The organism is Campylobacter sp. RM5063 (genome assembly GCF_024723655.1).
Taxonomy (GTDB): Bacteria; Campylobacterota; Campylobacteria; order Campylobacterales; family Campylobacteraceae; genus Campylobacter_D; species Campylobacter_D lari_D.
In genome coordinates, this window is sequence record NZ_JANQDA010000001.1 from 57,672 (window position 1) to 112,321 (window position 54,650).

Consider the following 54,650-nt stretch of genomic DNA (forward strand, 5'->3'; position numbering starts at 1 on the left):
ACATATTAAACAAGCCTAATGCATTAGATGCATTAGAATCAAAAAATTCCTTGATAACACTGACATTAACCCCCGGAACTGGAACATAAGCTAATATTCTATAAGCAAATAAAAAAGCTAATGTTATGAGAATTTTATTTGTCAATGCTTTATTCATTATTTTTGTCCGCTAAAAGTGATCTTCTCGTCTTTAATTTTACTAGCAAGATCTTTAGCACTTGCTCCAATAAGCTTAACTTTATTTACATTTTTTGAAAGCTTATGAATACTATTGATTGTTTCAAATGTAATTTCGCTAAGCTCTTTGATTGCTGTGATTTTTTCAACATTAATCACATAAGGTTTTTCAAATTTAGAAGTAAAGCCTACTTTTGGTAAGCGTCTTTGAAGTGGTTGTTGACCCCCTTCAAAACCTCTTTTTTCGTTATAACCTTTTCTAGCAGTTTGGCCTTTTCCACCTTTAGTAGAAGTTTTACCCATACCACTACCTTGACCACGGCCTATTCTTTTGGTTTTATGTGTTGAACCTGGTGCTTTTGTTAAATTCATTGATTATCCTTTAAGCATTGTAAGTGCTTTGATAGTAGCACGCACAACATTTGCTGAATTATTTGAACCTAAAGACTTAGTTAAAATGTCTTTAATACCTGCAAGTTCCACGATAGGACGTGTTGAACCACCTGCAATAACCCCTGTACCTTCGCTTGCTGGTTTAAGTAAAATTCTACTTGCGTTGTATTTTACTTCTACATCATGAGGGATAGTTGAACCTTTTGTTTTAACTTCAACAATGTTTTTAAAAGCATCATCAACTGCTTTTCTGATAGCATCTGGAACTTCTTTAGCTTTTCCATAGCCCACACCAACTAAACCTTTTCTATTTCCAACGATAACTAAAGCAGTAAATCTAAATCTTCTACCACCTTTAACAACCTTAGTAACCCTGCCGATATCGACGATTACTTCTTCAAATTCTTCTCTATTATATTTTTCCATCGATCTTCCTTTTGGGTTATAGTTTGATTCCGTTTTCTCTTAGTGCTTCAGCTAATGCTGCAATAACACCATGGTATAAATAACCATTTCTATCAAACACTGCTTCTTCTATGTTTTTAGCTTTTAAAACTTTTGCAAATTCAGCTGCTATTTTTTTAGCACCTTCTTTATTTGCTTTAACACCAATTTTTCTTCCATCTACTGCTGCTAAAGTTACTGCTTTAACATCATCGATAGCTTGGATATATAAAGTTCTGTTTGATTTAAAAACAGAAACTCTTGGAAGAGCTTGTGTTCCTGAAATTTTTGCTCTAATTCTTTTTTTTCTTTTAATTCTTAAAGATATTTTTCTTTTTAATACATTTGCTCTCATATTCTATCCTTACTTCTTAGATGTCTTACCAGCTTTGCGGATAATACGCTCATCTGAATATTTAACACCTTTTCCTTTGTAAGGCTCAGGTGGTCTAAATTCACGAATTTGAGCAGCAACTTGACCTACCACTTGTTTATCACTACCTTTGATAATAACATTGTTTTTATCAACGGTAATTTCTATGCCTTCTGGAATAGCATAGTTGATAGGATGAGAAAAACCTAAAGCAAGTTCAAGAACTTTACCTTTTAATGCAGCTTTATAACCAACACCATTGATTTCTAAAGTTTTGCTAAAACCATCAGTTAAACCGATGATGATGTTTTGAGCTAAAGCTCTATAAGTTCCCCAATAAGCTCTACTTTGTCTATCTTCACCTTTAGGAGAGAAAAGAATTTGTGCTTCTTTAATCTCAACATTAACATTTGCTTTTGTATCAAGCTCTTTTGCTAAATTTCCTTTTTTGAATTTTAGCAAGTTACCTTCTAATTTTACTTCTACTCCACTTGGAATAGCAACTGGTTGTTTACCTATACGAGACATTCATTTTTCCTTTTTACTTGTCTACGATATGACTACTTTATAAGAATGGATACCGAATACCATAAAAAGTAGAAACTCTTACCAAATAGTACATAAAACTTCGCCGCCAACGCCTGCTTTATAAGCTTCGTCGTTAGCTAAAACACCTTTTGAAGTGCTTACTACGATAGTACCATAACCGTTTTTAAATCTTTTGATCTCATCTTTGCCTTTATAAACACGACGACCAGGTTTAGAAATACGCTTAACTTCATTAATTACGCTTTTGCCTTTTTCATCATATTTTAAAACTACATTGATGAATTTCTTTTTATCCTCTTCAATAACATTAAAGCTTTCAATATAGCCTTTAGCTTGGAAAATTCCAAGTAAAGCTTCGATAACTTTAGAATGCAAAAGTTGAGTAGTCTCTAATCTTCTCATCCCTGCATTTCTAATTCTTGTTAGTGAATCTGAAATTAAATCATTTATCATGGTTCTTTCCTCTTACCAACTTGCTTTTTTAAGACCAGGAATTAAACCTTCATTTGCCATTTTTCTTAAGCAAACTCTGCAAATTCCAAAATCTCTATAAACTGAATGTGGTCTTCCACAAATTTGGCATCTAGTATACCCTCTAACGCTAAATTTAGGTTTGCGGGCAGCTTTTGCAATCATTGATTTTTTAGCCATATTACTTTCCTTTTGCAAATGGCACGCCAAATAATTCTAATAATTTTTGTGCCTCTTTATCTGATTTTGCTGTTGTAACGATAGAAATGTTCATACCATGAGTTCTTAAGATTTTATCATATTCAACTTCTGGGAACATTAACTGCTCATCTAAACCAAAATTATAGTTTCCTCTTCCATCAAAACCATCTCTTGGAAGACCTCTAAAGTCTTTAACACGAGGAAGAGCTATAGTAATAAGCTTATCTAAGAAAGCATACATATTGTCTTTTCTTAATGTTACCATTACACCTACTGGGAAGCCTTCTCTTACTTTAAAACCAGCAACTGATTTTTTAGCTTTTGTGATAACTGCTTTTTGCCCAGCGATCAATGAAATAGTATCTGCAACATTTTGTAATACTTTTTGATCTTTTGCTAATTCCCCAGCACCTACACTGATTACAACTTTTTCAATAAAAGGAACAAGCATAGGATTTTTAATATCAAATTCTTTAACTAAAGCAGGTTTGATATTTTGAGTGTATTTTTCTTTCAATCTCATCATCTTATTCTCCTGCCTTTGCTACATTTGAAATATCCATTGGCATTTCTTTATTGATAAAACCGCCATTTGGATTTTTATCACTTGGCTTAACAGCTTTTTTAGCGATTTTACAACCCTCAACAATTACTTTATTTGTCTTAGGAAATACTGCTAAAACTTTACCTGTTTTGCCTTTGTCATCGCCTGCGATAACTTTTACCATATCATTCTTTTTAATTTTTAATTTCATTACAACACCTCCGGTGCTAGTGAAACAATTTTCATAAAGCCACCATATCTTACTTCACGACCTACTGGTCCAAAAATACGTGTTCCGATAGGCTCTCTTTTAGCATCAAGAATAACTGCTGCATTTTCATCAAAACGAATTAAAGAACCATTGTCTCTATGGATTTCTTTTTTAGTTCTAACGATAACTGCTTTTACCACTTGACCTTTTTTAACTTTACCATTTGGTAGAGCTTTTTTTACAGATGCAACAATTACATCACCAACAGTAGCGTATCTTCTTTTGCTACCACCTAAAACCTTAATACACATTAATTCTTTTGCACCGCTATTATCAGCAACTGCAAGCCTAGTAAAACTTTGAATCATTACTCAACTCCTGCTGATACTATAGTTTTTAAGCGAAATGATTTTCTCTTAGAAAGTGGTCTACATTCAATAGCAACTACAGTATTTCCCACTTTAAGTTCATTTCTTTCATCATGAATTAAATATTTTTTAAAGCGTTTTACGATTTTTCTGTATTTTGGGTGAACCACTTTTCTTTCAACCAAAATTGTTGCTGTTTTATCTCCAGCAATTTGAACAACAACGCCTTGAATTTCTCTTTTAAATGCCATTTTCTATCCTTATTTTAAAGCGCTAATTGCAGTATTGATTCTAGCGATGTCTTTTTTAACTTCGCTAATCTCTTTAGGATTAGTTAGCTGCATTGTTTTTAGCTTTTGTCTTAAAGTAAATAAAAGCACCTTTTTTTCTTTTAGCATTGTTGCAAGTTCACCTGCTGTTTTATCTTTAATCTCAGTATATTTCATTTTGGCTCTCTCTTGTAACAAACTTAGTTTTAAATGGCAATTTATGCATCGCTAAAGTTAAAGCTTGTCTTGCCATTTCTTCATTAACCCCTGCCATTTCATAAATAATACGACCTGGTTTAATGTTCATTACCCATTCCTCAACTGCACCTTTACCTTTACCCATACGAGTTTCTAAAGGTTTTTTAGTTAGAGGTTTATCTGGGAAAACTCTAATCCAAGTTTTACCTTGTCTTTTTACAAAACGAGTTAAAGCAATACGAGCTGCTTCGATTTGGCGTGAATTGATACGGCCAGCTTCAGTTGCTTTTAGGGCAAAATCACCAAAAGTAAATTCAGTCCCTCTGTTGGCATAACCTCTGTTACGCCCTTTCATCATTTTACGATATTTTGTTCTTTTTGGCATTAACATGATTATTTACCTCTTCTTGCTCTTCTAGTTTTTTTAGTTGGAGCGTTTTCTTCGGTTTTTTCAGGTTGAACACCCTTTTGTAAAACTTCACCTTTGAAGATCCACACTTTAATACCTATATTTCCATAAGTAGTATGCGCTTCTGCAAAACCGTAATCGATTTTTGCTCTTAAAGTGTGAAGTGGAACACGACCTTCTAGGTACCATTCAGTTCTTGCCATTTCAGCACCACCTAAACGGCCTGAAACCGAAACTTTAATCCCTTTAGCACCTGCTTTTTGCGCTCCTTGAATTACTTTTTTCATTGCTCTTCTAAAAGCAATTCTTTTTTCAAGTTGAGTAGCAACACTTTCAGCTGCAAGCTGAGCTGAAGCACCTGCTTTTCTTTCTTCTTTGATATTGATATTAACTTCTTTTTTGATTAAATCTTGAAGTTCTTTTCTTAAAATATCAACATCACTACCTTTTTTACCAATAATAATCCCTGGTCTTGCAGCTACAACAGTTACTCTTAATTTTTTCGCTGTTCTTTCTACAAGAATTTGGCTAATTCCTGCATAATAAAGTTTTCTTTTTAAAAAAGTTCTGATTTTATAATCTTCACCAATATTTTCTGCTAAATTAGCTTTTGTAGGAAACCATCTTGATTCCCAATTTCTATTAATTCCTAGTCTTAAACCAATCGGATTTACTTTTTGTCCCATATTAGCTTTCCTTTTTCACTGATGCTTTTTTAGCTTTTGTAGTTTTTTCAGCACTTGCTTCTACTTTACTAACTTCTACCAAAATGTGTGAAGTTGGCTTTCTAATACGACTAGCACTTCCTCTAGCTCTTGGTCTAAATCTTTTTAAAACCGCACCAGCATCAACACGACAACTTGAAACAACAACTTCATTTGCTTCAAATCCGCCATTTGCTACAGCACTTGAAATAGCATTTGCTATAAATTTAGCACCTTTATTTGGCATAAATTTCAAACTAGCTAATGCAAGCTCTGCATTCATACCTTGAACTTCTCTAGCAATCAATCTCGCTTTAGTTGGAGATAATCTTATGAATTTAATTAACGCTCTACTCATAAATCTCCCTTACTTACCTATTTTTTTCTGAACAGAGCCTTTGTGACCCTTAAATGTTCTAGTAGGTGCAAATTCACCTAATTTGTAACCGATATGATTTTCAGTAATATATACTGGGATAAAGCTTTTTCCATTATGAACATTAAAAGTTAAACCTATCATATCAGGTATAATAGTGCTGCGTCTTGACCAAGTTTTAATTGGCTTACCATCGTTAGCTTTTTTAGCAGCGATGACTTTTTTCATTACATGGTCATCAACAAAAGGACCTTTTTTTAGTGACCTAGCCATCTTACTTTCCTTTTCTTCTTGAAATTATTAGCTTATCGCTAGCTTTTTTACGGCGAGTTTTAGCACCTTTAGTTGGTTTACCCCATGGAGTAACTGGATGACGGCCTGAATTTTTCTTACCTTCACCCCCACCGTGCGGGTGATCAACTGGGTTCATCGCAGAACCTCTTGTTTGAGGACGAATACCTCTATGGCGGTTTCTTCCTGCTTTACCGATAGTCACATTTGACCATTCTTCATTACCAACTTCACCGATACTTGCCATACATTCAGCTAAAACTTGTCTCATTTCACCACTTGCAAGTCTTAAGATAACATATTTTTCTTCTTTACCCATTAATTGAGCATAAGCACCCGCTGAACGGATCATTTGTCCACCTTTGCCCGGTTTTAACTCGATATTGTGTACAATAGTACCCACTGGGATGTTTCTTAATTTCATAGCATTGCCTGGTTTAATGTCAAGTCCGCTTTCAGCAGCGCAAATAACATCACCAACGCTTAAACCTTTTGGTTGTAAGATGTATCTTTTTTCACCATCTCTATAAGAGATTAATGCAATACGACAATTTCTGTATGGATCATACTCGATTGCTTCAACTTTACCTTCAATACCAAATTTTCTTCTTTTAAAATCTATAATTCTGTAAAGTTTTTTAGCACCTGCTTCTTTATGACGGCTTGTGATTCTACCATTATTGTTACGACCTGCATGAGCTGGAAGTTTTACAAGTAATGAACGCACACTAGCTTTTGCTGTGATATCATCAGAGCTTACACCTGTGATGTATCTTCTACTTGGAGTATATGGTTTATAAGTTTTAATTGCCATCTTATGCCTCCGAACTTTCTAAGCTCACACCTTCTGGTAGCTTAACATAGAATTTTTTAAAGCTATTTCTTTGACCTTCACGACCTCTAAAACGCTTTACTTTTCCATCCATTTTTAAAGAATTAATTCTTACTGGAGTTACACCAAAATATTCTCTTAAAACTTCTTTTAAACCATTTTTAGTCATTTTTGGAGAAGTTTGAATAACTACAACACCTTGCTCTTGAAGGTTTAAGCTTTTTTCAGTGTAAAGTATTGTTTTTATATCAGTAATATCTGCCATTTTAACCCTCTTTTACGATAGATTCAAGCGCTGCTTTTTCAATGATAACAGCATTAAATACAGATACTAAATAAGCATTTACTTCGCTAATATCAACTACATAGCAATTTGCTAAGTTTCTAAAAGCAAGAAGTGTTTTTTCATCTAGTAAATCTTTTACAATTAAAGCATCTTTTAAACCAAGCTTTTTAATAACTGCATTTGCATCTTTTGTTTTACCGCTTTCAATGCTTAAACTATCTACTGAGAATAATGCATTGTTTTGTGCTTTATCAGCCAATGCTCTTTCAAGCGCTAAGCGTTTTTGTTTTTTATTAACTTTTTGGAAATAATTACGATTGTTTGTAGGGCCAAATGCTACAGCACCACCAACCCAAACATTCGTTCTTGTTGAACCTGCTCTTGCACCACCACGACCTTTTTGTCTCCATGGTTTTTTACCACCACCGCTTACATCGCTTCTACCTTTAGTATGAGCTGTGTTTGCTCTAAGGCTAGCAAGATAAGATTTTACATATAAATAAAGGTTGTGAGGATTAACTTCTGCATATTTTGCTGGAAGATCGAGTTCACTAGCTTTTTCAAATTTATCATTTAAAACAGTTACTTTACTCATTTTGCAATCCTTATTTTACCCATAGCACCATTAAATCCTGGTACCGCACCTTTTACTACTAAGATGCCATTTTCTTCATCAAATGAAACTACTTCATTTTTAACAGTAACTTTTACATTACCATAATGACCTGCCATTTTCATACCTGGTTGAACACGACCTGGCCATTCGCGGTTACCGATTGATCCGTGGCGTCTGTGGAATCTTGAACCGTGACTTGCAGGACCTCCGGCAAATCCGTGTCTTTTAACAACCCCACTATAACCTCTACCTTTAGAATTAAAGCTTACTTTTAAGATAGAAGCTTCTTTTAAAGGATTAAGATCAATATCACCTGCTTCTGTGTTTGCTACTTCTAAAGAAGCAAATCTATTATATTCAGCTGAAAGATTGTATTTTTTTTGCTGACCCGCAATGCATTTATTATTTGCTTTGCCTTTTACATAAGCAACCAAAGCTTTTCCATTTTCTACTTCACATACTTTAGTTTGAACAAGTTTAAGTAAGGTTACAGGAATGCTTGGTGTGCTGATTGTTCTACTCATACCAATTTTTTCTACAATGTATTCCATATTCTATCCTTATTTACCCATAGCTCTTACTTCAACATTGACCTCTGGAGCCAAGTCAAGCTTAGTGAGTGAATCTACTGTATCTGGAGTAGCTGCTACAATATCAAGCATACGAGCATGAATTCTCATCTCAAATTGTTCGCGTGAATCTTTATTGATGTGTGGAGATTTCAAAACTGTGTATCTTTTGATTTTTGTAGGCATTGGCACTGGACCTCTGATGTCAGCACCTGTTCTTTTAACAGCTTCTACAATTGCTGCAACTGTGCGATCTAGAACTCTGTGGTCATAAGCTTTTAGCTTAAGCCTGATTCTTTCCATATTTTTTCCTTTGTAAAGAACTCGTTAGACCCATAAGAATCTAACCACCATATAAAATGATGTTGAAATTATATAAAAAGAGCCTTTGCTATGTCAAGAAATTTATGCATTTTTTTTAATTATTTTCCTTTTAAAAAGGATAAAAATTAAATTTTATAAAATTTACAAGATTTTTTATACATTAAGAAAATCTAAGAAAAAATATAGTATGATTTCAAAATCTAAAGGGGCATTAGCTCAGCTGGGAGAGCACAACGCTGGCAGCGTTGGGGTCAGCGGTTCGAACCCGCTATGCTCCACCATTAATTACAAAGAAATTTATGAAATCACTACAATTTTTTTACGATAATTACCCAAAATTTCAAAAATTTGATGAAAGAAAAATTCAAATTCAAACCCATAAAAACATCATTATAAAAGGTGGTTTTGCAAGTGGTAAGAAAAATTTAATTTTAAATTTTTTATCTTTGTACAAAAGTGAAAATATACTTTTTATTGATTGTGATGATTTGAAATTTCAAGCAAGTGCTTTGGTAAATTTGAATTCGTTTTTAACCTATAATCCACAGATTAAATTTTTAGCACTTTGCAACTTTACTCATGATTTTGACTTTACTAGTTTAAAACACCTTAATTTGCAAATCATAATAAGTGTTTGTGATAGCAATTTTCATTTAGATTATTTTGAAGAACTTCATTTAGATTATTTAGACTTTGAAGAATTTTTAAGCTTAAACAAAAAATACGCTGATACTAAAACCATGGTAAGTTATTTTTTACATACAGGACGCAATGTGATTTTAAATCACAACTTTAACACAAACTCATCATACTTAAGAAGTTTTTACACTCCATTAGAGCTTACCATACTCAAACAAATTGCCTTAGAACTCGGGAATGAATTTAGCGTTAATGAGCTATTAAAAACACTAAAAAATACTATAAAAATTTCCAAAGATACCTTATATAAAAGCATAGAAAAACTAGAATCAAACTACACTTTGTATTTTGTAAAAAATCTTGAAAAGAATTTAAAAAAAGTATATTTTTGGGACTTTTCACTAAAAAATTCTCTAAGCATACAAAAAGACTTTAGTGCTTTGTTTGAAAATTTGATTTTAAGCGAGTTGTTTAAATTTGAACAAGAAATTTTTTATACCAAATATTTTGATTTTTACTTACCAAGTCTTAAAAATGCATTTTTATGCTCGCCCTTTAAAGATAAAGATTTACTTAGTTTAAAAGTCAAAAAAATACTTAGTAAAAATCAACTCGCACTTTCGACTATTTATATCATCACGCTTTCACAAAGAGATGAGTTTTTCATTGAAGGGGTGCGCGTGATGATTTTGCCTTTTGATGAGTGGGCTTTAGGAAATTAATCTAACTCATCAAGCTTATGTTGATTTATGATAGAAATAATAAGCTTGGTATAATTACTTTTGATCTCTGAGTATTTTTCCAAATGACTTGCCGCTTCTTTACCATCAAGTTTTTCATTTTGATTTATAGCATCCCACCGCCAAGCTCTAAATTCCTTATAAGCATCATGACGATTTAAATTTAGCAAGTATGAATCCACACTTTCTTGTAAGCTATCAAATATACGAATTTTATGAGTTTTACCTTCACTTCTTTCTTTTGGAATCAAACCTTTCTCACCCCAAGTCCATTCTCCAAATAAATTATTTGCTTCTTTAGCAAAACGACTTGTACCAGTTGCGCTTTCAATAATTGCTTGAGCTATGGCTAAAGATTTTGGAACTTTTTGGATACGCAGTTGGTATTCCTTGTGATCGTATAAATTTTTAACGCGATATTTTTCTTTTAAAAACCATAGTTTTTGCACAGCATTAGAATTTAGTTTTCTAAAATTACTCTTTAAAGCTTCCTCAAAAAAAATATCTATAAATTCTTTTTCATTTTCAATTTCTTTGAAAGAAACATCTAACAAAGCATTGATTTTTTTGATAAAAATTTCACGCTTTTCTTTTATACTTAAAGCGTAATAATGTTTATCAAAACCTGCTATAAATTCAGCTTTTAAAAATAAAAAACTGCTAAGTAAAATTATAATCAGCTTCAAAACAGCACTTTACCTTTCCTCTGAAAAATATTTGATCATCCTCTAATCTAAAATATAAATTTTCTTTGCTTTTTGGCTTTACTAAAATATCATCTTTAACTTTTTGATTTAAATAAGCAAGATAAAAACAAGCTCCCATACCTGTACCACAAGCTAAAGTCTCATCTTCTACCCCGCGTTCATAGGTTCTAACTCTTATAAATTCTTCATTTTCTATTTTAGCAAAATTAACATTTGCATTATATTTTTTACGCACTTCTTTGCATAAATTTACATCAAATTCATTTAAATCATCAACAAAAGTCACCATATGTGGCACACCTGTATTACATCCTTGCCAAATTCTATCTTTATGTTTAAAAGCTTCTTTAATATCCTTCACTCCACTTAATTTAATCTCTACCATGTCATCATCAACAAATGATTTTATAAGTCCTGCTCCGGTTAAAAAATTTAAATATTGTGATTTTTTTAGATAATGATGAGCAAAATGAGCTGCTGCACGCGATCCATTACCACACATATTTGCTTTACTACCATCGCAATTATAAAATTCCCATTCAAAATCATATCTATCATGAGGCACAACTACTATAAGCCCATCAGCACCTATGCCCTCATAACGATTACAAAGAATTCTAGCTAACTCGCTACGATCTTTTTTTTCACCATCTGCAAATACTACAAAATCATTTCCGCTTGCACAATATTTATAAAATTTCATTTTTAACCTTTAAAGTATGTTTTAAAAAATTTAGCACATTTTCTTCAAATTTTTCATAACTTGAAATATTTTTTATCACAAAATCTGCTTTTTTTAGTTTTTCTTCTATGTCAAGTTGCAAATTAATTCTTTTTAAGGCTTCATTTTCATCTAAATTATCTCTTTGTATTAATCTTTTTAATAAAATTTCTTTTGGAGCATAAATCAATATACTTTTTCCTAGATCTTGATAATGATTATTTTCAAAAAATAAAGGTAATTCTATAAAAAAAGCCTTATTTTTTTTATCTAAAATTAGTGCTTTTTGTAAAATTTCTTCTTTGATTTTAGGATGTAAAAAACCTTCTAACTTTTTTTTGGCGTTTAAATCATTAAATACAATAGCACCAAGCTTTTTTCTATCTATTTTTCCTGCTATGATTAAATCATTATTATCAAAAAGTTTAGCTATGGAATTAGCATTTTCATTTAAAAGCTCATGAGCTATCACATCTGCACTTAAAGTATCAAAACCCAAATTTTGAACTATTTTTATAAAGCTTGACTTTCCACCTGCTATACTTGAAGTCACAAAATAAGCATTTTGCATAATTTAACCTTAAAATATTTTTAGTTAAAATACCTTTTAAATTCTTAAAGGAAGATAAATGAATATAAGCTATGAAGATGCGGGCGTAAGTATAGATAATGGTAATACTTTTGTAGAAGCAATCAAGCCTTTAGTAAAAGAAACTTTTAATGAAAATGTTTTAGGTGGCATAGGTTCTTTTTCAGGTGCTTTTGCCATGCCAAGTGGTTTTAAAAATCCTGTTATGCTAGCAGCAACAGATGGGGTAGGCACAAAGTTGCGTCTTGCTATTGATAGTCAAAAATTTGACACAATAGGCGAAGATTTAGTAGCAATGTGCGTGAATGATTTAATTTGCAATTTTGCTACGCCTTTGTTTTTTCTAGACTATTATGCAAGTGCAAAGTTAGATGTAGAAGTAGCTAAAAAGGTTGTAGCAGGGATTGCTAATGGTTGTAAAAAAGCAAATTGTGCCTTAATAGGCGGAGAAACTGCTGAAATGCCTGGAATGTATCATAACAATGACTTTGACTTAGCAGGTTTTTCAGTGGGCATGGCTGAAAAAGATGAAATAGATAGAAGAAATTTTGTAAAAAATGGAGATATTTTACTAGCTTTGCCTAGTAGTGGGCTTCATTCTAATGGATATTCTTTAGCTAGAAAAGTATTATTTGAAGCACAAAAGCTTAAGTTTGATGATAAAATAGATGGTAAAAATTTAATCGATATTTTACTTGAACCTACAAGAATTTATGTAAAAGACTTTTTAAAATTAAAACCTTTCATCAATGCACTAGCTCATATAACAGGTGGTGGTTTAGTAGAAAATTTACCTAGAGTTTTTCCAAGAGGAATAGGTGCTATTATTAGAAAACATCATCTAAAAACTCCTGAAATTTTTTATCAAATAGGCCAAAGCGTAGAAGAAGCTGAAATGTATAGAAGCTTTAACATGGGTGTGGGCTTAGTTATGGTGGTAGATCCATCTAATGTAGGAAAAGTTTTAGAGAACTCAGATGCTTATGTAATAGGCGAAGTTGTGCTAAATGAAGGGGTTGTTTTAGAGTAAAATCTCTTAGACTTTCTAAGAGATTTTATTTTTTAGTTTAGCGGATGAAGTTCATTTGCATAAAAGCTTACTGAATTCATACCTTCTTTGATAGCCCATTCATAAGCTTTTACTACAAATTCCCAGTTAATGTGTGCGTAGAATTTGTCTAAATACACAGGGCGTGCATTACGGTGATCTACATAGTAAGCATGCTCCCACACATCAACTACTAAAAGTGGAACTTTACCTTCAGTGATAGGTGTAGCAGCATTGCTTGTAGCTACTAATTCTAATTTTTGATTTTGAGTGTTATAAACTAGCCAAAACCAACCAGAACCAAATACTCCTGTAGCTCCTTTGATGAATTCTTCTTTTAAATTTTCCATAGAACCAAAGTCTTTTTCAACCGCTGCTTTAAACTCATCACTTAAAGAACAGCCACAACCACAGCATGTTTTTGGCTTAATGCAGTCAAAATAAAAGTCATGATTATACACTTGAGCAGCGTTGTTAAAAATTCCGCCATTTGAGTTTTGTATGATATAAACTAAATCTTTTCCTGCAAATTCAGTATCTTTGATAAGATTGTTTAGGTTGTTTACATAAGTTTGATGGTGTTTGCCATGATGAAATGCAAAAGTTTCTGCACTCAAAAAGTCTCCAAAAGCGTCTGCTTCATAAGGTAGTTTTCTTAATTCAAACATATTGTTCTCCTTTTTTTAAATTTTATAGCATTCTAACATAGTTAAGTTAAAAAAGACTAAATGAGTCTTTATTTTTCAAAAAGTATTACTTTGCCTTGCTCTAAGCTTTTTGCTACATCGATAATGCGTTGATTTTTACTACCTTTAAATTTTAAAGATAAGTCTTTTTGCTCTAAAATAAACTTCCCATCTATCAAAACATCAGCTAAGATAAGTAATTCTTTTTTTGATTTTTCTTCTAATAGCTCTTCATAAGTAAAACCTGTATATATAGTAAGATCAAGCCCTAAAGCCTTAATGTGTTTTGCTAGAATACTTAAATTTTTTGCTTGCATAAAAGGCTCCCCGCCACTAAAAGTAACACCTTGGAGCAAAGGATTTTTACAAATATCATCATACAAACTTGCTAAATCTTGCAAATATCCTTTGTTAAAATCATGTGTTTGTGGATTATGACAACCTTTGCAATGATGAGGGCAGCCTTGAGTAAAAATCACATAACGCAAACCATAGCCATCGACTATGGATTCTTTTATGACACCAGCTAATCTAAGAAAAATCGTGTTTAATTCTTGCATGAACTTCAGCTTTTTTAGCGTCATTAAAACGATCAAGCGTTCCTACTAAATAGCCTGTGATTCTTCTTATGCGTTCAAATTTAATATCATCTTCTTTTCTATGGCACTTTGGACAAAACTCATCTATCACACCACTATAACCACACACTGGATCCCTATCTAGTGGGAAATTAATCGAGCCATAGCCTATATTGCTTTCTTTCATACATTTTATAATGCGTTCAAAACTTTCTAAATTCTTACTCACATCGCCGTTTAATTCTACATAAGTAATATGCCCGCCATTATTTAGCTCATGATATGGGGCTTCGATTTGAATTTTTTCATATATACTAATAGGAAAATCCACAGGAATATGAAAAGAATTAGTATAAAAATCTTTATCGGTTATGCCTTTTAAAATGCCGTATTTTTTTTGATCTAGTTTTAAAAATCTTCCACTTAAACCCTCAGCTGGGGTAGCTATGAGTGAAAAATTAAGCTTATCTTTGAGTGCTTTTTCATCGACAAATTCACGCATAAAACGCACGATTTGCAAACCTAAATCCCTTGCTTCTTGACTTTGTCCATGATGAGAACCTACTAAAGCTATTAAACTCTCACAAAGTCCTATATAACCTATAGCTAAAGTCCCGTGTGCTATGATTTTTTCTACGCTATCATTTTCTTTTAAAGAATCTGAATCTATCCAAATTCCCTCGCCCATTAAAAATGGGAAATTTTTAACCTTTTTTAGACTTTGAATTTTATATCTATGAAGTAATTGCTCATACACAAGCTCCAATTTTTCTTTTAAAAGTGAGTAAAAAAGCTCTAAATTTCCTTTGGCTTCTATGGCTAAACGCACAAGATTTATACTTGTAAAGCTTAAATTTCCCCTGCCGCTTGTGATTTCTTTGCTCTCATCATAAACATTTGCCATAACCCTAGTTCTACAACCCATATAAGCTACTTCGCTATTATAATCACCCTTTTTATAGTATTTTGCATTAAAGCTTGCATCTAAAAAGCTAAAATTTGGAAAAAGTCTTTTAGAAGCACATTCTATAGCGAGTTTAAAAAGCTTGTAGTTTGGATCTTTTTCATTATAATTAATACCTTCTTTTACTTTAAAAATTTGCACAGGAAAAATTGGTGTTTCACCATTTCCTAAGCCTTTCATCGTGGCTTTGAGTAAATTTTCTATTACCATTTGCCCTTCAAAAGAAGTATCGGTGCCATAATTTAGCGTGCTAAAAGGCACTTGAGCTCCTGCTCTTGAGTTCATAGTATTAAGATTATGCACCAAAGCTTCCATAGCTTGAAAAGTCGCATCTTGGGTTTGCTTTAATGCTCTTTTGTAAGCATAAGCATTTGCTTGTTTTAAAAAATTCTCATCACTATTTAAATCAAGCTTTAAAAGCTCTTTAAAGCATTCTTTTTCGCTTGAAACTTGAAAATTAGCATTTTTAAAGCATTGCTCATCTAAGTTTTGCTCTAATTTTATTTCAAAAAAAGCATTTATAGCCTTTTTATACTCTTTTTGAAAAGTCTTTGCCACACCCTTTGCCATAGCAAAATCAAAATTTGGTATAGATTGACCTCCATGCATTTCATTTTGATTAGCCTGTAAAGCAATGCAAGCTAAAGAAGCATAAGATCTGATATCATTTGGCTCACGCAAACTTCCATGTCCAGTGCTAAAACCATTTTCAAAAAGCTTTAACAAGTCTATTTGACAACAAGTTTGTGTTAGCATATAAAAGTCTTTATCGTGTATATGTATATCGCCATTTTTATGTGCATTTGCGATATGTTTTGGTAAAATACACTCATCTACATAGTATTTTGCTCCTTCTGAACCATATTTTAACATCATACCCATAGCACTATCTGAGTTGATATTAGCATTTTCTCTTTTTAAATCAGCTTCTTTAGAATCTTTGAAAGTTAAATCATCATACAAATTTAGCAAATCATAGCTACCATTGCGGATTTGTGTTCTTTTTTGGCGGTATAATATATAAGATTTTGCAGTATTGATTAAAGCATTTTTTATTAAAACCTCTTCAACTTTATCTTGAATTTGTTCTACCTGTGCATGATTTTCATCAAGTAAAGCTACAACCTCATCACAAAGCTTACCTAATTCATCATTTTCTAATTTTTTATCAGTAGAGTTTATATTGGCTCTAAAAATAGCATTTTTAATTTTAAAAATATCAAATGCAACTTGACTTTTATCTCTTTTTGTAATAAATTTTATTTTCATGTAAATTTTCCTAAAAAATAATCTCTAGAAGCTAAAAAATAACGCTTTATGAAGATAAGTTTAGTACAAAAACTTGATGAAAAACTTAAAAAGATAAAAGAAAAATTCACACAAAAATTGTGTGAATTTTGTTTATTCTAATTCTATACCTTTTACTGCATAAAGTTTATCAATACCACGATTTCCAAACATTTTTTCAGTATTACAATCCTTTTGGATATTCCACTCATCTAATTCATGATGGAAATTTTTGCAATTGTGAAAAAGATATGCCATAGTAATTACATTTTGCACATCCCAATTCACAACACTATGCTCATACGCATGACAGTTTTCAAAACAATGTGCCATTCTGGTAGTATTTGAAGTTTTCCAATGCAATAAAGAATGATTAAAATTAACACAATTAAAAAACATATAAGACATATCTTTTAAATTTTGAGTATCCCATTTTGATAAATCTTGATTAAAATTTTTGCAGTTAAAAAACATACTTGCCATATTTTCAACTTTAGAGACATTCCAGCGTGACAAATTTGCATTAAAACTTTCGCAACAATAAAACATATAAGACATATCTTTAGCATTTGATACATCCCAATGTTCAATACCTAAAAAATCCAATCTTTTAGAATAATAAAATACATAAGAAAAATCATCAATCAAAGATACATCAATATCCCTTAGAGAAATTCTTTCATTATGCACCAAATTCATTAACTCATTTTTGCTTTTAGGTCTATACATTTTGTCCTCCTTTTTGTATATTTTAAAAAACAAGTGTGAAGTCAATGTAAAAAATTTACAAATTATTAACAATAACTTTCAATATATTAATAATAAGTATTTTAAAATAAACTTAATTTAAATAAGAGAAAACAAATACAAAATATTTAAATCAAACAATGTAACTTTTTGTAAAATATGACAATGATTATCAAAAAAAGCGGATATAAAATAGTAAGTGGTGACCCATACGAGACTCGAACTCGTGTTACCGCCGTGAAAGGGCGATGTCCTAACCGCTAGACGAATGGGCCATTTTGCAGTTTTAAGATGAAATTATAACAATTTTTACTTAATAATTATTTAAGGCATTAAAAAATACCTTAAATATCGATTTCTATCCCTACAGGAGCATGATCTGAGCCAAAAATATCATCTCTTATAAAAGCATTTTTAAGTTTATCTTTTAAGCCATTAGAAATGAAAAAATAATCAATCCTCCAGCCTACATTTCTTTCTCTTGCTTTCATTCTATAACTCCACCACGAATACTTTTCTTTAACATCGCCATTTATATGTCTAAAAGTATCTATAAAACCTAATTTTAATAAATCATCTATCCAAGCACGCTCAATCGGTAGAAAACCTGAAGTTTTTTCATTAGCTTTTGGGTGGGTTAAGTCTATCTCACGATGTGCGGTATTAACATCTCCACAGATGATAATTTCTTTACCTTCTTTTAAAAGTTTATCTAAATATACTAAAAAGTCATTATAAAATTTCATTTTAAAATTCAAACGCTCTTCATCTTTTTGACCATTTGGAAAGTAAATATTAAACAAAACTACATTTTTAAAGCTATGCTCTAAAACTCTACCCTCATCATCATCAAAAAACTCACATTTTTTTACCTCACAATCAAAATTACACAAGCTCATTACACCTGAATACCCTGCTCTTTTAGCACTATTTGAATACATATGTTTAAAAGGATACTCATAAATTCTTTTTGGAAATTTATCCTCGTGTGCTTTGATTTCTTGAAAACCTATAAAATCAATTTCTTCTTTTTCAATCCAATCAAGTGCATTTTTATCACAAATTGCCCTTAGGCCATTTACATTCCATGATAATAATTTCATAATTTAATCCTTAAACTTACAAAAAGCAAAATCATACCATAAAGATATTAAGTTAACCATTTTTATTTATAATTAAATCTTTAATTTTGAAAGGATTTCATGAAATTTTTTAATATATCGTGGCTTAAATTTATTATTTTGAGTGCTTTTTATATAACTAGTATCAATCTGAAATTGTTTTCTTATATTCACGAAAATTTACATCCTCATAATAATGATATTTCCATTATTTTATATATAATTATATATTTTGCACTATTAGTTGGAATTTTCGCTTTATTATTTTTGCCTTATCTTAGCAAGATTTTAATGATTTTTTTAATAGGCGTGAGTTCAATTAGTAGTTATTTTATGATCAATTATGGTGTTATTATAGATCATGATATGATTAGAAATGCTATGCAAACTGATCAAAAAGAAGTACGCGATCTGATTAATTTTAATATTTTTGTTTATATATTTTTTACTTTTGTGATTCCAGCATTTTTAGTTATAAAAATTAAAATAGAATATCACAATATCAAAAAACATTTAATCATCAAATTTGGCACTTTATTTGTTGCTTTATTTGTTGCTTTTGGATTGCTTGGAATTTTTTCAAAAAGTATTGTACCATTTTTAAGAACTTATAATGAAGTAAGAGTTTATAACACTCCTTTTTATCAAATTTATTCAGCAATTAAATATATAAAATTAGAAGTTATTCCAGAAAAAGAACTTCAAAAGATAGCTTTAGATGCGAAAATGGAAAAAGACTTAAACAAAACTATGATTTTAGTCATAGGGGAAACCGCTAGAGCAAATAACTATTCTTTGGGTGGTTATACCAAAAATGATACTAATTTTTATACCAAAAACGAACCTAATTTAATATATTTTGACAATGTAAGCTCTTGTGGGACAGCAACTGCTAGAAGTTTACCTTGTATATTTTCAAGACACAAAAGAGCTGCTTTTGACAATAGTCTTTATGAAGAAAATGCTTTAGATATTTTACAAAGAGTTGGAGTTCAAAGTGTTTGGCTTGGAAATAATTCTGGAGGTTGCAAAGGAAACTGCGATCGTATAGCACATAAATTGATTTCAAAAGATTATGATGAGAGCTTACTTGAGCTTGTAAAAGAACAATTACAAAATCCATCTTCAAGTAAAATCATAGTCGTTCATTTGCAAGGTTCTCATGGACCAGCTTATTTTAAGCGCTATCCAAATGAGTTTAAAAAATTTACGCCAACTTGCGATACAAATGAATTACAACAATGCTCGCAAGAAGAATTAACTAATACCTATGACAATACTTTACTTTATACAGATTTTATCATCAAAAGTCTTATTGACTTACTAAAGCAAAGTCCTTCACAAAATACTTCATTGTTATATGTATCAGACCATGGAGAAAGTTTGGGAGAAAATGGAATTTACCTTCATGGAATGCCCTATTTTATAGCACCAAAAGAACAAACTCATGTTCCTATGATTCTTTGGAGCAAAGATAATAATTTAATCCAAGAATTACAAAAAAAGAAAGATTATAAATTATCTCAAGATAATATTTTTTCAAGTTTATTAGGATATTTTAATGTCCAAACTAAAGAATATGAAGAAAACTATGACTTATATAGTAAAAATTTAAAGGAAAATCCTTAATGAAGCCAAAGTATTCTTTATTTAAAAATGCAAGTTATGCCTTTAGTGGCATTAAATTCTTGCTTAAAGATGAAATGGCTTTTAGAATAGAATTTGCCATTATCTTACCTTTGATTTTTGTAAGCTTATTTTTACCTGTGAGTTTTTTAGAACATTTTGTGCTTATTTTAGTATTAGTTTTGATTTTAATTATAGAGGCATTAAATTCTGCCATAGAAGCTTGCGTGGATCTTTGTACGAGCGAATTTCACATCTTAGCTAAAAAAGCAAAAGATTGTGCGAGCGCTGGGGTGTTTTTTAGCGTTGTTTTGGCTATAATTACTTGGAGTTTTATTCTTTTTAATATGGCTAGAGAATGGATGATAAAGTAAAAACACTATGCATAAAAATCTTTGGTAAAAAACGCTTTGAAATTTTAGAATTTTTAGCCCTTCATGCTAATGAAGATGGCTTTGTCTTTGCAAATATCGAAGAACTTTCTAAAAAGTTAAACATCAGTAAACCAACCATCATTTCTACTTTTAAATTTTTAGAAGAAAAAGCTTTGCTTGAAAAGCTCAAAAACGGCTTATATAAACTCAAATAGGAGATAAAATGACGCTTAAAAACCCTTTGGATATGCATTTACATTTACGCGATGAAAGCATGCTTGAACTTGTAGCTCCATTTAGCGCAAAAGACTTTAAAGCGGGAGTTATCATGCCAAATTTAATCACTCCGCTTACTGAAATAAACGCATTAAAAGCTTATAAAGAACGCATTTTAAAAGCATGTAAAAATGAAGATTTTACGCCTTTGATGACTTTATTTTTTAAAGACTATGATGAGCAATTTTTAGAAAAAGCTAAGGATGAAATTTTTGCTATCAAACTTTATCCTGCAGGCATAACTACAAATTCAGATAATGGAATTTCAAGCTTTGATATAGAAAAGTTAAAACCTACACTAAATGCTATGAGTGAGCTTGGCCTGCCTTTACTTGTACATGGAGAAACAAATGATTTTGTAATGGATAGAGAGGCAAATTTTGCTAAAATCTATGAAAAATTAACTAAAAATTTTCCAAAATTAAAAATTGTAATGGAACATATTACCACTAAGGTTTTGTGTGATTTATTAAAAGATTATGAAAATTTATACGCAACTATCACTTTACATCATTTAATGATAACCCTTGATGATGTAGTAGGTGCTAAGATGGACCCACATTTGTTTTGCAAACCTATTGCAAAACGCTATGAAGATAAAGACGCTTTATGTGAGCTTGCTTTTAGCGGCTATGAAAAGGCTATGTTTGGAAGTGATAGCGCACCTCATCCTTTGCATACTAAAGAATGCTGCGGGTGTGCAGCTGGCGTATTTAGCGCACCGGTGATTTTACCTGTATTAGCTGAACTTTTTGAAAAGCACTCAAATGAAGCAAATTTACAAAAATTTATTTCAGATAATGCTTGTAAAATCCATAATCTTAAATTTGAAAAAGATAAAATCATCACTTTAGAAAAACAAGAATGGCAAGTAGCGCAAAAATACGGCGATGTAGTGCCATTTATGGCGGGAAAAACTTTAAATTTCAAGGTTATTTAGCCTTGAAATTTAATCAATAATCAAAAGTTTTATCTTAGCTTCTATAATCTCTTCTACCTCATCTTTTACAAAGCTTTCTAACTCTTGTTTGTTTGCATTAATGCCATTCATACTCAAATGCCATAAGGCATTTTCTATCGCACTATCCTTATCTCTTTTTACCACTCTAGTTTCATTAAAAATTTCACTCTCATAAGAAATATTTTGCGCATTTAAAAAACTTTGCAAATCCTCTTCATAAAAACCTTTAAAATGCGTGTTAAAATGCTCAAATATAGGATCTAAAAAGCTACTTTTGCGCCTACTCGCCCAGCCTAAATATACTTTTTTAGAAGCTAAGCTTAAAAAAGCTTTATAGTCTTTTTCATTTTGCAAAGCAGGAGACATGCTCAAAAAGGCTAAATCAAAATTTGTGTTATTGTTTTTATAAAAGTTTTCAAAGTCTAAATTTAAAGTTTTTATATTTGATATAGCATGAGTTTTTGCATCTTCTTGTAAAATTTCAAGCATAGCACTAGAGCTGTCTATACCTAAAACACTTTTTGCTTTTTGTGCTAAATGCAAAGTCCAAACACCGCTCCCACAGCCTATATCCACCACGATTTTGCCTTGTAAAGATCTAAGTTTTGCAAAAGTGGCTTTTTGAATTTCGTTTAAGCTAGAACTATATCTTGCATAGCTTTTTGCTTTTTTATTCCATAAATTCATCTTCACTCCTTATTTTTTCTAATATAGTATAATATTTTTTTGTTTTTAGAAAGGAAAATTATGCGTGTATTGTTTTTGTGTTTGATTTCATTTTTAAGTATATATGCCAAAGATTTAGTAAGTGTTAGTATAGCCCCACAAGCTTATTTTGTAAAGCAAATTGCTAAAGACACTTTGGACATCAATATAGTCATACCACCTAATGCAAATGAGCATACTTTCGAATTTAAACCAAGTGGTATTTTAAAACTTGAAAAAAGCGATATTTACTTCACAGCAAATTTAGAATTTGAAAAAATTTGGATTTTAAAACTTAAAGATAATCTCAAAAATACCAAAATCATCTCTACTCAAAATGGCATTGATTTTATACCTTTACAAGAGCATGCTCACGAAGGACACCATCATCATGGAGATGACCCTCACACATGGCTTGATCCACTTTTAGCAAAAACTCATGCTAAAAATATCACTTTAGCACTTATAGAACAATACCCGCAAAATAAAGCATTTTATGAACAAAATTTAGAAAATTTCTTAAAAGAAATGGATACATTAAATTTACAAATACAAGCTTTATTTAAAAACACAAACAATAAGCATTTTTTAGTTTATCATCCATCTTGGGGGTATTTTGCAAAAAGATATCATCTAAGTCAAATTCCTGTTGAAATAGAAGGAAAAGAACCTAAGCCAAAAGACTTGGCCAAGCTTGCAAAACTCATACAAAAAGAGCAAATAAAAGCTATTTTTGTACCTAAAGGAGCTAATAATAATACCATTAAAGCTATGGCAAGTAATTATAATCTTAAAATCATAGAACTTGATCATTTGCCAAGTGATTATGAAAATGAACTTTTAAAAGATGCAAAAAATATAGCAAGCGTTTTACAATGATAAAAATCAATATTAAAAATTTAAACTTTTCATATAACCAAGATGAGGTTTTAAAAAATATCAACCTAAACTATGAAAGCAAAGACTTTTTAGCCATAGTAGGGCCAAATGGCGGGGGTAAATCTACACTTTTAAAACTCATACTAGGCTTACTAAATAGCCATAAAAATATAAACTTTGAAAGCTTAAGTTTAAAAGATATAGGTTATGTCCCACAAAATACTTTAGCTAATCCAAACTTTCCAGTACGCGTGCTAGAAGTGGTGATGATGGGAAGGGTGGATAAAAAATTCTTTGGTTTTTATACCAAAAAAGATCAAGAGCAAGCCTTGCTAGCCTTAGAAAAAGTAGGTATGAGAAATTTTTGGGATAAAAAAATCAATGAACTAAGCGGAGGCCAAAGACAAAGAGTTTATATAGCAAGAGCCCTAGCAAGTGAATGCAAACTTTTAATCCTTGATGAGCCTACTGCAAGCATAGATACCAAAGGCTCGGTGCAGATTTTTGAGCTTTTGAAAAAATTACACGAAAGTGGGGTTGGCGTGATAGTAATATGCCATGATTTAAATGTAAGCTTAGCTTATGCAAATAAAATCGCATATTTAAACAAAGAATTATTCTTACATGAAAACACCCCTGAAAAAAAGGCACATTTACTAGCGCATTTAAGCCAAAATCACACGCATTTTTGTGATGTGGAGCTTAGCTTGGAGCAGTGTTGCTGTGAAGGAAAAAACCATGCTTGAACTTTTATCTAGCTCTTTTATACAAAATGCTTTTTTGGCTGCATTTTTAACTAGCATTGCTTGTGGGATTATGGGGACTTTGATCATGATCAACCGCTTAAGTTCTATGGCAGGAGGCATTACACATGGGGCTTTTGGGGGTATAGGCATAGCATTTTATTTTGGTTTGCCAGTACTTGTTAGTACGAGCTTATTTACTCTTTTTTTAGCCTTGCTTGTAGCGTTTTTAGTACAAAAATATCCTTTTAGAAGTGACAATATAGTCGGGGTTATATGGGCTTTTGGAATGGCTGTTGGTATCATACTCATAGACTTAACCCCTGGGTATAATGGTGATTTAATGGGGTATTTATTTGGTAGTATTTTGTCTGTGCCTACACAAGATATAGTTTTATTTGCAGTGATTGATGTGATTTTTATCATTTTAGTATTGCTTTTTTATCGTCAATTTGAAATTCTAAGCTTTGATAAAGAATTTGCAAGCTTAAGAGGGGTTAAAACCAATCTTTTTCACTATCTTTTAATCGCAATGATGGCTTTTTGTATTGTTATAAGTATCAAAGTAGTAGGACTTATACTTGTGATAGCTTTACTTAGCATACCTGCATTTATCGCTGAGAGCTTTTCTAAAAAGCTTGGTCAAATGATGATCATCTCTACGCTTTTGAGCATAAGTTTTTGCGTGATAGGGCTTTTTGTGAGTTTTTATTATAACCTTGCAAGCGGAGCATGCATTATAGCAAGCGCTTGTATAGCTTTTGTGCTTTATCTTTGTTTTAGTGCTTTTTTAAAGAAAAGTTGAAATTTACTTTTACTTTAAAACACTATTTTCATGCACTCTTAAAAAACTAGCAAATTTTGGTTTGCCATTTTTGGTTAAACCATTGTATTTAAAAGTAATTATAGCACCAATTGGCGGAGGATTTAAGCGATCGCTTTCTTTAAAACCTGAACCTATTTTAAAACTCACTTTTTTACCCTCAATCACTGCTTCACAAAGTAAAGATCCTATTTTACCTTCAAATTTTCCCTTACCTTCAAAATGCTTTTTTACAACACATTCTGTATCATCAAAAGGTTTTAGTTTAAAAGCATTATTTGATCTTTTCTTTTCATAAGGTGCATTGTTTAATCTTATGATTATACCCTCGCCCTTATGCAAAATGATATCTTGGTAAAATTGCTTTAAATGATTTTTATCTTTAATGGAAACTTGTGGAATAATTTTTATATAATCATTTGGATTTTTAGCTAAATACTTTTTCAAAACTTCTAATCTTGCTTCTAAAGTACAAAGATCAAGTTTAAATTCCTCACAAGCATTTGGCACATCAAAGACATTATAACTTACTTTTTGCCAAAGTTTTTCATCAGGGTTTTCTTGGCGTATTAAAGATGAAATTTCTTCAAAAGAAGCTCTTTTTATCCAAAGTTCTCCATCTAACTCAAATTTAGGAAAGTTTTTTGTGAAAAATAAAGGAAGTTTTATAGTATTTCCTGCTCTTGTTTGCATAGACTTACCATTCCAAAGACCTCTTATACCATCGAGTTTTTCACTCATGAGATAATGGCTTAAATTTACATCTTTAAATGCTTTTTCATCATAAACTTTAAAAAGCAAAATATCTTTTGCAAAAAGAGAATTTAAAAAGAGAGTAAAGAGAAAAGCAAGGCTAAAAAGCCTTGCAATAAGATTAAAGTGCTTTTTTAGCAGCATCTGCAATTTTTGCAAAAGCAGCTGCGTCATTCATCGCTAAATCAGCTAAGATTTTTCTATCAAGCTCAATGCCTGCTTTTTTAAGACCATTTATAAATCTTGAATAACTAATATCATTTAGTCTGCAAGCTGCATTGATACGCACTATCCAAAGACGACGAAAATCGCGTTTTTTGCGGCGTCTATCACGATACGCATAAACCAAACTTCTTTCTAATTGTTCTTTAGCTTTTCTAAAGTGTTTGCGGCGACCACTATAAAAACCACGCGCAAGTTTTAAAACTTTTTTATGTCTGCGGCGTCTTACAACACCTGTTTTTACTCTTGCCATATTTATCCTTTCACAAATTGGCGTTCGTTAAACGAATCTTGCCCTTTAAAACAAGGGGAGTTTGAATGACTTTCGTCAAAAACTAAATTTAAGCGGGCTTAAATTCCTAACATTTTTTCAACCGCTTTAACATTGGTTGAGTGAACATACTTAGAAGTGCGGAGATCACGCATTCTTTTAGCAGGTTTTTTAGTCAAAATGTGGCTTCTATAAGCAGCACCTCTTTTGATTTTATTTTTACCTACTTTGAAGCGTTTAACAGCACTTTTAACGCTTTTCATTTTTGGCATGTGTATCCTTTGGATAAATTTTTTCATAAAAGAAAGCTATCATTTTACTATAACTATGCTTTAGAAAAATTAAATTTTTATGACACAACCTGTCACAAGGATTTAATATGATTTTATTAATTTTATAAAATCCAATAAAGGAGTCAAATGGCAATAGTAATTGGTATTATAGTTATGATAGCTACTGCTATATGGGCTATAGTTTGTGGTACTTTTTGGGCTTTATTTTTGTTTGTAGTGTGGTGCGTTATATTACCAAGTTTATTTTTAATAGAAAAATACGGAATTATAAATGTAGCAGTTTCTTATGTGCTAATTTTAGCAGGCGTAGTAGTACTTGCAAGGATAATTAAAAGTAAACAATACTAAAAACCTTGACAATACGGGGGGGGGGTATTGATATAATTGACATAAAAAATAATAAGGAGGGTTAAATAATATTAAAACATAATTTTCCTTGCACTTCATGTGGAGCATGTTGTAAAAATATTAATGGCATTGAAGAGTTGAAACACTTTAATATAAATGGTGTTTGCATTAATTTACAAGAAGATAACTCTTGTAAAATTTACAACGAAAGACCCTTAGTATGCAGAGTGGAAGATTTTTACAATAAATATTTTAAAGACACTATGAGTAAAAAGGATTTTTATAACGAAAATATAAAAATATGTAATTTATTGCAAGATAAATTGAAGCTAGATAAAAAATACAAAATAAATTTAATAACAAAGGAGATTTAAAATGGCAGTTCCATTTATTTTAGGCGGAATAGCTTTAGCAACAGGTGTATTTGGTGCTAAAAAAGCATACGATGGTTATCAAGATAAGTGTGCAGCAGAAGGTTAGATAATAATGCTAAAGCTATTTTTAATTATGCAAAAGAAAATTTAGACGTAGCTAGAAAAAATGCTGAACAAGCTTTGGAAAATTTAGGGCATGCAAAGTTGCATATTCATCAAAATTCTTTTAAAGAGTTTATTGATATTTTTTCTAAACTTAAAAATGTAGAAAGCGATGATTTTTCTAAAGATGATTTAAAATTTAATATTAATGAATTTATAGAATTTACCAAAGAAAGTGTAATTGACTTTACAAAATTAACAGCAGGTGGGATAGCATCTCTTGGTGCTGGGGCTTTAGCTGGTATTGGAGCTTATGGTAGTGTTGGATTACTTGCAAGCGCTTCTACCGGAACTTTAATTTCTACACTGAGTGGCGCAGCGGCTACTAATGCTACTTTAGCATGGCTTGGAGGAGGTAGCTTAGCTGCGGGTGGATTTGGAATGGCTGGTGGAATGGCTGTTTTAGGTGGTATAGTAGCTGCGCCTGTTTTAGCAGTTGGAGGATTTTTATATTCTAAAGTTGGAGAGCAAGCTTTGGACGAAGCAAAAAGTAACCTACATAAAGCAAAAGCAGTAGCAAGTGAAATGGATACTGCAAGAATTGCAACAACAGCAATCGGTTCTATTGTAAATGAATCTCTTATAGCTATACAAAATTTAGATGGAATTTTAATTAAAGAATTACAAACTTTTAAATTAATGATTATAAGAGAAAATGATTATTCTAAATTTACTGATGGTGAAAAAACATATACTCAATTTATTGTAAATTTAGTAAAAGCAATTAGTGGTATTTGTAAGGTAAATGTACTAACTGAAGATGGCATAGTAAATAAAGAATTTAAAAAAGCTGTCCAAATAGCACAAAATTTAAATAAAGAAATACAAACTATTTAAAAGCGGAATTTCCGCTTTTAAAATAAGGAAGATATCATGAATACTGTATCATTGTTTGATGAATTACTAGAAGAACTAGGGACCCAAAGTTTAGCAAGATTAGGTCTTAATATATTTAACACTAGCTCATATGAAGCCTATATGGAAAGTACAAAACTTACAACAAATATGCAAAAAGCTACGCAACAGCATGGCAATAACCCAAATGGTTTTGGTCAATTGTATGAAACACTAGAAGTTGGTAAAGAAAATATCAGCAACGCATATAATAAAAATAAAAATAGAAGCTTCACAACAGATGAGCTTGCCGAAATAAGCAAAGTCTTCAAAGGGGAAAATATTGATCTATACAAAAAAGAGACAATTTTGGCAAATTATAGCGATGAAGAAATTAAAAATTTGACAAACAATGTCAATCTAGACAACTTAACCAAAACAAATCATACTATAGTAGATACCGTAACTTTAAACGAAAAAGGCGAAATAGCTAAAACAGAACAATTAAAAGCTGTTAATGATAGTATATTTGGAAAAGAATATAATAGATATTTTGAAGTGATTAAAAATGGAAATTTAGACTATATAAAACTGATAAAGAAACTTACGAAAGGGCGCAAAAAGAAATAGAAAAATTAGAAAATAACATAAAAAAAGCCCCTGAAGAAAAAAAATCAACTTTAGAAAAAAAACTTCAAGAATATAAAAGCAAATTTTCTTTTCTTACTCAAGGTAACGAGAGAGAAAAAGCTGGCTACACAAAAGAAACTAATTCTAAAAACCACACAGACAAATATCAGGCCTTAAAAGAAGTATATATTATTCAAGCAAAACAAGCTACTATAAATGTTTTTCAAACTGGAGCTAGCGATGCTGGTGTTGTTGTTCTTAGTACATTTGCAAGCGGTGTTATAACTGAACTTAAAAGCGAATTTATAAAAAAAGAACATGAGGATTTTGATGTAAGATTTAAGCGTTTATTATCAAGAGTAATTGAAAACGGGAAAGATGCTTTTATAAGAGGAGCTAACTATGGTATTATAGATGTTATTGTTGGAATTGCTTCGCAATATTTTAAAAGAATTGGTGGGCACTTAAAAGCTTTGTGGAAAAATTTAAGAAGTGGTTTAAAATCTATATGGAATGCAATATATGCTTATATAACTAGTAAAATTAAAAGTTTTGACGAACTTATAAAAGTGATATTAAAATCTTTGTTTTCCGCTATTATGACTATATTTGCAATTGCCTTAGAAGAACAAATTTGTCAAGCATTAGGTGGAAGTCAATTATCTCAAATTTTATCCATAGGAATATCCATTTTTATTTGTTCATTAGCTGTAGTTTTATTTTCTAAAACTGTTGAAATAACAATAAATAGCTTTGTTGCAATTTTTGCTAAGGCAAATTTGGCTAAAGCAAGAAGAGAAGAAGTTGAAATAGTTTTTGATAAAATCATGCCTAAAATGATAGAAAACCAAGAATCTTTGGAAATTTTCATAGATGATTATATGCGTGATTTAAAAAATACTAACAATATGAGTTTTCAAGAATTACAAACCGCCTTAAATAACAGTAACTATACACAAGCAAATCAATCTATTATAAACCTTGCAGAAAAATTTGGTATTGATGATTTATTTAAAACACGAAAAGAATTTGATGATTTTATGTTTAGCAATGAAAATTTAAAAATATAAAAGGAATAAAATGGGATTCTTAGATACTTTAAAATCTATAGCAATTAGTGCAAAATGTGAAATTGGGTGGCACGGAGGAACTTACAGCAATGAAGAAGGAAAACCTCGATGCTATCTTTCAAAAACATGCCCCGACTGTAATGAATATATCAGTAAATACAATCACAACTTTGCAGAAAGAGTTATAGCAGATCCGTACTCTTGCAGAGGTTATGAAGAATGTATTTATTGTCAGTACAGAGAATTTGGAACATATCACAAATTTGAAAAAGTAAGAAAAAATGAAAGATGTCAGATAATAGAAAAATGCTCTCAATGTGGAAAAGAGCGTTTGGGTGATATACAGCATTCTTGGGTACAAATTCCTTTTACAAATAAAGATGCATCTATTAATGGAAAAAGAAAATGTAGAGATTGTGGATATATTGAACAATAAACCATGCTAAACAAACTACCCCAACTTTTTTCATTGCTTTTTAGCTATAAATCAAACATCTTTGATATCATCTCAAAGCCAAAGCAAGCTTATACTTACACTAAGTTTGCTTTAGAGCTAAAAGAGCTTTATGAAAAAGAAAATGACAAAACAGAAACCGCTTTTATCATCCTAGATAGAGTACTTAAATTTAAAAAAGAAAATCCTGATGATTTTAATGATTTTTTAAAGCTTATTCAAGAGCTTTTAACTACCTATGAAAATGATCCAAAAACAATCAAACAAAACATCAAAGATTTGCTAAAATAAACAAAAAAAGGTTGTATATGGAAAAAGACAAGCTTTCTACGCGTTTAGTTTCTATACTGCAGTGTTTAAACAATGGCGAGCGCTTTAGCTTAGAAGAGCTTGCACAAGAATTTAATGTCAGCATTCGCACCATACAAAGAGACTTGCATGAGCGCCTTGCTTTTATCCCTATAAAAAAAGAAAATGGAAAGTATTTTTTAGAAGGCTATGTTTTAGGAAAATTAAGCTTTAAGGATATACAAAATTTTGCTATTTTAAGCGGTATAGGTAGACTTTATCCTAGTTTAGATAAAGAGTTTTTAAACGACTTGCTTAATGAAAAAATCAATAAAGCCTTTTTAGTCAAAACCCAAAGCTATGAAACACTTGATAGAGAAGTTTTTGAGGAACTAAGTGCAGCTATCATAGCAAAATACCCCATTAGTTTTTACTATAAAGAAAAACACAGAAAAGCAAATCCATACAAACTCATCAATATTGATCACATATGGTATCTTTTAGCAGATGAAAACGATACTTTAAAAACCTTTACTTTTTCTAAAATCACACAACTAAAAGTAGAAAAAAAGAAATTTTTACCCCAAAAGAAGAGTTTTTAAAACAAATTCAAAAAGATCAAAGCAACTGGATTAGTAAAGAAAACAAAGAAGTTATTTTAAAGCTTGATAAAAAAGCCAAAGAATATTTCTTAAGAAAAAATGCCCTTACTAAATACGAATTTATAGATGAGGATGAGAATTTTATTTACATCAAGGCATTTTATATCTATGATGATGAGCTTTTAAATTTAATAAGATATTGGATACCATATATTAAAATAAACAAACCTATCGCTTTAAAAGAAAAACTTTTTGAGCAGTTAAATACATACATGCAAGATTAGCGTTTTTTTAATACATAGAGTTGTTCTTGTATATGCATAGAGCGTTTAGAAAGGTTTCTACTAGCTCTAAAGGCATTATACTTTTGCTCAAGCACAAAACATTCTCCAAGACTTTGAAGTCTTTTTGTGAAATTTTCTTTTTTTACAAAACCCTCACAATTATAAGAAAGCAATACAATCTTGGCTTTTAAATCATTTATCAAATCAAACAAAGCATCTTCGGCTTTTTTTTCTTTGTTAAAAGCACTGCGGTTCCAGTCTTTTGGTATACCAGAAACCTTTGAGATTTCCTTTGGCTTTTTATAATTAGCGATTAAATTTAACATAAAATAATTTGATCCATAAGGGTGTTGATTATAAGGTGGGTCTAAATACGCCACATCAAAGCCATCAAGCTCTTTAGCTAAAACATTTGCATCTTTTTGAGAAACCTCATATTCACAAGTAAAATTTGAAAAAATAGGCATTTTTAAAGCTATATCGCCCTTTATACGACTAAGTGCGTTTGCTCCATTTCCTCCAAATTTTCCCACTCCATTTTTATCTTTATAAAAACCTTTAAAAACCCCGCTTGTATTTGCATGCACACTTGCTTCATAGATAAGCGGTGCGATAAAGTATTTTTGTATATTACTTGGCAAGCTTGAAATTTTTTCTCGCATAGAGTCTAAATACATCGCATTTTTAAGCGTGTAGAAAACTCTTTCATTCTTTTGGATACACTCATCATCATTTGGCGCATAAAGTTTGCTTATAAAACCTTTTTTGAGTTTTAAATCAGAAATTAAAAAATCATAATATTTTTGTAATTCTTGTAAAAATTGTGTATTTTGATTGCTTAAATAACACTCATTGATGATTTTAGAATAATCTTCCAAATCATTTGCCATGATAAAACTCGCATAAGACCTCACAAAACGCGAAACTACCCCAGAGCCACTAAATACATCACAAAAACTAAATTTGTCTTTTTTAAGCTCATTTTGTGCGAATTTGAAGCCTTGATTTAAAAACTCAAGCAAAGATCTTTTATTACCAAGATAAGTTATGATTTGTTCTTTTAAAAATTGTGGATTTTCTTCTAGCATAAGTTTAAAATACAAGCCTTAAAAAGGCTTGCGATTATTTTTTCTTTTTAGGAGTTACTAGCATATTTACATAGCGTCCTTCGAGTAAAGGCTCTTTGTCTCTATCTGCTATATCTTCAACCATTTGCCAAATTTTTTCAAGCAAAGCTACCCCTGCTTCAGGAGAGCCCATCTCACGACCTTTTAAAAACACTCTAAATTTCACATGCTTGCCTTGCTCTAAAAACTCGCTTGCATGTTTGACTTTATAATTAATGTCATTTTGAGCGATTTTCACAGAAAGTTTGATTTCTTTTATATCAATAACTTTTTGTTTTTTCTTTGCTTCTTTTTGTTTCTTTTCTTGTTGATAACGGAATTTTCCATAATCCATTATCTTACATACAGGTGGTTTGGCTTCAGAGGCTATCATCACCAAATCAAGCCCTAGTCTATTTGCTATATCTAGTGCTTCATCACTACTAATAATGCCATAAACCTTGCCATCATCACCTATACATCTGATCTCATCTGCTTGAATTTCTTCATTTAGCAATACTTCTTTTTCTTTACTCAAAAGCGTACCTCACTTAATTTCTCCTTTGTTAGGGTTATAAATTCATCTAAAGTCATTGTTTTTTGTTCTTTTGCTCTTCTATCTCTTAAAGCCACACTTTTGTTTGCTACTTCTTCATCGCCTAAAACAAGTATCATAGGCACATGTGCTTTTTCGGCTGTGCGAATTTTTTTATTTAAGCTTTCATTTTTATTATACACTTCACTATCAATGCCAAGTTCTAAAAGTTTTCTTGCTATTTCTTTTGCATAATCATGATGATTTTGCGAAATAGGTACTATAGCTACTTGAGTTGGCGCTATGAAAAATGGCAACTCGCCCGCACAATGCTCTACTAAAATTCCTATAAATCTTTCAAAAGAACCCAAAATAGCACGGTGAAGCATTACAGGTTGTTTTTTCTCATTATCTGCGTCTGTGTATTCGAGTTTAAAACGGCTTGGTAAGTTAAAATCTACTTGTATAGTTCCACACTGCCATTTTCTTTTTAGCGCATCAGTGATTTTAATATCGATTTTTGGACCATAGAAAGCTCCACCACCCTCATCAATGCCATATTTTAAACCTTGCTCGTCTAAAGCTTCTTTTAAAGCCTTTGTAGCTATATCCCAAATTTCATCATCGCCTATTGCTTTTGCTGGGCGTGTTGAAATTTCCATTTCATAATCAAACTCAAAAGCTTTCATCAAAGTATCGACAAAGCTTAAAATTTCTAAAACTTGTTCTTTTATCTGACTTGGCATACAAAAAATATGCGCATCATCTTGAGTGAATTCTCTTACCCTAAAAAGCCCGTGTAAAACTCCACTTTTTTCATGGCGGTGCACCACGCCGTATTCAAAAAATTTCAAAGGTAAATCGCGATAACTTCTAACATCACTTTGATAAATTTTAATATGTCCTACACAATTCATCGGCTTAATGCCATATTCTTGCTCATCAATTTGCGTAAAATACATATTTTCTTTATAGTTTGCATAATGCCCACTAATTTTCCACGCATCAGCTTTTAAAAGTTCAGGCCCACGCACAGGCTCATAGCCTCTTAATCTATGTGCTTTATATAGCAAATGCTCTAATTTGCTTCTTAATTTTGCACCATTACTAAGCCATATAGGAAGCCCACCGCCTATTTCATCATCAAAGGCAAAAAGTTTCATTTCATTACCAAGTTTTCTATGATCTCTTTTTTTAGCTTCTTCAATGATTTTTAAGTATTCATTTAAACTTTCTTTATCTGCAAAGGCAGTACCATAAATTCTTGTGAGCATTTCTCTTTTTTCATCACCACCCAAATACGCTCCCGCTACACGAGTAAGCTTGAAAAATCTTAAATATCTAGTGTTTGGTACATGAGGTCCACGGCATAAATCTTCAAATTCGCCTTGCTTATAAATACTTACTTTTCCATCAGGAATTCTTAGTAAAACTTCTTGTTTTAAATCATCATTAGCAAATTTTTCTTTAACCTCAGTCTTTGAGAGTTCATATTTTGTGATGTCTAGCTTTGCTTCAGCTAGTTCTTTCATTTTCTTTTCGATTTTGCTTAAGTCTTCTTCTGAAATCTTACTATCAACTCTAAAATCATAATAAAACCCATCTTCTATCACAGGTCCTACGAAAAATTTAGCCTCTGGATATAAACTTTTAATCGCTTGAGCCATTAAATGCGCACAAGAGTGGCGGATAACTTCTAAACTTTCTTTAGAGTTATCAAAATAAATCGGAGTTAAATTTGTATCATTGTTAAAACTTTGAGTATCTACCAAAGTTTCATTATTTGCATATGCAATTATATCTTTTGTCATTTCTACCCTTAACACTCACTAACCTTGTGAGCTTAAATTAAAATATAAGACTAATTTTAGCTATGAAAAACTTAAACTTTTTTTAAATAAAGGATATTTTTATATTTCAAACACCTGTTCTTGATATATCTAAAGTACCACTCATAAAAAGGTATAAAAATACAAAACCTAAAATTATCCTATAAATTCCAAAAGGTATGAAGTTTATCTTGCTGATTAATTTTAAAAATATTTTAATTACTATAAAAGCCACTACAAAAGCTGTTATAAAACCTATGGCTAAAGGAATGAAATTATTCATATTGCTTAGAACTTGTGGTTCTTTATAAATGCTATAAGCTGTTGCTATAATCATAGTAGGAATTGCAAGCAAAAATGAAAATTCAGAAGCAACTTTGCGATCAAGTCCGAGCAATAACCCACCTATGATACTTGCTCCACTTCTTGAAGTACCTGGTATAATAGCAAGAGCTTGGGTTAAACCTATCAAAAAAGCTTGTTTATAACTTACCTCATCTAAAGAGTGGATTGTATAGTCTTTTTTTCTATGTTTAAGTTCTATGATGATAAAAACAATCCCACCAATGATTAACATAGTAGCCACGGTATAGCCATTAAATATTTCTTTTAAAAACTTATATGCTATAAAACCCACCCCACCTGCAGGCAAAAAGCCCACAGCAAGTTTTAACCAAATATCAAGTTTTTGAGTTAGTTTTTCTTTAAAAATAAAAATCACCGCTAGTATAGAACCAAGCTGAATGATGATAAAAAAACTTCTCCAAAAATCATCTATATTTAAACCCAAAATTTCAGCACCCAAGATCATATGCCCAGTAGATGAAACAGGTAAAAATTCTGTCAGACCCTCAATGATTCCTAAAATCAAAGCATAATAATAATCTAAATTCATTTTTTAAGCACTCTTCTTGCAAAAATTAGCATAATCGCTATAAATACTACAAAACCTATAATCCCATCATCTTTAAATGAAGTTGCAATAGCAAGCGGATCTTCAGCTCCACCTCTACTAATAGAAAGCACAGTTAAGCCAGCTATTAATACTCCAAATATACTCTCACCCACTATCAAACCAGAGGCAAATAAGGTTCCTTTTTGCTCATGCTCTTGAATAAGTTCTTTTTTATGAGCATTTTTAGCATATCTTTGCTCCAAACGCTTTTTGATTAAATATGCTAATAATCCACCTACAAATAAAGGCATATTAACAGCAGGTGGTAAATATATACCTATACCCACGGCTAAAGGTGGTAAAGACATATTTTTCTTTCTCAATAAACGATCGACGATAATTATACCAACGCCCACAAAAGCTCCCGCTATAATATAACTCCAATCGATATTAGCGTTAAAAATGCCTTGTGCAATAGTACTCATCAAATTTGCTTGTGGTGCAGCAAGTGCATTTGCCTCATCCATTCCTTCTCTTGGCATTGCACCCACAAAACCATAAGCTTGATATAATAAATTTAAAACAGGAGCTATAGCTAAAGCACCAAACACACAACCTATAATCAAAGAAACTTGCTGTTTCCAAGGAGTTGCACCCACTAAATAGCCAGTTTTTAAATCTTGCAAATTATCATTAGAAATAGCAGCAGTTGCCAAAATAACACTAGTAGTAAATATAGCAAAAGCAATAGCAAATTTAGACATTAAAGGATCGCTAAATAAATCTACTTGATAACCCAAAAGCAAAATAATCAAAGAAGAAATCATAATCCCAATAAGTCCTATACCAGAAATAGGAGAAGATGATGAACCCACCAAACCTGCCATATATCCACAAGCAGAAGCTACAAAAAAGCCTATGAAAATAGCTACTAAAGTTCCTACCAAAGCAAAAAGAATTTGATAACCACTTGCTAAATTTGAATCAGCCACAAAAGCATAAAATGAAATAAACAAACCTATACACATAAGCACAAATAAACCTAGCATAGCTTTTAAAGATAAATCCATATCTTTAGGATCTTGTGAGAGGTTTAATGAGGTTTTTTTAAGCATATTTTTCATGCCATCATAAACAGGCTTTGCAAGCTCTATTAAAGTCCATAATACTGCTATAGCAATAGCTCCTGTACCTATTAAGCGTACTTTTTGAGCCCAAATTTGATTAGCTATATCAAGCGCGCTTAAACTCGCATCAAAACTTTCTTTAGCAGAAAAATATGGCACAAAAACCATCCAAGCAAGCACCATACCCGCAAGTAATGCAACACCTCCGGCTATACCTACTAAGTATCCAGCACCCAAAAGTGCCACTGAATAACCCATAGAAAAGCCAAAAGTCATTTTTTGCCAAATGAATGCAAAACTGCTTCCACTTGAAAGTAGTTTAAAACCGCTTGAAAAAAGACTTATCACAGAAGCAAAAGCCACGCCAAGTGTGATTTCTTTTAAGCCCACTTTTCCTTTTTTATCAGCTTGATCTTTATTAGCTACTTTTAAAATTTCAGCAGCAGCTCTTCCTTCAGGATAAGCTAATTTACTCTCTACCACCATAGCTCTACGCAAAGGTATGGTAAAAAGCACGCCTAATCCACCTCCACAAAGACAGAGCATAAAAGTAAGCCAAAGTGGAAATTCAAACCAATATCCACACATAAAAAGACCTGGTATAACAAAAATCACAGCCGAAAGCGTACCTGCAGCTGAAACTTGAGTTTGAACCATGTTATTTTCTAAAATATTAGAGTCTTTAAAGATTTTTAAAACAGCCATTGCGATCACAACAGCAGGAATAGAAGTAGAAAAAGTAAGACCAACTTTGAGCCCCAAATATACATTTGAGGCGGTAAAAATAATCGTTAAAATACTTCCTAGTATTATACCCCTAAGCGTAAGCTCCGGTAGTGAGTTTTTTGTATGCATTTTGTTTCTCCATTTTTATTGACAACCTTCACATTCTATAGTTCTATCAACCACATCATCATTTACTTTTTGACTATCAGGACTTTCGCTTCTTAGATAATAAGTTGATTTAACACCTAATTCCCAAGCAAGTTGATAAATTTCGTTTAAATATCCACCGCTTGCTTTATCTAAAGAAACAAAGATATTTAATGATTGACCTTGATCAATCCATTTACCACGAATCGCTGCTGCTTTTACTAAGATTTTTTGATCAAGCTCATAAGCAGGGGTATAATACTGCCAAGTATTAGCACTTAAATTTGGCACCACAGTTGGTATCATACCGCTTAAGTTTTGCTCAAACCATTTTCTTTTATATACAGGCTCAATTGTTTGAGTAGTACCCACTAAAATAGAAATAGAAGAAGTTGGTGCTATAGCCATTAAATAACCATTTCTTATACCATCTCTTTTTAGTTTTTCTCTTAATTTTTCCCAATCACACTCACTTTGATCAAATAAACCTTCACTTGCGGTAAGTTTTTTAGCATTTTCATTTGCTACATCAATTGGCACTATACCTTTGCTCCAGTTTGATCCTTCAAAGTCAGGATAACTTCCTTTTTCTAAAGCTAAATTTGAGCTAGCTAAAATAGCCTCATAGCTAATCATCTCCATAATATGGTCAATTTTTTCAAAATGCTCATTAGAACCCCAATAAATTTGAGCTTCAGCTAGCATTTGCGCTTCACCCATTACGCCAAGCCCTATAGCGCGTGATTTTAGATTGGTATTTTTAACCTTTACATGAGGATAAAAATTTAAATCAATCACATTATCAAGCATTCTTATAGCTGTTGGTACTACTCTTTGAATATCTTCTTTGGTGTTAATTTTACTTAAGTTTATACTTGCTAGATTACAAACTGCGGTTTTTCCTTCGTTTTTGTATTTTTCTACTATATAGACTTTTTTACCATTAATACTATCTAAAGTAGAAACTTTTTTAGCAAGTTTTTTATATCCTCCATCTATTGTAAGCTCTTCATCCTCATCTAAATGAAGCTCTGTTTTATCATCAAATACGATTTTGATTTGATAATAATTTGGATCTGTATTTTGAAAAATTTCTGTACATAAATTTGAACTTCTTATAATTCCTGCGTGGGAATTTGGATTTGTTTTGTTTGCACTATCTTTAAAACATAAAAATGGCATACCTGTTTCAAAATAAGATAAAAGTATTTTTTTCCAAAGCTCTTTTGCATCTATAATTTCTTTAGCTATGCTTTCATCTTTTTCAAATTCTTCGTATTTTTTCTCAAATTCTTCACCATATAAATCGCATAAACTTGCAGTATCAGCAGGATCAAAAAGCGTCCATTTACCATTTGTCCTTACTCTTTTCATAAATAAATCATTAATCCACAAAGCAGGGAAAAGTTCATGCGCTCTTCTTCTTTCTTCGCCAGAATTTTTACGCAAATCTAAAAAGTCATTAATATCCATATGCCAAGGTTCAATATATACAGCAATCGCCCCTTTTCTAGTACCAAGTTGATCAACAGCAACGGCTATGTCATTAGTGATTTTTAAAAATGGTATGATCCCGCCTGCTGCGTTTTTATGCCCATCTATACTTCCACCCATAGCACGCACCTTAGACCAATCCCAGCCTATACCACCGCCAAATTTAGACAAGAGTGCCATTTCTTGATAGGAATCAAAAATCCCTTCTATATTATCAGGTGTGCTTCCTATATAACATGAGCTTAATTGGTGTCTTGTAGTTCTTGCATTTGAAAGGGTTGGAGTTGCAAGCATTACTTCAAAAGTTGAGATCAAATCATAAAATTTTTTAGCCCAAGTTTGAGAATCTAATTCATTTTGTGCTAAAAACATCGCAATAGCCATAAACATTTGTTGTGGTAATTCTATAGGCATACCTTTAGAATCTTTAATCAAATACCTATCATATAAAGTTTTTATACCAAGATAAGTAAATTGCAAATCACGCTCTGGCTTGATATAAGCATTAAGATCATCTAAATCATATTTTTCTTTTAAGCCGATTAAAATTCTACCTTCTTTTTCGCCTTTTTCAAGGTATTCTTTTAAATGCTTATACCCATTATAACCACTTACTTTTTTATATAAATCATACAAAAACAATCTTGCAGCAACAAAGGTCCAATTAGGTCTATCAATATCTATTTTATCTACTGCTGTTTTTATAAGAGTTTGTTGGATTTCTTCTGTTGTTATACCATCACGAAATTGAATTTTTGCATCTACTTCAAGCTCACTTTGACTTACATTTTCTAAATTTGCCACCGCGTCGGTAGTATATTTTTTAATCTTAGAAACATCTAACTCTTCAGTTCTTCCATTTCTTTTTAATACTTTCACTCACAACCCCTAGTTTATTATTTAAAAGTTCTTTCAAAAATTTTATCTACATTTTTAATATAGTAGTTATAATCAAAGCAATTTCTAATATCTGCTTCACTTAAAGAATTTTTCAAATCCTCATCAGCTAATAAAGCTAATAAAAACAAACTCTCACCTTTTTCATTTAAAGCAGGCTTACCATTTTGTAAATCAGCCCAAACTTTCATAGCATTTCTTTGAACAATCTTGTAAGCTTCTTCTCTGCTTATACCTTTAAATGGAAGTTCAAGCAATACTCTTTGAGAAAATACAAGCCCTCCAGTTAAATTTAAATTTTTCATCATATTTTCTGGATATACCAAAAGCTTTTCTACCACACCGCATAATCTTGAAAGCATAAAATCAGTCGTGATAAAAGCATCGGGTAATACAAATCTTTCTACACTAGAATGTGATATATCTCTTTCATGCCACAATGCTACATTTTCTAAAGCAGGTGTTACATAAGCTCTTATCATCCTGCAAAGACCGGTAATATTTTCACTCAAAACAGGATTTCTTTTATGAGGCATAGCTGAACTTCCTTTTTGTCCTTGAGAAAAATATTCTTCAGCTTCATATACTTCTGTTCTTTGAAAATGGCGGATAGCAACAGCAATTTGCTCACAACTTGAAGCTAAAATAGCTAAAGCCGAGATAACTTGTGCGTAACGATCTCTTTGTATAACTTGGTTTGAAACTGGCGCTGGTTTAAGATCTAAATTTTTACAAACTTCTTCTTCAAATTCAAGTGGAGCATGAGCAAAATTTCCCATAGCACCACTGATTTTTCCATAGCTAATCACTTCTTTTGTATGAATAATTAAATCTTTTGCATGAACTAGCGAATCATACCAAATAGCCAAAACTAAACCAAAAGTTATAGGCTCTCCATGAATTCCATGACTTCTTCCTACCATTAAGGTATTTTTATGCTCATATGCTCTTGTTTTAATCGCTGCTAAAACTTGATCTAAATCTTGCAAGATTAGTTCTAAACTATCTTTAATCTGCAAAGCAACTGCAGTATCAATACAATCTGAACTTGTCATTGCATAATGTACAAAACGACTTTCCTCACCTAAGCTTTCACTTACACTAGTTAAAAAAGCGATAACATCATGTTTGGTAGTTTTTTCTATTTCATCTATTCTTGCTATATCAAATTTTGCATTTTTTATAATTTTTTCACAATCATCGTCTTTAATAAGACCAAGTTTATTCCACGCTTTCACAGCAGCTAATTCCACTTTTAACCACGCCTCATATTTTGCTTGCATGTCCCATTTTTTAGCCATGATTTCTCTGCTATATCTTTCAACCATTTTCAAGACCTTTTTTTATATAATTTTTTATGAAAAAATAGCTTGAATTTTATTATAAATTACCTAAGAAAGTTATTAAATGGCATATATAAAAAAGAAACTAGCAAATAATGGAAAAAAGGCATTTAGACTACTTATGGATGAGTTAAAAATTTCTATGCGTGAAGCACAAAAACTCATTGATAAAAAAAGACTATTTTGTGATGGAAATTTGGTAGAAGAAAAAAACAAATTTTTAGATGGTCTAGTAGAATTAATCATATATGAAAATAATCCCAAAGGATTAGAAATAGTTTATGAAAATGAAGATTTTGCTGTAGTAGAAAAACCAAGCGGGGTGCTAACTCATCCTAATGGACGCAATTGTGCTTATAGTCTTTGTGATGAAATTTGGCATTTATGGGGTGAAAAAGCTTGCGTGGCTCATAGGCTAGATAAAGAAACAAGCGGACTTTTACTCATAGCAAAGCATAAAAATGCACAAATTGAGTTAAAAACTATGTTTGAAAAAAGATTAGTGCAAAAAAGCTATCTTGCTCTAGTAAAAGGAAAAACTGAAAAAGAATTTATAGTAGATAAAAGCATGGATTTAGCTAAAGACTATGATACAGTAAAAACTAGGATGCATATTTGTGAAAATGGCAAAGAAGCTTTAACACAATTTTATACTTTAGAATATTTTGAAAATTTAGATGCTAGTTTAGTTTTAGCTAAACCTCTAACAGGAAGACAACACCAAATAAGATTACATTTGTTTCATGTGAAACATAAAATTTTAGGTGAACCTTTATATGGTTTAGAAAAAACACAAATAGAGCAAATATTAGATGGAAAAATGAGCGATATAAAAAGAGCTCAAATTACAGGTGCTAAAAGATTGCTTTTACACTCTTTTAGCTTAGAATTTACATATAAAAATCAAAATTTTTTGATACAATCTCAAAAAAACATAAAGGATGAATTTTTGAAAAGTCTACCTTAATCTTTTTCTAACTTTAAAACTTTATCAGTTTGGATTGCAACTGCAATTTGCTTAGCTGGCTCACCATAATCTCTACAATAATCACAAGATTTATAAAAATCTTGAGAATAAAATTCAAAAAATCTTTCTTTAGAATCCTCTAAATTTAAAAAATCACCATTAAATTCTTCAAGTCCTTTTAAACGTGATAAAGAACTTGATATAGGACAAACAAAAATAGCTCCTTTAGGTGCTAATTGTTTATTTTCTAAGCCCTCAGATGTCATCAAACTTACACATGGCATTTGACAATTACGATAATTTTTGATTATATCTTCTTTACTTCTACCGCGTTTATAAATTTTTTCAGGATCACTCCAAGTAGAATTTTCGCCACTAGAGTCCATAGAAAATGGAATTTTATTTTCTTTTAATTTTCTTAGAATGCTTTCTTGTTTTAGTGGAATTTTTAAATTTGGCGATCTTTTGTAATCTGAAATTGTAATTTTTCTAACCTTATTAGATTTTTTTAACTTTTTCATCAATTCATCTTTAAAATCAATGGTTGCATTAGTAACTAAAGAAAAAGTTAATATTTTCTTTTGAGTATCTAAATAATCAATCAATTGTGGTAAATCTTTAAACAACAGGGGTTCTCCACCTATAATTCTAACTCTTGCAATAGAATCTACCTTAGATAAAAGTAGATCTAATGATTCCATAATGCCCTCTAAAGTACAGGTATATTGATTTGATGGTGAAAAATACTGCATCAAATTATTACATGATTCACAACGCAAAGTACATCTTGTAGTTAAAACTAATTCTAAATAAGGAATATCCACCTTACCTTCTAAAACCCTCTTTTCGAAGTATTTTTTCAAATAAAATTTTCTCATCAAAGCAGCATAAGGAACTTTAAAAATTCTAGCAATTCCTCTTTTACCATTTAAATGAGAAAAATACCAAGAAATATTTGGCTTTATATATCTATTTTGAAATAATTGATTTTCTAACAATTGTTTTTTATCTATCATTATTTTTCCCTTCATTTTTTAATACATAAATAATCCCACCAAGTCCTATGATTACCACTATGCTTATAAAAATAAGTTGGACTATATCTAAAAAAGTCATTGTTTACTCTGCCTTTCTTTAAGCTGTCCGCATGCAGCTGAAATATCAAGTCCCTTGCTTTCTCTTATCGTACAAGTAACACCTTTTGCACTTAAATAATCTTGAAATTTAACCGCATTTTCAACACTTGGTCTTTTATATAAACTTCCTTCGTGTGGATTAAAAAGTATTAAATTCACTTTGGCTTTTATACCATTTAAGAGCTTGACTAGTTCTTTTGCATGTTCTATTTTATCATTTATCCCATCAATTAAAAGGTATTCAAACATTACTCTTTTACGCTGATCTATAGGAAAATTTCTCACCGCTTCCATAATGCTTGCTATATTATAAGCTTTATTAATAGGCATTAATTCACTTCTAAGCTCATCATTTACAGCATGGAGCGAAATAGCCAAAAGCACACCTAAATTCATTTCTCCAAGCTCTTTAATTTGCTTTGCTAAACCACTTGTACTTATAGTTTGTCTTCTAGGGCTTATCGCTAAAGCATCATTATCAGCTAAAATTTTAACTGCCTTAGAAACATTTTTAAGATTATCCAAAGGCTCTCCCATACCCATATAGACTATATTAACCCTTCTTTCATAAGGTATGTTATTATGTTTTTTAATCCATAAAATTTGTCCTACTATTTCTCCTGCAGTCAAATTTCTTTTCAAACCACCTTTAGCAGTCAGACAAAAACTGCACCCACTTTTACACCCCACTTGAGAGGAAACACAAATAGTATATCTTGCATGTTTGATGATTTTTCCATTTTCATCTACAAGCTCTTCTTTCATAGGTAGCAAAACAGCTTCTATTTTTTTACCATCTAAAAGCTCAAAAAGATATTTAATACTACCATCTTTGCTTTTTTCATCTTTCACACATTTTAAAGGTGAAAAATGAAAATTTTCTTGTAAATACACTCTAAAGTCTTTTGGTAAAGATGACATTTGTAAAAAATCGTCTGCATATTTTTTATATAACCATTCAAAAATTTGCTTTGCTCTAAATTTTGGTTGGACTAAATTTTCTAATTCTTCTTTAGTAAAATCTAATATATTTTTTAATTCACTCAATTTTTTTCCTATATAAGTTTCTTATCTAATAAAAAATCTTTTAATAATTCTTTTGCTTCTTGATGATTTTTTAAAAAATCTTCATGTGCAAATTCATTACAAAAATTTGTAGCACATAAATAACAAATTCCTTCTATTCCTTGCATTTTTGCACAAGAAAGCACAGCGTATGCTTCCATATTTTCTATATGTACGCCTTTTTTAAAAAATTCTTGGGCAATATTTTCATCTTTGCAAATATAATTTGAAGAATTAATCATAGTTTCATGTGAAACATTTAATCTAATCTCATTTGCTATAGGTGTATAAAAACTATCAAATAAATCTGCGTATTCTAAATTTGCAGCATTAGAACTTTCATAAATGTCTAAAATTTTTCCTTCTTGGTAAATTCCACATGTACCTATAAAAATCACTCTATCTGCTTTTATTTGACTTAAAATTTTACCTAGATAAAAAGCAGAATTAACTAAACCTATGCCTATACTTTGTGCAAATTTAAAATCCTCATTTCCTCCTGCACACACTATAAGATTTTTCAAAAATTAACCTTTATAAAAAATAATTCAAATTTTATCTAATTAGCGCTTAAAATAATGCTATAATTAATATTTTTTAGATAAAATAAATTTATGATAAAAGCAAAAAAACATTTTGGGCAAAATTTTTTATGTGATAAAAGCGTGGTAGATAAAATCATCCAAGCCATACCCAAAGATACTAAAAATATAGTTGAGATTGGGCCTGGCTTAGGTGATTTAACGCAAGAACTTTTGAAAATTCCACAAGCTCATATTAGAGCTTATGAGATTGATAAAGATTTGATTCCTATTTTAAATAAAAAATTTCAAAATGAGATTGAAGGTGGAAATTTTGAGCTTATTCATCAAAATGCAAGTGATGCTTTTGATCAAGGAAGTTTAAGCGATAAAGAGTACTTTTTAGTAGCAAATTTACCATATTATATTGCTACAAATTTGATTTTAAAAGCCCTAGAAGATCAAAATTGCCTTGGGCTTATAGTAATGGTGCAAAAAGAAGTGGCACAGAAATTTTGTGCGAATGAAAAAGAAAGTAATTTTTCGGCCTTAGGGGTGCTTTGTGCATTAATATGCCAAAGACAAATGCTTTTTGATATACAACCACAAAGCTTTAATCCTCCACCAAAAGTTACTTCAGCTGTAATGAAGTTAATAAAAACTACTCATTATCAGCAAAAATGTGAAAATATAGAAGCTTTTAAAGAATTTCTTAGAGCTTGTTTTCAAAATCCTAGAAAACAACTCTTATCTAATTTTAAAAATAAAAAAGAAAAAATTCTAAAAGCATTTGAAGCACTAAACATCTCTTCTACCTCAAGAGCTCATGAAATTAGCGTTGATTCATACCTTAAAATTTATGACTATTTAAAGGATGACTATGAGCGAAGAAAACAAAACTCAAGAACAAAATAAAACTAAAAGATTTAATAAATTTAGAAACAAAAGAAAAAAAGATTCACAAAATCAAGAGCAAAATAGTGAAATTAAAAATGAAACAAAAGTAGAAAATGCTCAAACTGAAGCTAGCGAAGAAAAAAAGAAAAAGAAAAAAAATAGAAATTTACCATCTAAATTAAGCGGTAATGAAGAATGGCAAATAGAACTTGCTAAAAGCATAGAAGCTAATAAAATCATGCACGAGCTAAGACTTCACCCTTTAAAACACAACAACTCAAGCGAACATAAAATTCGTATTACACCTTTGGGTGGGCTTGGGGAAATCGGTGGAAATATCACTGTTTTTGAAACCAACAACGATGCAATTATCGTTGATATAGGTATGAGTTTTCCAGATGGAACCATGCATGGAGTAGATATTATCATACCTGATTTTGACTATGTAAGAAAGATTAAAAACAAAATTCGCGCTATCATCATCACTCATGCTCATGAAGATCACATCGGTGCTGTGCCATATTTTTTCAAAGAATTTCAATTTCCTATCTACGCAACACCTTTAGCACTAGGTATGATTTCAAATAAATTTGAAGAGCATGGTTTAAAGGCTGAGCGTAAATGGTTTAGACCTATAACAAAAAGACAAATTTATGAAATAGGTGAATTTAATTTAGAATGGATTCACATAACCCACTCTATCATCGATGCTTGTGCTTTGGCTATTAAAACTAAAGCAGGAACCATCATACACACTGGCGATTTTAAAATAGATCAAACACCAATTGATGGCTATCCAACAGATTTAAGTCGTTTAGCTCAATATGGCGAAGAAGGCGTACTTTGTCTTTTAAGTGATAGTACAAACTCATATAAAGAAGGTTATACAAAAAGTGAAAGCTCCGTAGGACCTACTTTTGATCAAATTTTTGCCAAAACTAAAGGCAGGGTAATCATGAGCACCTTTAGCTCTAATATCCACCGCGTATATCAAGCTATTAGTTATGGTTTAAAATACGGCAGAAAAGTGTGTGTTATAGGGCGTTCTATGGAAAGAAATCTCTATACTACTATGGAACTTGGCTATATCAAACTTGATAGGAAAATTTTCATTGACGCTGATGAAGTAAGCAAATACAAAGACAACGAAGTACTAATTGTCACTACAGGAAGTCAAGGCGAGACCATGAGTGCTTTATATAGAATGGCAACTGATGAGCATAAATTTATCAAAATCAAACCTAGCGATCAAGTTATCATTTCAGCTAAAGCAATACCAGGTAATGAAGCAAATGTTTCTGCTGTACTTGATTTTCTTTTAAAAGCAGGAGCTAAAGTAGCTTATCAAGAATTTAGTGAAATTCATGTAAGCGGACATGCTAGTATAGAAGAACAAAAACTCATGCTAACTTTAGTAAAACCTAAATTTTTCTTACCAGTGCATGGAGAGTATAATCATATCAATAAACACAAAGAAACTGCTCTAAAATGTGGTATACCTGAAAGAAACATCTACTTAATGAGTGATGGGGATCAAGTAGAGCTTTGTCAAAAATACATCAAACGTGTAAAAACAGTTAAAACAGGAAAAGTCTTTGTGGATAATCAAATCAACAAACAAATCGCAGATGATGTGGTAATTGATAGACAAAAACTAGCAGATAGCGGTATAGTTGTCATCATCGCCCAGCTTGATAAAGCAAGTAAAACACTAATTAATAAACCAAGAGTATTTAGTTATGGCTTGGTAGCTGATAAACAAGATGGAGCATTCTCAAAAGAAATGAGTGATGTTTTAAGTCAATTTTTCCCAAATGTAAAAGATGAAATTTTAGATAATCCAAAAGTTTTAGAAGCTCAAATTAGACAAGTACTAAGAAAGCATATTTTTAGAAAAATCAAAAAATATCCAACCATAGTACCAACTATTTTTGTGATGTAAAGTAAAATTATGAGAATTAATAAATTCATCTCACACAATAGCAAATATTCTCGCCGTGAGGCTGATGAGCTAATCAAGCAAGGCTTAGTAAAAATCAATAAAAAAACAGCCTTGCTAAATGATAGTGTAAATGCTGAGGATAAAGTTTTTATCAATGGTAAAAAACTCCATAAAAAAACACAATTTTCAGTCATCATTTATCACAAACAAAAAGGCGAAATAGTTAGTAAAAAAGATGATAGAGGCAGAAAAACCATCTATCATACTTTACCAAAACAATTTAGCACTTGGCTTAGTGTAGGAAGACTTGACTTTGCAAGCGAGGGATTACTTTTACTAACTGATTCACCTGTAATAGCAGATGCACTTATGCATAGTGATTTAGAAAGAGAATATTACTTAAAAGTAAAAGGTAATATAGATAAAAATGTCATCGAAGCTATGCAAAATGGCTTAGAAATTCAAAATGAAAAAAAAGGGGCTCACGCCAAAACTAAAATAACCTCAATGAGTTTTGCTCCATTTTTAGGCTTTGAAATTTTTGGTTCAAGCGGAGGCTATACGAAACTAAAAGTAATCATTAATGAAGGTAAAAATAGGGAGCTAAGACGCTTTTTTGGACATTTTGATTTAGAAGTGATGGATCTTAAAAGAGTGGCATTTGGAGCATTAGATCTTGGTATGTTAAAAACTGGCAAATATCGTTATTTGGAAAATGGCGAGTATGAAAAACTGCGTGATTTTTTAAAAATAAATGATATTAGGTATTAAAATTAATACTTTAAAAATACTTAAATTAATTAAAATTTAATTTTAATTTTGTATAATTAGCAATTTAATTTATATAAAAAAGGAAAATTATGGCAAACCATAAATCTGCTGAAAAAAGAGCAAGACAAACTATCAAAAGAACTGAAAGAAATAGATTTTATAGAACAAGATTAAAAAACATTACAAAAGCGGTTCGCGAAGCAGCGGCAAATAACGATAAAGAAGCTGCGCAAAATGCATTAAAAGTAGCTAATAAAAGCATTCACGCTATGGTAAGTCGCGGATTTTTGAAAAAACAAACTGCATCACGCCGTGTTAGCAGATTAGCATTATTGGTAAACAAATTAGCATAATTAATGTTAGCTGATAAACTCAAACCTTTTTTAGCACGCTTTGATGAGTTAAATACTCTTCTTAGTGATGTTAATATCTCTAATGATATTTCTAAAATGACAGCTCTATCTAAAGAGCAAAAAAATTTAGAACCCATAGTAGAAAAAGCAAAAGAATATCTCAAAACCTTAGATGATATAGAAGAAAATAAACTTCTTTTATCTGATCCTGAACTAGGTGAACTTGCAAAAGAAGAACTTAAGAATCTCGAAGTTTTAAAGCCACAACTTGAAGAAAAATTAAAAATTCTTTTATTACCTAAAGATCCAAACGATGATAAGAATATCTTTTTAGAAATTCGTGCAGGTACAGGTGGCGATGAAGCTTCTTTATTTGTTGGGGATTTAGTAAAAGCTTATATACGCTATGCTGAAAATCGTGATTATAAATATGAAATTGTAAGTTCAAGTGAAGGTAGCGTAGGTGGATTTAAAGAAATCATCATTCTTATCAAAGGAAATGGAGCTTATTCAAGGCTAAAATACGAAGGTGGCACGCATAGGGTTCAAAGAGTACCTGAAACAGAATCTCAAGGTAGAGTTCATACTTCAGCTATTACAGTGGCTATTATGCCTGAAGTTGATGATGTTGAAATTCAAATCAATCCAAATGATTTAAAAATCGATGTAATGCGTAGTAGCGGTCATGGTGGTCAAAGCGTAAATACCACAGATAGTGCTGTAAGAATCACTCACATTCCAACAGGTATAGTTGTAGTAAATCAAGATGGTAAAAGCCAACATAAAAACAAAGAAAGTGCCATGAAAGTCTTAAAGGCAAGACTTTTTGAAATGCAAGAACAAGAACGCTTAGCTAAAGAAAGCCAAGCAAGAAAATCACAAGTTGGAAGTGGTGATAGAAGCGAACGCATACGCACTTATAATTTCCCTCAAAATAGAATTAGTGATCATAGAATAAATCTTACTTTATATAGACTTGATGCGATTTTAGAAGGTGGACTTTTTGATGAAATCATCGAGCCATTAATCGCTTATTATCAAGCAGAGGCTTTAAAACAAGAAAATTTATAATTCTTGTTTTAATTATTGCTTGCTAATAAAATTCTATATTGTTCTTTATCAACATTTATCAAAAGCGAAACTAATTTAAAAGCTCTAAATTTTTCCATTATAAAAAGATCTTTACTATCTTTTAAAACTATAGCAACTAAATTTTTCATTACTTTATCAAGCCAAATATTTTTATATTTATCATTTGCTGAATGATATCTTCCAATAGCATTCCAATTAAACCCGTATCGTTGTATAATTTCATAAAGTAATCTTGCTGCTATGTCTATATTTGCACTAACTTTTACAATCTCTTTTTCGCTAACACCATAACGCTTTAAATGAATGCTATTAATTTGCATTAAACCATAATCTCTTGTTTGATTTTTATTTCTACCAATGATATTATGTTCATAAGCTGCATTCTCTGTCAAAGCTATGGCTTTAAGTAATGCCATGGGTATGTTATACTTTCTAGCTGCGATTTTAAAATCTTTATCATATTTATAAAAATTTTCAGGTATATAAGTATCGCCTATAAAAATTTTTGTATCAAAAGCAAAAGTAAAATTAAAAAATATTGCTAATAATAAAATCCTTTTTAACATTTTACTCCTTTATAGTACTTATGCTATAGCAAATTTATAAATAAAAATTATGCAAATAAGTTAATAAATTATCTAAGAATTTCTTTTATAGTAAGTTGAGGGGTGATTAATCCTCTAAAATTATTTTTAGAAATACTAGCTATAAAATCAATATTTTCACCAATTTCTGGCTCATAATCAAAGTTAAAAAATAAAGCTTCTAAAGTCTTATTTCCTTGTGTTAAAATAAGTTTTATATGATTTTCATCTTTACCAAGTCTTTTTTTGTTTTTTACAAAAAGCTTATCAAATTTAAAATATGGTCTTGGGTTTTTATGCCCAAAAGGTTCAAAAAATTCCAATATCTCTAAAAGTTCAAAATCAACTTCATTTGGATCAATACTACCTAAAACCTCATCAGTATTGTAAAAATCATCTTTAGGGATATTTTGACAAATTTCATAAAGCTTATTTTTAAAAATACCAAATTTTTCAAGCTCGACTAAAACTCCAGCTGCACCTTTATGTCCACCATAGCTTAAAACAAATTCTTTAGCTTGTTCTATAACATTTAAAATATCTATCCTACCCACACTTCTAACGCTAGCTTTAGCCTTTTGCTCACATTCTGAAAAAACAAAGGCAGGCTTGTTAAAATGCTTTGCTAAACGACTTGCAACTATACCCAAAACACCCTCATGCCAATTTTGGCCATTGACAATAATCACAGGATCATTTTCATCAACTTGTTCTAAACATTGTTTAAAAAGCTCGCGCTCTTCATCTTTACGGCTATTATTATAAGTAATGATTTGTTCTAAATAACCCATAACCTCATTAATATTTTTAGAATGCAAAAATTTATAAGAAATAATCGCATCATCCATTCTACCTGCACTATTAATCAAAGGTGCAATTAAAAAACTAATATTATCAAGCTCAAATTTATCCTTACCAAAATACTGCTTGATAGCTTTAAATGCAACTCGTTTTGAATCATTAATACACTCTATGCCTTTTCTGACTAAGGCTCTATTTAAATCTCTAAGCTCCATCATATCTGCGATAATTGCGATAGATAAAAGCTCTATAAATTTACACATATTATAATTAATCTTACATACTTCTTTTATAGCAGCAACTAAATACCAAGCCACTTGAGCACCACAAATTTCAATATCAGGAAATTCACAATCTTGTTGTTTAGGATTAATGATCGCATAAGCTTTTGGTAAAGTAGCTGGAGGCATATGATGATCGGTAATGATTAAATCAATTCCTTTTTGTAAACAAAGCTCTGCTGCATCAAAAGCTGCTATACCATTATCTACAGTGATGATTAAATCTACCCCATTAAGTTCATTGATGATTTCTTCATTTAGACCATATCCATCTTTAAAACGATTTGGAATTTTTACCACATAGTCATATCCGATATCATCAAAAAATTCAGATAAAATCACACAAGAAATCACCCCATCTACATCATAATCTCCAACAATAGCAAGCTTTTGATTTTTTTCAATCGCTTCTTTAATACGCAAAGCACCCTTATAGACATCTTTTAAACAAGATGGCATAGGTAAATCACAAAGCTTTACATGTGTATCATTGATAAAACGCTGGTGTAAAATTTCTTTTATTTTGGCTTTATTTAGCATGATTTGTTAAAGATGCCTTGATAAAAGAAAAAATAGCCGGATTAACCCTAACTAAGCGTGAAGTAAATTCAGGGTGAAACTGCACTGCTAAGAAAAATGGATGATCTTTAAGCTCTACAGCCTCAACTAAACCTTCATTTTCCCCGCTTATAATAAGCCCATTTTTTTCAAACATTTCTTTATATTTTGGATTAGCTTCATAGCGGTGGCGGTGGCGTTCTTTTACGCTTTTTTGATTATCATAAACCTTACTTAAAAGTGTATTTGGCTTGATATGACACTCATAAGCTCCAAGACGCATAGTTCCACCAAGTGGAGTTTTACTTGTTCTAATTTGCTTTTCTCCACTTGCGTCAATAAATTCATCAATCAAAAAGATGATAGGATTTTTACAATTTGGATTAAACTCGTGAGAATTTGCATCTTCTAGTTTTAAAACATTGCGTGCAAATTCCACTAAAGAAAGCTGCATACCCAAACAAATTCCTAAAAATGGAATTTTATTTTCTCTTGCATATTGTATGGCTTTGATTTTTCCTTCTACTCCACGGTAGCCAAAACCACCTGCTACTAAAATCCCATTTACATCTTTAAAGCTTTCTTCGACATTTGCATTTTCTAATTTTTCACTATCGATCCATTTTAAATTTACTCTTGCATCAAGTGCTGCACCTGCATGGATAATGGCCTCTGTTAAGCTTTTATAGCTTTCTTTTAAATCTACATATTTTCCTACAAAAGCGATACTAAGTTCATTACTTGGAGCGATGACTCTTTTTACTAAAGAATCCCATTCGTTCATACTTGGCTTTAAATTTTGAAGATCTAATAAACTTGCAATAGAATTTAAAATATCTTGTTTTAAAAAATTTAGTGGAATTTGATAAATACTAGCTGCATCCACACTTTCTATAACGCAGTTTTTTTCAACTCCGCATGAAATTGCGATTTTGTCTTTTAACTCTCTATCTAAAGATTTTTCACTTCTGCAAATGATCATATCAGGGCTTATACCTATACGGCGTAATTCTCCCACACTATGTTGAGTTGGTTTTGTTTTAAGTTCTCCTGCTGCTTTGATAAATGGCACTAAAGTCAAGTGAATATTAATAGCATTGTATTTACCCACTTCAAGTTTTAAAGCTCTAATAGCTTCTAAAAATGGTAAGCCTTCTATATCTCCTACCGTGCCACCTATTTCAACGATTAAAATATCTTTATCAACTCCGGCCTTTTTAATGCGATCTTTTATCTCATCAACTATATGAGGGATTACTTGTATAGTTTTTCCTAAGTAATCTCCTCTTCTTTCTTTTTCTATAACACTTTGATAAACTCTTCCTGTGGTAAAGTTATTATCTTGAGTTAAATTCTCATTTAAAAATCTCTCATAATGTCCTAAGTCTAAATCTGTCTCAGCTCCATCTTCAGTTACAAACACTTCCCCATGCTCTAAAGGACTCATCGTGCCAGGATCTACATTAATATAAGGATCTGCTTTTAAAATACTTACTTTTAAACCTGAATTTTTTAAAATAGTAGCAATAGATGCTGCTGCTATACCTTTTCCTAATGAGCTTAAAACACCACCGGTTACAAAAATATATTTAGTTTGTTTTAATTTCATAAAATAACCTTAATTTCTTTTTTTAAAATTATAACGAATAAAAAATTTTATTTTTATAAACATTTGTGTAAAATTCAATTATTTTTGAAGGAAATTTTCGATGAAAATCACATTATTAAATCATACTCCACTTTCTGTATGCTCTCATGCAACAAGAACATGTTGGCAAAGTTTTGACAAAGGTGATTGTGGTGGTGAGAAAGACAAAGAATTAATCGATCGAGTGGGAAATAAATTCAAACATGCTTCAACCTTAGAGCATTTAAACTATACTTTTTATATACAAGGTATTTCAAGAGCATGTTTACAAGAAGTTGCAAGACACCGCCACACTAGTCCTAGTGTAAAAAGCACAAGATATACTTTAAAAGAACTAAGAAATGAAAGCGAATTTAAAGAAAATGACTTTGAAAATGCTAAAAGATACTTAGTATTAACCGGAAATGAAGTAGTGGATAATGCAAGTATCAAAGCTTTAGAAAATCTACGTTTGATTTTGCAAAATAGCATTAGTTTAGATATAGCAAAATACTGCTTACCAGAAAGTTATAAAACAGAATTAACTTTAAC

70 protein-coding genes, 2 tRNA genes and 1 pseudogene (2 of these 73 cut by a window edge) are annotated in these 54,650 nt (G+C 31.1%); 25 read left to right on the top strand and 48 right to left on the bottom strand.

What is annotated here, in order from left to right; all coding sequences use genetic code 11:
* The 21 genes from secY to rpsJ all read right to left on the bottom strand — a co-directional run.
* Window positions 1-157 carry the start of a preprotein translocase subunit SecY gene (secY, locus tag CAMP5063_RS00325; RefSeq protein ID WP_133319135.1) on the bottom strand. Its footprint begins 1,106 nt before the window's first position, so 157 of the gene's 1,263 nt are visible here — the first part of the coding sequence; it begins with the start codon at window positions 155-157; its stop codon lies off the left edge, out of view.
* Window positions 157-549: a 50S ribosomal protein L15 gene (gene rplO, locus CAMP5063_RS00330; protein ID WP_039617163.1), complete on the bottom strand. Its 393-nt coding sequence runs from the start codon at window positions 547-549 to the stop codon at window positions 157-159. The genes secY and rplO overlap by 1 nt, the downstream gene beginning before the upstream one ends.
* Before the next feature lie 3 nt (window positions 550-552).
* Window positions 553-996 (bottom strand): 30S ribosomal protein S5, encoded by a 444-nt coding sequence (gene rpsE / locus CAMP5063_RS00335; protein WP_039617161.1) that lies wholly within the window; start codon window positions 994-996, stop codon window positions 553-555.
* Between the two features lie 16 nt (window positions 997-1,012).
* Window positions 1,013-1,369 carry a 50S ribosomal protein L18 gene (rplR, locus tag CAMP5063_RS00340; RefSeq protein ID WP_039617157.1) on the bottom strand — a complete coding sequence of 119 codons (357 nt, stop codon included), beginning with the start codon at window positions 1,367-1,369 and terminating at the stop codon, window positions 1,013-1,015.
* 9 nt (window positions 1,370-1,378) lie between these two features.
* Window positions 1,379-1,915, bottom strand: a complete 537-nt coding sequence (rplF, locus tag CAMP5063_RS00345; protein ID WP_220567001.1) for a 50S ribosomal protein L6 — start codon at window positions 1,913-1,915, stop codon at window positions 1,379-1,381.
* 78 nt (window positions 1,916-1,993) lie between these two features.
* On the bottom strand, window positions 1,994-2,389 hold the full coding sequence (gene rpsH / locus CAMP5063_RS00350; protein WP_039617152.1) for a 30S ribosomal protein S8: 396 nt from the start codon (window positions 2,387-2,389) through the stop codon (window positions 1,994-1,996).
* A 12-nt stretch (window positions 2,390-2,401) separates the two neighbouring features.
* Window positions 2,402-2,587: a type Z 30S ribosomal protein S14 gene (locus CAMP5063_RS00355; protein ID WP_012660824.1), complete on the bottom strand. Its 186-nt coding sequence runs from the start codon at window positions 2,585-2,587 to the stop codon at window positions 2,402-2,404.
* A 1-nt stretch (window position 2,588) separates the two neighbouring features.
* Window positions 2,589-3,134: a 50S ribosomal protein L5 gene (gene rplE, locus CAMP5063_RS00360; RefSeq protein WP_133319134.1), complete on the bottom strand. Its 546-nt coding sequence runs from the start codon at window positions 3,132-3,134 to the stop codon at window positions 2,589-2,591.
* Window position 3,135: 1 nt separating this feature from the next.
* Entirely contained in the window at window positions 3,136-3,363 is a 228-nt protein-coding gene (rplX, locus tag CAMP5063_RS00365) for a 50S ribosomal protein L24 (protein ID WP_012660822.1), read from the bottom strand.
* On the bottom strand, window positions 3,363-3,731 hold the full coding sequence (rplN, locus tag CAMP5063_RS00370) for a 50S ribosomal protein L14 (protein WP_012660821.1): 369 nt from the start codon (window positions 3,729-3,731) through the stop codon (window positions 3,363-3,365). The genes rplX and rplN overlap by 1 nt, the downstream gene beginning before the upstream one ends.
* Complete coding sequence (gene rpsQ, locus CAMP5063_RS00375) at window positions 3,731-3,982, bottom strand: 30S ribosomal protein S17 (protein ID WP_039617148.1); 252 nt, start codon at window positions 3,980-3,982, stop codon at window positions 3,731-3,733. The genes rplN and rpsQ overlap by 1 nt, the downstream gene beginning before the upstream one ends.
* Window positions 3,983-3,991: 9 nt before the next feature.
* Entirely contained in the window at window positions 3,992-4,177 is a 186-nt protein-coding gene (rpmC, locus tag CAMP5063_RS00380) for a 50S ribosomal protein L29 (RefSeq protein WP_012660819.1), read from the bottom strand.
* Complete coding sequence (rplP, locus tag CAMP5063_RS00385; protein ID WP_012660818.1) at window positions 4,164-4,589, bottom strand: 50S ribosomal protein L16; 426 nt, start codon at window positions 4,587-4,589, stop codon at window positions 4,164-4,166. The genes rpmC and rplP overlap by 14 nt, the downstream gene beginning before the upstream one ends.
* A 2-nt stretch (window positions 4,590-4,591) precedes the next feature.
* Window positions 4,592-5,293, bottom strand: a complete 702-nt coding sequence (rpsC, locus tag CAMP5063_RS00390; protein ID WP_066007731.1) for a 30S ribosomal protein S3 — start codon at window positions 5,291-5,293, stop codon at window positions 4,592-4,594.
* Between the two features lies 1 nt (window position 5,294).
* Window positions 5,295-5,669 (bottom strand): 50S ribosomal protein L22, encoded by a 375-nt coding sequence (gene rplV, locus CAMP5063_RS00395; RefSeq protein WP_039617143.1) that lies wholly within the window; start codon window positions 5,667-5,669, stop codon window positions 5,295-5,297.
* Between the two features lie 9 nt (window positions 5,670-5,678).
* A complete protein-coding gene (rpsS, locus tag CAMP5063_RS00400) occupies window positions 5,679-5,960 on the bottom strand; it encodes a 30S ribosomal protein S19 (protein ID WP_039664929.1) in 282 nt (93 codons plus the stop codon).
* Between the two features lies 1 nt (window position 5,961).
* Complete coding sequence (gene rplB, locus CAMP5063_RS00405) at window positions 5,962-6,792, bottom strand: 50S ribosomal protein L2 (protein ID WP_039625087.1); 831 nt, start codon at window positions 6,790-6,792, stop codon at window positions 5,962-5,964.
* Between the two features lies 1 nt (window position 6,793).
* Entirely contained in the window at window positions 6,794-7,075 is a 282-nt protein-coding gene (locus tag CAMP5063_RS00410; protein WP_039617139.1) for a 50S ribosomal protein L23, read from the bottom strand.
* A gap of 1 nt (window position 7,076) precedes the next feature.
* Window positions 7,077-7,691 carry a 50S ribosomal protein L4 gene (gene rplD, locus CAMP5063_RS00415; RefSeq protein WP_039617137.1) on the bottom strand — a complete coding sequence of 205 codons (615 nt, stop codon included), beginning with the start codon at window positions 7,689-7,691 and terminating at the stop codon, window positions 7,077-7,079.
* Window positions 7,688-8,263, bottom strand: coding sequence for a 50S ribosomal protein L3 (gene rplC / locus CAMP5063_RS00420; protein ID WP_012660811.1), 576 nt, complete (start codon window positions 8,261-8,263; stop codon window positions 7,688-7,690). The genes rplD and rplC overlap by 4 nt, the downstream gene beginning before the upstream one ends.
* A gap of 9 nt (window positions 8,264-8,272) precedes the next feature.
* Window positions 8,273-8,584 (bottom strand): 30S ribosomal protein S10, encoded by a 312-nt coding sequence (gene rpsJ / locus CAMP5063_RS00425; RefSeq protein WP_012660810.1) that lies wholly within the window; start codon window positions 8,582-8,584, stop codon window positions 8,273-8,275.
* 226 nt (window positions 8,585-8,810) lie between these two features.
* Here rpsJ and CAMP5063_RS00430 point away from each other — a divergent pair.
* Together CAMP5063_RS00430 and CAMP5063_RS00435 are read left to right on the top strand one after the other, a co-directional pair.
* Window positions 8,811-8,886 (top strand) — tRNA-Ala (locus tag CAMP5063_RS00430).
* Between the two features lie 18 nt (window positions 8,887-8,904).
* A complete protein-coding gene (locus CAMP5063_RS00435; protein WP_220567000.1) occupies window positions 8,905-9,966 on the top strand; it encodes an ATP-binding protein in 1,062 nt (353 codons plus the stop codon).
* Here CAMP5063_RS00435 and CAMP5063_RS00440 read toward each other — a convergent pair.
* From CAMP5063_RS00440 to coaE, 3 genes are read right to left on the bottom strand one after another with little or no spacing between them, the layout of a single operon-like run.
* Window positions 9,963-10,670, bottom strand: a complete 708-nt coding sequence (locus CAMP5063_RS00440) for a glucosaminidase domain-containing protein (RefSeq protein WP_337194599.1) — start codon at window positions 10,668-10,670, stop codon at window positions 9,963-9,965. The two genes, CAMP5063_RS00435 and CAMP5063_RS00440, sit on opposite strands and share 4 nt — an antisense overlap.
* Window positions 10,645-11,394, bottom strand: coding sequence for a diaminopimelate epimerase (gene dapF / locus CAMP5063_RS00445; RefSeq protein WP_133319131.1), 750 nt, complete (start codon window positions 11,392-11,394; stop codon window positions 10,645-10,647). Before dapF ends, CAMP5063_RS00440 begins: the two co-directional genes overlap by 26 nt.
* Window positions 11,381-11,983: a dephospho-CoA kinase gene (gene coaE, locus CAMP5063_RS00450; protein ID WP_263666455.1), complete on the bottom strand. Its 603-nt coding sequence runs from the start codon at window positions 11,981-11,983 to the stop codon at window positions 11,381-11,383. Before coaE ends, dapF begins: the two co-directional genes overlap by 14 nt.
* Window positions 11,984-12,041: 58 nt before the next feature.
* Here coaE and purM point away from each other — a divergent pair, with 58 nt between their 5' ends.
* Window positions 12,042-13,031, top strand: coding sequence for a phosphoribosylformylglycinamidine cyclo-ligase (purM, locus tag CAMP5063_RS00455; protein WP_263664503.1), 990 nt, complete (start codon window positions 12,042-12,044; stop codon window positions 13,029-13,031).
* Between the two features lie 32 nt (window positions 13,032-13,063).
* Here purM and sodB read toward each other — a convergent pair whose 3' ends face one another.
* From sodB to CAMP5063_RS00485, 6 genes are all read right to left on the bottom strand, one after another.
* Window positions 13,064-13,717: a superoxide dismutase [Fe] gene (gene sodB / locus CAMP5063_RS00460; RefSeq protein WP_133319128.1), complete on the bottom strand. Its 654-nt coding sequence runs from the start codon at window positions 13,715-13,717 to the stop codon at window positions 13,064-13,066.
* A gap of 68 nt (window positions 13,718-13,785) precedes the next feature.
* The gene (gene nrdG / locus CAMP5063_RS00465) at window positions 13,786-14,295 is read right to left on the bottom strand and encodes an anaerobic ribonucleoside-triphosphate reductase activating protein (RefSeq protein WP_337194600.1); all 510 of its coding nucleotides are present in this window, start codon (window positions 14,293-14,295) and stop codon (window positions 13,786-13,788) included.
* Entirely contained in the window at window positions 14,267-16,546 is a 2,280-nt protein-coding gene (locus tag CAMP5063_RS00470; RefSeq protein ID WP_337194601.1) for an anaerobic ribonucleoside triphosphate reductase, read from the bottom strand. The genes nrdG and CAMP5063_RS00470 overlap by 29 nt, the downstream gene beginning before the upstream one ends.
* 132 nt (window positions 16,547-16,678) lie before the next feature.
* Complete coding sequence (locus CAMP5063_RS00475) at window positions 16,679-17,293, bottom strand: BspA family leucine-rich repeat surface protein (RefSeq protein WP_263669998.1); 615 nt, start codon at window positions 17,291-17,293, stop codon at window positions 16,679-16,681.
* 218 nt (window positions 17,294-17,511) lie between these two features.
* Window positions 17,512-17,586, bottom strand: a tRNA-Glu gene (locus tag CAMP5063_RS00480).
* A 69-nt stretch (window positions 17,587-17,655) separates the two neighbouring features.
* A complete protein-coding gene (locus tag CAMP5063_RS00485; RefSeq protein WP_039617114.1) occupies window positions 17,656-18,414 on the bottom strand; it encodes an exodeoxyribonuclease III in 759 nt (252 codons plus the stop codon).
* A 99-nt stretch (window positions 18,415-18,513) separates the two neighbouring features.
* Here CAMP5063_RS00485 and CAMP5063_RS00490 point away from each other — a divergent pair, with 99 nt between their 5' ends.
* From CAMP5063_RS00490 to pyrC, 4 genes are read left to right on the top strand one after another with little or no spacing between them, the layout of a single operon-like run.
* On the top strand, window positions 18,514-20,061 hold the full coding sequence (locus CAMP5063_RS00490) for a phosphoethanolamine transferase (RefSeq protein ID WP_337194602.1): 1,548 nt from the start codon (window positions 18,514-18,516) through the stop codon (window positions 20,059-20,061).
* A complete protein-coding gene (locus CAMP5063_RS00495; RefSeq protein WP_133319123.1) occupies window positions 20,061-20,432 on the top strand; it encodes a diacylglycerol kinase in 372 nt (123 codons plus the stop codon). The genes CAMP5063_RS00490 and CAMP5063_RS00495 overlap by 1 nt, the downstream gene beginning before the upstream one ends.
* A complete protein-coding gene (locus CAMP5063_RS00500) occupies window positions 20,417-20,647 on the top strand; it encodes a helix-turn-helix domain-containing protein (protein ID WP_012660796.1) in 231 nt (76 codons plus the stop codon). The genes CAMP5063_RS00495 and CAMP5063_RS00500 overlap by 16 nt, the downstream gene beginning before the upstream one ends.
* An 8-nt stretch (window positions 20,648-20,655) precedes the next feature.
* Window positions 20,656-21,648 carry a dihydroorotase gene (pyrC, locus tag CAMP5063_RS00505; protein WP_263737406.1) on the top strand — a complete coding sequence of 331 codons (993 nt, stop codon included), beginning with the start codon at window positions 20,656-20,658 and terminating at the stop codon, window positions 21,646-21,648.
* Between the two features lie 9 nt (window positions 21,649-21,657).
* Here the strand turns inward: pyrC and CAMP5063_RS00510 are convergent, their stop codons facing one another.
* Window positions 21,658-22,356 (bottom strand): class I SAM-dependent methyltransferase, encoded by a 699-nt coding sequence (locus tag CAMP5063_RS00510; RefSeq protein ID WP_337194603.1) that lies wholly within the window; start codon window positions 22,354-22,356, stop codon window positions 21,658-21,660.
* 60 nt (window positions 22,357-22,416) lie between these two features.
* Between CAMP5063_RS00510 and CAMP5063_RS00515 the strand changes: the two genes are divergently transcribed.
* From CAMP5063_RS00515 to CAMP5063_RS00525, 3 genes are read left to right on the top strand one after another with little or no spacing between them, the layout of a single operon-like run.
* Entirely contained in the window at window positions 22,417-23,253 is an 837-nt protein-coding gene (locus CAMP5063_RS00515) for a metal ABC transporter solute-binding protein, Zn/Mn family (RefSeq protein ID WP_263737408.1), read from the top strand.
* Window positions 23,250-23,999 carry a metal ABC transporter ATP-binding protein gene (locus tag CAMP5063_RS00520; RefSeq protein ID WP_263737409.1) on the top strand — a complete coding sequence of 250 codons (750 nt, stop codon included), beginning with the start codon at window positions 23,250-23,252 and terminating at the stop codon, window positions 23,997-23,999. Before CAMP5063_RS00515 ends, CAMP5063_RS00520 begins: the two co-directional genes overlap by 4 nt.
* Window positions 23,992-24,801 (top strand): zinc ABC transporter, integral membrane protein, encoded by an 810-nt coding sequence (locus CAMP5063_RS00525; RefSeq protein WP_039625059.1) that lies wholly within the window; start codon window positions 23,992-23,994, stop codon window positions 24,799-24,801. The genes CAMP5063_RS00520 and CAMP5063_RS00525 overlap by 8 nt, the downstream gene beginning before the upstream one ends.
* A 9-nt stretch (window positions 24,802-24,810) precedes the next feature.
* Here CAMP5063_RS00525 and CAMP5063_RS00530 read toward each other — a convergent pair whose 3' ends face one another.
* The 3 genes from CAMP5063_RS00530 to rpmI form a co-directional block, all read right to left on the bottom strand.
* Window positions 24,811-25,716 carry a DNA ligase gene (locus CAMP5063_RS00530; protein ID WP_337194604.1) on the bottom strand — a complete coding sequence of 302 codons (906 nt, stop codon included), beginning with the start codon at window positions 25,714-25,716 and terminating at the stop codon, window positions 24,811-24,813.
* Complete coding sequence (rplT, locus tag CAMP5063_RS00535) at window positions 25,694-26,047, bottom strand: 50S ribosomal protein L20 (RefSeq protein ID WP_039617097.1); 354 nt, start codon at window positions 26,045-26,047, stop codon at window positions 25,694-25,696. Before rplT ends, CAMP5063_RS00530 begins: the two co-directional genes overlap by 23 nt.
* A 98-nt stretch (window positions 26,048-26,145) precedes the next feature.
* The gene (gene rpmI, locus CAMP5063_RS00540; RefSeq protein ID WP_039617094.1) at window positions 26,146-26,337 is read right to left on the bottom strand and encodes a 50S ribosomal protein L35; all 192 of its coding nucleotides are present in this window, start codon (window positions 26,335-26,337) and stop codon (window positions 26,146-26,148) included.
* A gap of 147 nt (window positions 26,338-26,484) precedes the next feature.
* Here rpmI and CAMP5063_RS00545 point away from each other — a divergent pair, with 147 nt between their 5' ends.
* The 8 genes and pseudogenes from CAMP5063_RS00545 to CAMP5063_RS00580 all read left to right on the top strand — a co-directional run bounded on the left by CAMP5063_RS00545 (window position 26,485) and on the right by CAMP5063_RS00580 (window position 31,404).
* Window positions 26,485-26,706, top strand: a complete 222-nt coding sequence (locus CAMP5063_RS00545; RefSeq protein ID WP_263659198.1) for a hypothetical protein — start codon at window positions 26,485-26,487, stop codon at window positions 26,704-26,706.
* Window positions 26,707-26,774: 68 nt separating this feature from the next.
* Complete coding sequence (locus CAMP5063_RS00550; RefSeq protein ID WP_139471045.1) at window positions 26,775-27,080, top strand: YkgJ family cysteine cluster protein; 306 nt, start codon at window positions 26,775-26,777, stop codon at window positions 27,078-27,080.
* Between the two features lie 87 nt (window positions 27,081-27,167).
* A complete protein-coding gene (locus CAMP5063_RS00555) occupies window positions 27,168-28,079 on the top strand; it encodes a hypothetical protein (RefSeq protein ID WP_337194605.1) in 912 nt (303 codons plus the stop codon).
* Between the two features lie 36 nt (window positions 28,080-28,115).
* Window positions 28,116-28,706: a hypothetical protein gene (locus CAMP5063_RS00560; RefSeq protein WP_337194606.1), complete on the top strand. Its 591-nt coding sequence runs from the start codon at window positions 28,116-28,118 to the stop codon at window positions 28,704-28,706.
* A gap of 584 nt (window positions 28,707-29,290) precedes the next feature.
* Window positions 29,291-29,776, top strand: a complete 486-nt coding sequence (locus tag CAMP5063_RS00565) for a hypothetical protein (RefSeq protein WP_337194607.1) — start codon at window positions 29,291-29,293, stop codon at window positions 29,774-29,776.
* A gap of 10 nt (window positions 29,777-29,786) precedes the next feature.
* On the top strand, window positions 29,787-30,212 hold the full coding sequence (locus CAMP5063_RS00570) for a hypothetical protein (protein ID WP_337194608.1): 426 nt from the start codon (window positions 29,787-29,789) through the stop codon (window positions 30,210-30,212).
* 3 nt (window positions 30,213-30,215) lie between these two features.
* Complete coding sequence (locus tag CAMP5063_RS00575) at window positions 30,216-30,521, top strand: hypothetical protein (protein WP_337194609.1); 306 nt, start codon at window positions 30,216-30,218, stop codon at window positions 30,519-30,521.
* Window positions 30,522-30,538: 17 nt separating this feature from the next.
* A pseudogene (locus CAMP5063_RS00580) lies at window positions 30,539-31,404 on the top strand (helix-turn-helix transcriptional regulator).
* Here the strand turns inward: CAMP5063_RS00580 and CAMP5063_RS00585 are convergent.
* From CAMP5063_RS00585 to purB, 7 genes are all read right to left on the bottom strand, one after another.
* Complete coding sequence (locus tag CAMP5063_RS00585) at window positions 31,401-32,492, bottom strand: DNA adenine methylase (RefSeq protein WP_337194610.1); 1,092 nt, start codon at window positions 32,490-32,492, stop codon at window positions 31,401-31,403. The pseudogene CAMP5063_RS00580 and the gene CAMP5063_RS00585 sit on opposite strands and share 4 nt — an antisense overlap.
* A gap of 34 nt (window positions 32,493-32,526) precedes the next feature.
* Window positions 32,527-33,048 carry a translation initiation factor IF-3 gene (infC, locus tag CAMP5063_RS00590; RefSeq protein ID WP_220566975.1) on the bottom strand — a complete coding sequence of 174 codons (522 nt, stop codon included), beginning with the start codon at window positions 33,046-33,048 and terminating at the stop codon, window positions 32,527-32,529.
* The gene (gene thrS / locus CAMP5063_RS00595; protein ID WP_039619515.1) at window positions 33,045-34,856 is read right to left on the bottom strand and encodes a threonine--tRNA ligase; all 1,812 of its coding nucleotides are present in this window, start codon (window positions 34,854-34,856) and stop codon (window positions 33,045-33,047) included. The genes infC and thrS overlap by 4 nt, the downstream gene beginning before the upstream one ends.
* A gap of 106 nt (window positions 34,857-34,962) precedes the next feature.
* The gene (locus CAMP5063_RS00600) at window positions 34,963-35,769 is read right to left on the bottom strand and encodes an undecaprenyl-diphosphate phosphatase (protein ID WP_263659205.1); all 807 of its coding nucleotides are present in this window, start codon (window positions 35,767-35,769) and stop codon (window positions 34,963-34,965) included.
* Window positions 35,766-37,751, bottom strand: a complete 1,986-nt coding sequence (locus CAMP5063_RS00605) for an OPT family oligopeptide transporter (protein WP_337194611.1) — start codon at window positions 37,749-37,751, stop codon at window positions 35,766-35,768. The genes CAMP5063_RS00600 and CAMP5063_RS00605 overlap by 4 nt, the downstream gene beginning before the upstream one ends.
* Before the next feature lie 15 nt (window positions 37,752-37,766).
* Window positions 37,767-40,142 (bottom strand): ribonucleoside-diphosphate reductase subunit alpha, encoded by a 2,376-nt coding sequence (locus CAMP5063_RS00610; RefSeq protein WP_337194612.1) that lies wholly within the window; start codon window positions 40,140-40,142, stop codon window positions 37,767-37,769.
* 17 nt (window positions 40,143-40,159) lie between these two features.
* Window positions 40,160-41,488 (bottom strand): adenylosuccinate lyase, encoded by a 1,329-nt coding sequence (gene purB, locus CAMP5063_RS00615; RefSeq protein ID WP_337194613.1) that lies wholly within the window; start codon window positions 41,486-41,488, stop codon window positions 40,160-40,162.
* A 79-nt stretch (window positions 41,489-41,567) separates the two neighbouring features.
* Between purB and CAMP5063_RS00620 the strand changes: the two genes are divergently transcribed.
* A complete protein-coding gene (locus tag CAMP5063_RS00620) occupies window positions 41,568-42,470 on the top strand; it encodes an RluA family pseudouridine synthase (protein ID WP_337194614.1) in 903 nt (300 codons plus the stop codon).
* Here the strand turns inward: CAMP5063_RS00620 and CAMP5063_RS00625 are convergent.
* From CAMP5063_RS00625 to CAMP5063_RS00640, 4 genes are read right to left on the bottom strand one after another with little or no spacing between them, the layout of a single operon-like run.
* The gene (locus CAMP5063_RS00625) at window positions 42,467-43,486 is read right to left on the bottom strand and encodes a radical SAM protein (RefSeq protein WP_337194615.1); all 1,020 of its coding nucleotides are present in this window, start codon (window positions 43,484-43,486) and stop codon (window positions 42,467-42,469) included. The two genes, CAMP5063_RS00620 and CAMP5063_RS00625, sit on opposite strands and share 4 nt — an antisense overlap.
* Window positions 43,476-43,586 carry a hypothetical protein gene (locus CAMP5063_RS00630; protein WP_263659213.1) on the bottom strand — a complete coding sequence of 37 codons (111 nt, stop codon included), beginning with the start codon at window positions 43,584-43,586 and terminating at the stop codon, window positions 43,476-43,478. Before CAMP5063_RS00630 ends, CAMP5063_RS00625 begins: the two co-directional genes overlap by 11 nt.
* Entirely contained in the window at window positions 43,583-44,653 is a 1,071-nt protein-coding gene (gene rlmN, locus CAMP5063_RS00635) for a 23S rRNA (adenine(2503)-C(2))-methyltransferase RlmN (protein ID WP_263661401.1), read from the bottom strand. The genes CAMP5063_RS00630 and rlmN overlap by 4 nt, the downstream gene beginning before the upstream one ends.
* 8 nt (window positions 44,654-44,661) lie before the next feature.
* Entirely contained in the window at window positions 44,662-45,195 is a 534-nt protein-coding gene (locus CAMP5063_RS00640) for a purine-nucleoside phosphorylase (RefSeq protein WP_263660411.1), read from the bottom strand.
* Between the two features lie 90 nt (window positions 45,196-45,285).
* On the opposite strand from CAMP5063_RS00640, the gene rsmA reads away from it, so the two are divergent.
* The 5 genes from rsmA (at window position 45,286) to prfA (ending at window position 50,226) form a co-directional block, all read left to right on the top strand.
* A complete protein-coding gene (gene rsmA / locus CAMP5063_RS00645; RefSeq protein WP_263661399.1) occupies window positions 45,286-46,107 on the top strand; it encodes a 16S rRNA (adenine(1518)-N(6)/adenine(1519)-N(6))-dimethyltransferase RsmA in 822 nt (273 codons plus the stop codon).
* Window positions 46,073-48,031, top strand: coding sequence for a ribonuclease J (locus CAMP5063_RS00650; RefSeq protein WP_263728425.1), 1,959 nt, complete (start codon window positions 46,073-46,075; stop codon window positions 48,029-48,031). Before rsmA ends, CAMP5063_RS00650 begins: the two co-directional genes overlap by 35 nt.
* 9 nt (window positions 48,032-48,040) lie before the next feature.
* Window positions 48,041-48,802, top strand: a complete 762-nt coding sequence (locus CAMP5063_RS00655; RefSeq protein WP_337194616.1) for a pseudouridine synthase — start codon at window positions 48,041-48,043, stop codon at window positions 48,800-48,802.
* Between the two features lie 89 nt (window positions 48,803-48,891).
* Window positions 48,892-49,155: a 30S ribosomal protein S20 gene (gene rpsT / locus CAMP5063_RS00660; RefSeq protein ID WP_039617063.1), complete on the top strand. Its 264-nt coding sequence runs from the start codon at window positions 48,892-48,894 to the stop codon at window positions 49,153-49,155.
* A gap of 3 nt (window positions 49,156-49,158) precedes the next feature.
* On the top strand, window positions 49,159-50,226 hold the full coding sequence (prfA, locus tag CAMP5063_RS00665; RefSeq protein WP_133319093.1) for a peptide chain release factor 1: 1,068 nt from the start codon (window positions 49,159-49,161) through the stop codon (window positions 50,224-50,226).
* An 8-nt stretch (window positions 50,227-50,234) separates the two neighbouring features.
* On the opposite strand, the gene CAMP5063_RS00670 is transcribed toward prfA, so the two are convergent.
* From CAMP5063_RS00670 to CAMP5063_RS00680, 3 genes are all read right to left on the bottom strand, one after another.
* Window positions 50,235-50,813 (bottom strand): lytic transglycosylase domain-containing protein, encoded by a 579-nt coding sequence (locus CAMP5063_RS00670; protein ID WP_337194617.1) that lies wholly within the window; start codon window positions 50,811-50,813, stop codon window positions 50,235-50,237.
* A gap of 68 nt (window positions 50,814-50,881) precedes the next feature.
* Window positions 50,882-52,453 (bottom strand): single-stranded-DNA-specific exonuclease RecJ, encoded by a 1,572-nt coding sequence (gene recJ / locus CAMP5063_RS00675; protein ID WP_263659219.1) that lies wholly within the window; start codon window positions 52,451-52,453, stop codon window positions 50,882-50,884.
* Window positions 52,443-54,080 carry a CTP synthase gene (locus tag CAMP5063_RS00680; protein WP_263659220.1) on the bottom strand — a complete coding sequence of 546 codons (1,638 nt, stop codon included), beginning with the start codon at window positions 54,078-54,080 and terminating at the stop codon, window positions 52,443-52,445. The genes recJ and CAMP5063_RS00680 overlap by 11 nt, the downstream gene beginning before the upstream one ends.
* 100 nt (window positions 54,081-54,180) lie before the next feature.
* On the opposite strand from CAMP5063_RS00680, the gene thyX reads away from it, so the two are divergent.
* On the top strand, window positions 54,181-54,650 hold the 5' portion of the coding sequence (gene thyX / locus CAMP5063_RS00685; protein WP_039617054.1) for an FAD-dependent thymidylate synthase. 163 nt of this gene lie beyond the right edge of the window; the window shows 470 of its 633 coding nt (coding positions 1-470); its start codon is at window positions 54,181-54,183; its stop codon lies off the right edge, out of view.

What these genes read in the sequence shown, in the direction of transcription:
- CAMP5063_RS00410 (WP_039617139.1), bottom strand. Translation starts at nt 7,075, where the DNA reads ATGGCAGATATTACTGATATAAAAACAATACTTTACACTGAAAAAAGC.
- CAMP5063_RS00560 (WP_337194606.1), top strand. Translation starts at nt 28,116, where the DNA reads ATGAATACTGTATCATTGTTTGATGAATTACTAGAAGAACTAGGGACC.
- CAMP5063_RS00655 (WP_337194616.1), top strand. Translation starts at nt 48,041, where the DNA reads ATGAGAATTAATAAATTCATCTCACACAATAGCAAATATTCTCGCCGT.
- rplP (WP_012660818.1), bottom strand. Translation starts at nt 4,589, where the DNA reads ATGTTAATGCCAAAAAGAACAAAATATCGTAAAATGATGAAAGGGCGT.
- rplR (WP_039617157.1), bottom strand. Translation starts at nt 1,369, where the DNA reads ATGAGAGCAAATGTATTAAAAAGAAAAATATCTTTAAGAATTAAAAGA.
- rpmI (WP_039617094.1), bottom strand. Translation starts at nt 26,337, where the DNA reads ATGCCAAAAATGAAAAGCGTTAAAAGTGCTGTTAAACGCTTCAAAGTA.
- rpsS (WP_039664929.1), bottom strand. Translation starts at nt 5,960, where the DNA reads ATGGCTAGGTCACTAAAAAAAGGTCCTTTTGTTGATGACCATGTAATG.
- CAMP5063_RS00525 (WP_039625059.1), top strand. Translation starts at nt 23,992, where the DNA reads ATGCTTGAACTTTTATCTAGCTCTTTTATACAAAATGCTTTTTTGGCT.
- rplT (WP_039617097.1), bottom strand. Translation starts at nt 26,047, where the DNA reads ATGGCAAGAGTAAAAACAGGTGTTGTAAGACGCCGCAGACATAAAAAA.
- CAMP5063_RS00600 (WP_263659205.1), bottom strand. Translation starts at nt 35,769, where the DNA reads ATGAATTTAGATTATTATTATGCTTTGATTTTAGGAATCATTGAGGGT.
- sodB (WP_133319128.1), bottom strand. Translation starts at nt 13,717, where the DNA reads ATGTTTGAATTAAGAAAACTACCTTATGAAGCAGACGCTTTTGGAGAC.
- nrdG (WP_337194600.1), bottom strand. Translation starts at nt 14,295, where the DNA reads ATGCAAGAATTAAACACGATTTTTCTTAGATTAGCTGGTGTCATAAAA.
- CAMP5063_RS00495 (WP_133319123.1), top strand. Translation starts at nt 20,061, where the DNA reads ATGAAGCCAAAGTATTCTTTATTTAAAAATGCAAGTTATGCCTTTAGT.
- CAMP5063_RS00515 (WP_263737408.1), top strand. Translation starts at nt 22,417, where the DNA reads ATGCGTGTATTGTTTTTGTGTTTGATTTCATTTTTAAGTATATATGCC.
- CAMP5063_RS00545 (WP_263659198.1), top strand. Translation starts at nt 26,485, where the DNA reads ATGGCAATAGTAATTGGTATTATAGTTATGATAGCTACTGCTATATGG.
- rplF (WP_220567001.1), bottom strand. Translation starts at nt 1,915, where the DNA reads ATGTCTCGTATAGGTAAACAACCAGTTGCTATTCCAAGTGGAGTAGAA.
- CAMP5063_RS00605 (WP_337194611.1), bottom strand. Translation starts at nt 37,751, where the DNA reads ATGCATACAAAAAACTCACTACCGGAGCTTACGCTTAGGGGTATAATA.
- dapF (WP_133319131.1), bottom strand. Translation starts at nt 11,394, where the DNA reads ATGAAATTTTATAAATATTGTGCAAGCGGAAATGATTTTGTAGTATTT.
- rpsE (WP_039617161.1), bottom strand. Translation starts at nt 996, where the DNA reads ATGGAAAAATATAATAGAGAAGAATTTGAAGAAGTAATCGTCGATATC.
- purM (WP_263664503.1), top strand. Translation starts at nt 12,042, where the DNA reads ATGAATATAAGCTATGAAGATGCGGGCGTAAGTATAGATAATGGTAAT.
- rplD (WP_039617137.1), bottom strand. Translation starts at nt 7,691, where the DNA reads ATGAGTAAAGTAACTGTTTTAAATGATAAATTTGAAAAAGCTAGTGAA.
- rplO (WP_039617163.1), bottom strand. Translation starts at nt 549, where the DNA reads ATGAATTTAACAAAAGCACCAGGTTCAACACATAAAACCAAAAGAATA.
- CAMP5063_RS00620 (WP_337194614.1), top strand. Translation starts at nt 41,568, where the DNA reads ATGGCATATATAAAAAAGAAACTAGCAAATAATGGAAAAAAGGCATTT.
- CAMP5063_RS00585 (WP_337194610.1), bottom strand. Translation starts at nt 32,492, where the DNA reads ATGCTAGAAGAAAATCCACAATTTTTAAAAGAACAAATCATAACTTAT.
- CAMP5063_RS00630 (WP_263659213.1), bottom strand. Translation starts at nt 43,586, where the DNA reads ATGACTTTTTTAGATATAGTCCAACTTATTTTTATAAGCATAGTGGTA.
- CAMP5063_RS00510 (WP_337194603.1), bottom strand. Translation starts at nt 22,356, where the DNA reads ATGAATTTATGGAATAAAAAAGCAAAAAGCTATGCAAGATATAGTTCT.
- CAMP5063_RS00470 (WP_337194601.1), bottom strand. Translation starts at nt 16,546, where the DNA reads ATGAAAATAAAATTTATTACAAAAAGAGATAAAAGTCAAGTTGCATTT.
- rplB (WP_039625087.1), bottom strand. Translation starts at nt 6,792, where the DNA reads ATGGCAATTAAAACTTATAAACCATATACTCCAAGTAGAAGATACATC.
- CAMP5063_RS00575 (WP_337194609.1), top strand. Translation starts at nt 30,216, where the DNA reads ATGCTAAACAAACTACCCCAACTTTTTTCATTGCTTTTTAGCTATAAA.
- CAMP5063_RS00435 (WP_220567000.1), top strand. Translation starts at nt 8,905, where the DNA reads ATGAAATCACTACAATTTTTTTACGATAATTACCCAAAATTTCAAAAA.
- CAMP5063_RS00670 (WP_337194617.1), bottom strand. Translation starts at nt 50,813, where the DNA reads ATGTTAAAAAGGATTTTATTATTAGCAATATTTTTTAATTTTACTTTT.
- prfA (WP_133319093.1), top strand. Translation starts at nt 49,159, where the DNA reads ATGTTAGCTGATAAACTCAAACCTTTTTTAGCACGCTTTGATGAGTTA.
- CAMP5063_RS00500 (WP_012660796.1), top strand. Translation starts at nt 20,417, where the DNA reads ATGGATGATAAAGTAAAAACACTATGCATAAAAATCTTTGGTAAAAAA.
- rplX (WP_012660822.1), bottom strand. Translation starts at nt 3,363, where the DNA reads ATGAAATTAAAAATTAAAAAGAATGATATGGTAAAAGTTATCGCAGGC.
- recJ (WP_263659219.1), bottom strand. Translation starts at nt 52,453, where the DNA reads ATGCTAAATAAAGCCAAAATAAAAGAAATTTTACACCAGCGTTTTATC.
- CAMP5063_RS00355 (WP_012660824.1), bottom strand. Translation starts at nt 2,587, where the DNA reads ATGGCTAAAAAATCAATGATTGCAAAAGCTGCCCGCAAACCTAAATTT.
- CAMP5063_RS00485 (WP_039617114.1), bottom strand. Translation starts at nt 18,414, where the DNA reads ATGAAATTATTATCATGGAATGTAAATGGCCTAAGGGCAATTTGTGAT.
- purB (WP_337194613.1), bottom strand. Translation starts at nt 41,488, where the DNA reads ATGGTTGAAAGATATAGCAGAGAAATCATGGCTAAAAAATGGGACATG.
- CAMP5063_RS00680 (WP_263659220.1), bottom strand. Translation starts at nt 54,080, where the DNA reads ATGAAATTAAAACAAACTAAATATATTTTTGTAACCGGTGGTGTTTTA.
- rplE (WP_133319134.1), bottom strand. Translation starts at nt 3,134, where the DNA reads ATGATGAGATTGAAAGAAAAATACACTCAAAATATCAAACCTGCTTTA.
- rsmA (WP_263661399.1), top strand. Translation starts at nt 45,286, where the DNA reads ATGATAAAAGCAAAAAAACATTTTGGGCAAAATTTTTTATGTGATAAA.
- CAMP5063_RS00570 (WP_337194608.1), top strand. Translation starts at nt 29,787, where the DNA reads ATGGGATTCTTAGATACTTTAAAATCTATAGCAATTAGTGCAAAATGT.
- rpsQ (WP_039617148.1), bottom strand. Translation starts at nt 3,982, where the DNA reads ATGGCATTTAAAAGAGAAATTCAAGGCGTTGTTGTTCAAATTGCTGGA.
- rplN (WP_012660821.1), bottom strand. Translation starts at nt 3,731, where the DNA reads ATGATTCAAAGTTTTACTAGGCTTGCAGTTGCTGATAATAGCGGTGCA.
- pyrC (WP_263737406.1), top strand. Translation starts at nt 20,656, where the DNA reads ATGACGCTTAAAAACCCTTTGGATATGCATTTACATTTACGCGATGAA.
- rpmC (WP_012660819.1), bottom strand. Translation starts at nt 4,177, where the DNA reads ATGAAATATACTGAGATTAAAGATAAAACAGCAGGTGAACTTGCAACA.
- CAMP5063_RS00650 (WP_263728425.1), top strand. Translation starts at nt 46,073, where the DNA reads ATGAGCGAAGAAAACAAAACTCAAGAACAAAATAAAACTAAAAGATTT.
- CAMP5063_RS00490 (WP_337194602.1), top strand. Translation starts at nt 18,514, where the DNA reads ATGAAATTTTTTAATATATCGTGGCTTAAATTTATTATTTTGAGTGCT.
- rpsT (WP_039617063.1), top strand. Translation starts at nt 48,892, where the DNA reads ATGGCAAACCATAAATCTGCTGAAAAAAGAGCAAGACAAACTATCAAA.
- rpsJ (WP_012660810.1), bottom strand. Translation starts at nt 8,584, where the DNA reads ATGGAAAGAATCAGGCTTAAGCTAAAAGCTTATGACCACAGAGTTCTA.
- CAMP5063_RS00625 (WP_337194615.1), bottom strand. Translation starts at nt 43,486, where the DNA reads ATGATAGATAAAAAACAATTGTTAGAAAATCAATTATTTCAAAATAGA.
- CAMP5063_RS00530 (WP_337194604.1), bottom strand. Translation starts at nt 25,716, where the DNA reads ATGCTGCTAAAAAAGCACTTTAATCTTATTGCAAGGCTTTTTAGCCTT.
- thrS (WP_039619515.1), bottom strand. Translation starts at nt 34,856, where the DNA reads ATGACAAAAGATATAATTGCATATGCAAATAATGAAACTTTGGTAGAT.
- CAMP5063_RS00475 (WP_263669998.1), bottom strand. Translation starts at nt 17,293, where the DNA reads ATGTATAGACCTAAAAGCAAAAATGAGTTAATGAATTTGGTGCATAAT.
- CAMP5063_RS00520 (WP_263737409.1), top strand. Translation starts at nt 23,250, where the DNA reads ATGATAAAAATCAATATTAAAAATTTAAACTTTTCATATAACCAAGAT.
- rpsH (WP_039617152.1), bottom strand. Translation starts at nt 2,389, where the DNA reads ATGATAAATGATTTAATTTCAGATTCACTAACAAGAATTAGAAATGCA.
- rplV (WP_039617143.1), bottom strand. Translation starts at nt 5,669, where the DNA reads ATGAGTAGAGCGTTAATTAAATTCATAAGATTATCTCCAACTAAAGCG.
- rpsC (WP_066007731.1), bottom strand. Translation starts at nt 5,293, where the DNA reads ATGGGACAAAAAGTAAATCCGATTGGTTTAAGACTAGGAATTAATAGA.
- coaE (WP_263666455.1), bottom strand. Translation starts at nt 11,983, where the DNA reads ATGCAAAATGCTTATTTTGTGACTTCAAGTATAGCAGGTGGAAAGTCA.
- rplC (WP_012660811.1), bottom strand. Translation starts at nt 8,263, where the DNA reads ATGGAATACATTGTAGAAAAAATTGGTATGAGTAGAACAATCAGCACA.